General features: G+C 63.0%; 42 protein-coding genes (1 of these 42 running past the window's edge). 15 read left to right on the top strand and 27 right to left on the bottom strand.

The genetic code is table 11. The annotated features are described in order from the left end of the window. Positions 1–71: 71 nt before the first annotated feature. Both GSQ75_RS11435 and GSQ75_RS11430 read left to right on the top strand, forming a co-directional pair. A complete protein-coding gene (locus tag GSQ75_RS11435) occupies positions 72–812 on the top strand; it encodes a polysaccharide deacetylase family protein (RefSeq protein ID WP_158754998.1) in 741 nt (246 codons plus the stop codon). Then, positions 809–1,885 (top strand): glycosyltransferase family 4 protein, encoded by a 1,077-nt coding sequence (locus GSQ75_RS11430; protein WP_158754997.1) that lies wholly within the window; start codon positions 809–811, stop codon positions 1,883–1,885. Before GSQ75_RS11435 ends, GSQ75_RS11430 begins: the two co-directional genes overlap by 4 nt. 115 nt (positions 1,886–2,000) lie before the next feature. Here GSQ75_RS11430 and GSQ75_RS11425 read toward each other — a convergent pair whose 3' ends face one another. The 4 genes from GSQ75_RS11425 to GSQ75_RS11410 form a co-directional block, all read right to left on the bottom strand. Beyond that, complete coding sequence (locus tag GSQ75_RS11425) at positions 2,001–2,810, bottom strand: sulfotransferase family 2 domain-containing protein (protein WP_158754996.1); 810 nt, start codon at positions 2,808–2,810, stop codon at positions 2,001–2,003. Between the two features lie 160 nt (positions 2,811–2,970). Beyond that, the gene (locus tag GSQ75_RS11420) at positions 2,971–5,355 is read right to left on the bottom strand and encodes a protease pro-enzyme activation domain-containing protein (protein ID WP_158754995.1); all 2,385 of its coding nucleotides are present in this window, start codon (positions 5,353–5,355) and stop codon (positions 2,971–2,973) included. Positions 5,356–5,949: 594 nt separating this feature from the next. Then, positions 5,950–8,445 carry a protease pro-enzyme activation domain-containing protein gene (locus GSQ75_RS11415; protein WP_158754994.1) on the bottom strand — a complete coding sequence of 832 codons (2,496 nt, stop codon included), beginning with the start codon at positions 8,443–8,445 and terminating at the stop codon, positions 5,950–5,952. Positions 8,446–8,921: 476 nt separating this feature from the next. Further along, on the bottom strand, positions 8,922–10,349 hold the full coding sequence (locus GSQ75_RS11410) for an integrase arm-type DNA-binding domain-containing protein (RefSeq protein WP_254058559.1): 1,428 nt from the start codon (positions 10,347–10,349) through the stop codon (positions 8,922–8,924). A gap of 235 nt (positions 10,350–10,584) precedes the next feature. On the opposite strand from GSQ75_RS11410, the gene GSQ75_RS11405 reads away from it, so the two are divergent. Together GSQ75_RS11405 and GSQ75_RS11400 are read left to right on the top strand one after the other, a co-directional pair. Then, a complete protein-coding gene (locus tag GSQ75_RS11405; protein WP_158754992.1) occupies positions 10,585–11,250 on the top strand; it encodes a response regulator in 666 nt (221 codons plus the stop codon). Continuing rightward, on the top strand, positions 11,247–12,683 hold the full coding sequence (locus GSQ75_RS11400; protein ID WP_158754991.1) for an ATP-binding protein: 1,437 nt from the start codon (positions 11,247–11,249) through the stop codon (positions 12,681–12,683). Before GSQ75_RS11405 ends, GSQ75_RS11400 begins: the two co-directional genes overlap by 4 nt. Here the strand turns inward: GSQ75_RS11400 and GSQ75_RS11395 are convergent. The 7 genes from GSQ75_RS11395 to GSQ75_RS11365 form a co-directional block, all read right to left on the bottom strand. Further along, positions 12,677–13,708, bottom strand: a complete 1,032-nt coding sequence (locus GSQ75_RS11395; RefSeq protein ID WP_158754990.1) for a YncE family protein — start codon at positions 13,706–13,708, stop codon at positions 12,677–12,679. The genes GSQ75_RS11400 and GSQ75_RS11395 overlap by 7 nt on opposite strands. Before the next feature lie 73 nt (positions 13,709–13,781). After that, a complete protein-coding gene (locus GSQ75_RS11390) occupies positions 13,782–16,847 on the bottom strand; it encodes an efflux RND transporter permease subunit (protein ID WP_158754989.1) in 3,066 nt (1,021 codons plus the stop codon). Further along, entirely contained in the window at positions 16,844–17,908 is a 1,065-nt protein-coding gene (locus tag GSQ75_RS11385; protein ID WP_158754988.1) for an efflux RND transporter periplasmic adaptor subunit, read from the bottom strand. Before GSQ75_RS11385 ends, GSQ75_RS11390 begins: the two co-directional genes overlap by 4 nt. Continuing rightward, positions 17,905–19,266 (bottom strand): TolC family protein, encoded by a 1,362-nt coding sequence (locus GSQ75_RS11380; RefSeq protein ID WP_158754987.1) that lies wholly within the window; start codon positions 19,264–19,266, stop codon positions 17,905–17,907. The genes GSQ75_RS11385 and GSQ75_RS11380 overlap by 4 nt, the downstream gene beginning before the upstream one ends. Before the next feature lie 173 nt (positions 19,267–19,439). Beyond that, on the bottom strand, positions 19,440–20,294 hold the full coding sequence (locus GSQ75_RS11375; RefSeq protein ID WP_254058545.1) for an alpha/beta hydrolase: 855 nt from the start codon (positions 20,292–20,294) through the stop codon (positions 19,440–19,442). Positions 20,295–20,428: 134 nt separating this feature from the next. Continuing rightward, positions 20,429–22,432 (bottom strand): trypsin-like peptidase domain-containing protein, encoded by a 2,004-nt coding sequence (locus tag GSQ75_RS11370; RefSeq protein WP_254058544.1) that lies wholly within the window; start codon positions 22,430–22,432, stop codon positions 20,429–20,431. A gap of 151 nt (positions 22,433–22,583) precedes the next feature. Then, on the bottom strand, positions 22,584–24,599 hold the full coding sequence (locus tag GSQ75_RS11365) for a trypsin-like peptidase domain-containing protein (RefSeq protein ID WP_254058543.1): 2,016 nt from the start codon (positions 24,597–24,599) through the stop codon (positions 22,584–22,586). Positions 24,600–24,797: 198 nt separating this feature from the next. Between GSQ75_RS11365 and GSQ75_RS11360 the strand changes: the two genes are divergently transcribed. Both GSQ75_RS11360 and GSQ75_RS18955 read left to right on the top strand, forming a co-directional pair. Then, positions 24,798–29,210 (top strand): DEAD/DEAH box helicase, encoded by a 4,413-nt coding sequence (locus GSQ75_RS11360; RefSeq protein WP_158754985.1) that lies wholly within the window; start codon positions 24,798–24,800, stop codon positions 29,208–29,210. A 17-nt stretch (positions 29,211–29,227) separates the two neighbouring features. Beyond that, a complete protein-coding gene (locus GSQ75_RS18955; RefSeq protein ID WP_174236725.1) occupies positions 29,228–29,386 on the top strand; it encodes a hypothetical protein in 159 nt (52 codons plus the stop codon). Positions 29,387–29,398: 12 nt separating this feature from the next. On the opposite strand, the gene GSQ75_RS11355 is transcribed toward GSQ75_RS18955, so the two are convergent. The 4 genes from GSQ75_RS11355 to glk all read right to left on the bottom strand — a co-directional run bounded on the left by GSQ75_RS11355 (position 29,399) and on the right by glk (position 36,845). Continuing rightward, a complete protein-coding gene (locus GSQ75_RS11355) occupies positions 29,399–30,472 on the bottom strand; it encodes a heparan-alpha-glucosaminide N-acetyltransferase domain-containing protein (RefSeq protein WP_158754984.1) in 1,074 nt (357 codons plus the stop codon). Then, positions 30,469–32,775: a family 20 glycosylhydrolase gene (locus tag GSQ75_RS11350; protein ID WP_158754983.1), complete on the bottom strand. Its 2,307-nt coding sequence runs from the start codon at positions 32,773–32,775 to the stop codon at positions 30,469–30,471. The genes GSQ75_RS11355 and GSQ75_RS11350 overlap by 4 nt, the downstream gene beginning before the upstream one ends. Before the next feature lie 141 nt (positions 32,776–32,916). Further along, entirely contained in the window at positions 32,917–35,724 is a 2,808-nt protein-coding gene (locus GSQ75_RS11345) for a TonB-dependent receptor (RefSeq protein ID WP_158754982.1), read from the bottom strand. A 107-nt stretch (positions 35,725–35,831) separates the two neighbouring features. Then, on the bottom strand, positions 35,832–36,845 hold the full coding sequence (glk, locus tag GSQ75_RS11340; protein WP_254058542.1) for a glucokinase: 1,014 nt from the start codon (positions 36,843–36,845) through the stop codon (positions 35,832–35,834). 497 nt (positions 36,846–37,342) lie between these two features. Between glk and GSQ75_RS11335 the strand changes: the two genes are divergently transcribed. Together GSQ75_RS11335 and GSQ75_RS11330 are read left to right on the top strand one after the other, a co-directional pair. Beyond that, positions 37,343–38,626: a sugar MFS transporter gene (locus GSQ75_RS11335; RefSeq protein ID WP_158754980.1), complete on the top strand. Its 1,284-nt coding sequence runs from the start codon at positions 37,343–37,345 to the stop codon at positions 38,624–38,626. Between the two features lie 88 nt (positions 38,627–38,714). Next, positions 38,715–39,764, top strand: coding sequence for a LacI family DNA-binding transcriptional regulator (locus GSQ75_RS11330; RefSeq protein ID WP_158754979.1), 1,050 nt, complete (start codon positions 38,715–38,717; stop codon positions 39,762–39,764). 264 nt (positions 39,765–40,028) lie between these two features. On the opposite strand, the gene GSQ75_RS11325 is transcribed toward GSQ75_RS11330, so the two are convergent. The 5 genes from GSQ75_RS11325 to GSQ75_RS19195 form a co-directional block, all read right to left on the bottom strand. Then, positions 40,029–41,639 carry a peptidase S10 gene (locus GSQ75_RS11325; protein ID WP_158754978.1) on the bottom strand — a complete coding sequence of 537 codons (1,611 nt, stop codon included), beginning with the start codon at positions 41,637–41,639 and terminating at the stop codon, positions 40,029–40,031. 112 nt (positions 41,640–41,751) lie between these two features. Continuing rightward, entirely contained in the window at positions 41,752–42,609 is an 858-nt protein-coding gene (locus tag GSQ75_RS11320; RefSeq protein ID WP_158754977.1) for an EamA family transporter, read from the bottom strand. 24 nt (positions 42,610–42,633) lie between these two features. Next, the gene (locus tag GSQ75_RS11315; protein WP_343160923.1) at positions 42,634–43,398 is read right to left on the bottom strand and encodes a sulfite exporter TauE/SafE family protein; all 765 of its coding nucleotides are present in this window, start codon (positions 43,396–43,398) and stop codon (positions 42,634–42,636) included. Positions 43,399–43,403: 5 nt separating this feature from the next. Then, positions 43,404–43,829 (bottom strand): TIGR01244 family sulfur transferase, encoded by a 426-nt coding sequence (locus GSQ75_RS11310; RefSeq protein ID WP_158754976.1) that lies wholly within the window; start codon positions 43,827–43,829, stop codon positions 43,404–43,406. A gap of 273 nt (positions 43,830–44,102) precedes the next feature. Continuing rightward, positions 44,103–44,276, bottom strand: a complete 174-nt coding sequence (locus GSQ75_RS19195; RefSeq protein WP_254058541.1) for a hypothetical protein — start codon at positions 44,274–44,276, stop codon at positions 44,103–44,105. Between the two features lie 633 nt (positions 44,277–44,909). On the opposite strand from GSQ75_RS19195, the gene GSQ75_RS11300 reads away from it, so the two are divergent. Together GSQ75_RS11300 and GSQ75_RS11295 are read left to right on the top strand one after the other, a co-directional pair. Next, entirely contained in the window at positions 44,910–45,872 is a 963-nt protein-coding gene (locus tag GSQ75_RS11300; protein WP_254058540.1) for a transporter, read from the top strand. Positions 45,873–45,980: 108 nt separating this feature from the next. Then, entirely contained in the window at positions 45,981–46,472 is a 492-nt protein-coding gene (locus tag GSQ75_RS11295) for a TlpA disulfide reductase family protein (RefSeq protein WP_158754974.1), read from the top strand. A 142-nt stretch (positions 46,473–46,614) separates the two neighbouring features. Here the strand turns inward: GSQ75_RS11295 and GSQ75_RS11290 are convergent, their stop codons facing one another. From GSQ75_RS11290 to GSQ75_RS11270, 5 genes are all read right to left on the bottom strand, one after another. Next, positions 46,615–47,568, bottom strand: a complete 954-nt coding sequence (locus GSQ75_RS11290) for a c-type cytochrome (protein WP_158754973.1) — start codon at positions 47,566–47,568, stop codon at positions 46,615–46,617. After that, entirely contained in the window at positions 47,565–48,251 is a 687-nt protein-coding gene (locus tag GSQ75_RS11285) for a c-type cytochrome (protein WP_254058539.1), read from the bottom strand. Before GSQ75_RS11285 ends, GSQ75_RS11290 begins: the two co-directional genes overlap by 4 nt. A gap of 2 nt (positions 48,252–48,253) precedes the next feature. After that, a complete protein-coding gene (locus GSQ75_RS11280) occupies positions 48,254–49,174 on the bottom strand; it encodes a substrate-binding domain-containing protein (RefSeq protein WP_158754972.1) in 921 nt (306 codons plus the stop codon). A gap of 27 nt (positions 49,175–49,201) precedes the next feature. Beyond that, a complete protein-coding gene (locus GSQ75_RS11275) occupies positions 49,202–49,747 on the bottom strand; it encodes a DsrE family protein (RefSeq protein WP_158754971.1) in 546 nt (181 codons plus the stop codon). 126 nt (positions 49,748–49,873) lie between these two features. Further along, positions 49,874–50,689 carry a helix-turn-helix transcriptional regulator gene (locus tag GSQ75_RS11270; protein WP_158754970.1) on the bottom strand — a complete coding sequence of 272 codons (816 nt, stop codon included), beginning with the start codon at positions 50,687–50,689 and terminating at the stop codon, positions 49,874–49,876. A gap of 246 nt (positions 50,690–50,935) precedes the next feature. On the opposite strand from GSQ75_RS11270, the gene GSQ75_RS11265 reads away from it, so the two are divergent. From GSQ75_RS11265 to GSQ75_RS11245, 5 genes are all read left to right on the top strand, one after another. Continuing rightward, the gene (locus GSQ75_RS11265) at positions 50,936–51,190 is read left to right on the top strand and encodes a hypothetical protein (protein WP_254058558.1); all 255 of its coding nucleotides are present in this window, start codon (positions 50,936–50,938) and stop codon (positions 51,188–51,190) included. Between the two features lie 60 nt (positions 51,191–51,250). Next, entirely contained in the window at positions 51,251–51,730 is a 480-nt protein-coding gene (locus tag GSQ75_RS11260) for a MarR family transcriptional regulator (protein WP_158754968.1), read from the top strand. Positions 51,731–51,756: 26 nt separating this feature from the next. Next, positions 51,757–53,217 carry an efflux transporter outer membrane subunit gene (locus tag GSQ75_RS11255; RefSeq protein ID WP_158754967.1) on the top strand — a complete coding sequence of 487 codons (1,461 nt, stop codon included), beginning with the start codon at positions 51,757–51,759 and terminating at the stop codon, positions 53,215–53,217. A gap of 9 nt (positions 53,218–53,226) precedes the next feature. Beyond that, positions 53,227–54,477, top strand: a complete 1,251-nt coding sequence (locus tag GSQ75_RS11250) for an HlyD family efflux transporter periplasmic adaptor subunit (protein WP_158754966.1) — start codon at positions 53,227–53,229, stop codon at positions 54,475–54,477. An 88-nt stretch (positions 54,478–54,565) separates the two neighbouring features. Next, positions 54,566–56,092, top strand: coding sequence for a DHA2 family efflux MFS transporter permease subunit (locus GSQ75_RS11245; RefSeq protein WP_158754965.1), 1,527 nt, complete (start codon positions 54,566–54,568; stop codon positions 56,090–56,092). 90 nt (positions 56,093–56,182) lie between these two features. Here the strand turns inward: GSQ75_RS11245 and GSQ75_RS11240 are convergent, their stop codons facing one another. Continuing rightward, positions 56,183–56,728 (bottom strand): acyloxyacyl hydrolase, encoded by a 546-nt coding sequence (locus GSQ75_RS11240; RefSeq protein ID WP_174236723.1) that lies wholly within the window; start codon positions 56,726–56,728, stop codon positions 56,183–56,185. Between the two features lie 218 nt (positions 56,729–56,946). Next, positions 56,947–57,671: the 3' portion of a pitrilysin family protein gene (locus GSQ75_RS11235; RefSeq protein ID WP_158754964.1), read on the bottom strand. It continues 763 nt past the right edge of the window; only the last 725 of its 1,488 coding nucleotides appear in the window; its start codon lies off the right edge, out of view; it ends in the stop codon at positions 56,947–56,949.

The raw sequence follows: 57,671 nt of genomic DNA, 5'->3' as shown, positions 1-57,671 counted from the left end.
CGCGCCCGCCTCAGCCAAGCCGGCGTCATGGCCTGCGCGCAAGCGGCTCATCGTGAAGCACGGGGCAGCACATGAGCCGCGATACCTCGGCCACTCGCCTGCCGATCCTCACTTACCACAACATCGCGAACGCGCCGCGCGACATCCGCCGCTGGCGCAGCCTGTACGTGAGCCCCGGAACGTTCGCGCGACAGATGTGGCTGCTGCGGCGATTTGGCTACACCGGGCTGTCCATGTCTGCCGCGATGCCCTACCTGCAAGGCGAGCGCACCGGCCGCATCGCCATCATTACGCTGGATGATGGTTACGTGGACAATCTGGAGTCTGCGCTGCCGGTGCTGCAAGGCTATGGTTTCAGTGCTACCTGCTACGTCGTCAGCGGCAGCATCGGGCAATACAACCAGTGGGATGCCGAGCGGCTGGGCGTGCGCAAACCGCTGATGTCGGCGGAGCAACTGCGCGAGTGGCAACGCGGCGGCATGGAGATCGGCGCGCATACCCGCAGTCATCCCCGGCTGACGCAATGCAGCGACGCGCAACTGCGCGACGAGATCCACGGCAGCAAGGCGACGCTGGAAGACTACCTCGGCACACCGGTCACGCAGTTCTGCTACCCGTACGGCGATGCCGACGATCGCGTGGCCGGCGTGGTCCGCGAAGCCGGCTTCGCCGCCGCCACCACTACGGCGCGCGGCCGGGCCAGCGCCGGCATGGATCTGTGGCGACTGCCGCGGGTGCAGATCGCACGCCACCACCTGTTGCCACAGTTCGCCATGCGCGTGATGTCGGGTTACGAGGATCGCCGCGGGTGAAACTGCTCTTTGTCGGAACCAACCCCGAAAATACCGGGGCCGCCAGCCACTTCGTCGCCCTGGTGCAGGCGATGGCCGAGGCCGGGCATGAGGTCAGCGCAGTGGTCCATCCCGACAGCCAGATCTGGCAGGGGCTGGCGCAGTCGCATGTCCGGCTGTACAAGGCGAAATTCCGTAACGTGCTCGACCTGCGCGGCTATGCCGCCGTGTTCAAGGCGGCGCGAGATCTGAAACCCGACTGGCTGATCGGCAACTTCGGCAAGGAGTACTGGCCGCTGATCCTGGCCGGACGCTTGCTACGGGTGCCGGTCGCGCTGTTTCGGCATCGCACGCCGGCGATGAAGCGATTTTCCGCCTACCTGATCCCGCGTCTGGCACAGCGTTTCTTCGCCGTCTCGCAGCATGCCCGTCAGGCTTACCTCGATCGCGGCACCCCAGGCCAGTTGGTGCGCGTGCTGTACAACCCGGTGAACATGGAGCTGTGCCGGTTCGATCCGCAGCAGCATAGTGAGATCCTGCACTCGCTCGGTATCGACGAGAATGCGATCGTGCTCGGCTACACCGGCCGCATGCACAACGACAAGGGCATCGTCTCGCTGTTCGAAGCCACCGCGGCGGCCATGGCTGTGGAGGCACGACTGCACTGCGTATGGGTGGGCGATGGCACGGATGCGCAAGCCCTGCGTGATCGCGCCGCGGCGCACCCAACCTCGGCACGACACCACTTCGTGGGCTGGATCCATGACGTCCACCCCTATTACAGCGCGTTCTCGATGCTGGCCTTCCCGTCGATCGCGACGGAAACATTCGGCCGGGTCTCGGTCGAGGCGCAGGCCACGGGAGTTCCCGTACTGGGCAGCGATATCGGCGGGATCCCGGAGACTCTGGACGCCGGTGTCACCGGCCTGCTGCTGCCGCCAGGTGACGTCGACGCGTGGCGCGAGGCCATCCTGAAGTTATGCGACCCCGCACTGCGGATGTCGATGGGTACCGCCGCGCAAGCGTATGTACAACAGCATTTCAGCACGCGGGTGATCGCCGAAGAATTCCAGTGCGTCCTGCTTGAGGACTAAGGCTGCGTCGGATCAATCCGCGCTGCAGTTCTACGCGTTCCTGGCGTACTTCAGGAACGCGTAGAACGCGTGGATCCGGGCCACGATGAACTCGACCCGGCCCGAACGGCAATCATCATTCAACGGACCGCATGATAGGAACGAGTGGCTCCATGGAGCCGGCAAGAACCTCGGGCAGTGACTGCAACCGGTTCACGCTCGACCTAATCCCGACACCATCAACCACGTTGGCTGCCTGACCTTCGCGCGCACCGATGCTTCGCGCGCGCCACGTCAATGCCCGTTGATACAGTTCCATATCGGCTGCATGGAACTCACGCACCTTGTCCAGGAAGGCGGTATCCGGCGCCTGACGCAAGCCAGAATATTTCGTCGTGTTGCGCGATCGCGGTTCCAGGCTCGTGGACAGGTAGCGCCGGCAGAACTCCTGCAAGTCCTCCTGGTAATGCTCGCTGATGCCGATAAAGGCGAAATTATCCAGCGGAAAATTCCACAGGTACTGGGTATAGATATTCCTGAACCGTTCGCTGAGGCAGAACTGCTCCAGCGTCCAACTCTCTTCAATGACTTGTCGATGATGCGGCGCGGAAGCTTTCTCATCGTAGCTTTCCTGCCAGTAGTAATAATGCGAGATCATCCGTGTGACAGGGTCTCTCATCCAGGTCACGAAGGTAAGCTCCCGCGTGGCCGCAAGCGGCAGATACTTCACCGGCAGGAAGTGCCCGTGCACGCATTCGATGTCACCCAGCCCCTGTGCAGCAATCTCTACGCCTGCCGCAAGCGCAGCCTCGCAGCGCTGAGCCATGGGCTTGCAGATGCCCTGATCAGCGTAATCTCGCCTGTATCGATCGCCGAAATGGGACGCCAGTGAACTACCGAAGCTCGTTCCCGCCGTCTTTGGTAAATGCAGCGAGATAATGGTCATTCGCCCCCCACGCCGACAGGCTTATTTAGCGATGCTAGCCGCTTATGTTAAACGCGTATGACAGAAAAATGAACCTGGCCGCGACCAGGCTGCAAAACGGACGATGCCCTGGCAGCATCAGCCGCCAGGGCATCGTTGAAGCAGAGTACCCGTTACTTGGTTACTTGACAGTAACTACAGCCGGTGCGGCCGGTGGCGCGTTGTCGAATGCCCTCCATGCGATCAACAGGTTGGTGGCATTCACCGAGCCCAGGCCATTGGCAAAGCTCCAGCCCGGCTGGGCCGGGAAGGCCTTGTTGGTCGCCGTATAATTGGTAGGTGCAGCGACGGTGCTGGTCAGACCCACCTGTACATTGTTGTAGTCCACTGTTCCATAGTAGTAACAGTTGGCCGTGGTGAACCCTTGCTCCTGATAGCACTGCGTGGAATTCGAGCCGCTGGTGACATTGTAGAATACGCAGCCGCTGGTTCCCGTGGTGCCATTGTTGGCGTTGCAGGCGGCCAGCGTGGCCGGCGGTGTACCGGTCGCGCCGCCGTATTCCTGTGCCGCCAGCGCATACAGCGTCGGTGCCGCATTGCCTTGGTCCATCGGCAGACCGCGCGCAGCCAGCCCCTGATCCATCAACGCCTGGATACCGGCAAACATCGGTGACGACAACGAGGTACCAGCCTCCAGAGCGGTCGCCGTGGTAAAGCCCGGCTCGCATGGATACTTGTTGGAGCAGAGGATCACCCAGGTGTGGTCACCCCACGACCCGCCGAACAGCGAGACATCGGGTACATCGCGCGACTGATCGTTCGCCGCGTTGTAGACCTGCCGCTGCCATACGGGCTTCGCATCCACCCTGGACGGCCCACCGCTGCCGGCTTCGGAGGTCACGTAGTCACCATTGGGGTCGTACTTCAGGTATTCCTGACAGTACGCCAGAGCACTGCTGAAACCCAGCGCCGTCGCGGCGACGCCGTTGCCGCAGGACGTGTTCCATGGAATCTCCGGCACATACGACAGCGCCGAACCACCGACCGCACTCGGCGTCGGCGCGAAATACTTGCTGGTGGTGCCTTCGATATAGTCGGCGAAGTCCGTGCCACCAACCACGGTGTCATGCGGCGAAGTGCCGAACGCGTTGGCGTCGACCGCCGAGTCGCCCGACTCGCCGTTGATGATGCCGCCATTGAAGCTCGGGTTGGAACCGGAGTCACCGGCGGAGACGAACACCGAAATACCCTCGGCGTCGGCCTGCGCCCACATCAGATCGATGCCGGTCTTGCTGGCGGGGTCGGTAAAGTACTCGCCGTAGCCGTAGCTGGCACTGATGATGTCCGGACGACCACTCGGTTCGTTGATCAGATTGGTCGCCGCAACAAATACACCGCCAAAGAAGTTGCTGGTCGCATAGTAGAAGTTGCTGTTGTTGACGTAATAGTCCGCGCAGGTAGCGACCTCGATGTTCGCGCCGGGCGCGATCGCGGTAGACCATTCCGCATCGAGCACAGTCTCCGTGTCATCCTGAGCATAGCCAAAAACGGCATCCGGATCTTCGCAGTTGTTCGTGCCACTGGGCGGCGCCGGATTGACCTGACTGAATGTACCGCCGTATTGGCCAAGATTGAAGGTGCTGACGAAATTGGTCCAATCCCCCGGCACCATGTCGCCGTCCTCAACGACCGCAATGGTCACGCCGGCGCCGGTGAGGCCATTACCGCGGATCGTCTTGACATTGTAGATCGTGGACATGTCGTTCGGCACCAGACCACGCAAGGCGCCCCCGTTGAACGAGACGGCCTGGGCGATTCCCTTTGGGGCTGTGGGCGTGGCGGTCTTGGCGACAAAGCCCTTCTTCGACGCATTCCATTGCGCGACCTTGGGCTTCTTGGCCAGGGATGTTGCATGGAAGTCATTCAGGCCCATCACACCGGCCACCACGGGTGCCAACGCCGCCGGAATGCTGATGTCGCTGGAATTTGACAGGTGCTTGACCGGGGTCTGGGTGAGCTTTCCGGTGGTACTGTCCCGAACTGTTTGACTTAGCGTGTAGACGCTTTCCTGCGTGTGGAACGCCGCATTCACCTGCGCGACCGTGCCACTGAAATCGATCTGTGTCTTGTTCGGGTAGACGTTGTTGACGGTGAACCCCTGCGCAGTCAGCCAGGCCGTGACGGCGGCGATATCAGCAGGGTTCGCGCCGAACTCCTGACCAAACTCCTGTGGTGTCAGCCACTTCTGGAACTGGGCCGACTTGGGATTGTGTAGATTGGCGATGGTCGTTTCCATCGCGGCCTGACGCGCCGCGCTGGGCTTGAGTATCAGCTGCAGGTGATTCAGCTTGGTGGTGCCAGGCAGCGGGGTGCTTGCCGTTGCCTGGGCAATGAATGCCAGACGGGTCTTCGGGATCGTGTACAGACTGGTATTGCTGACGGCTTGGGTGACCTGTGGTGCCTCGCTGGCACCGGCTGAAACCGTTGGCTGCGCCATCAGCATGGCTGGTGCGCCGGCCAACGCGGCGGCGATCGACGCACTGAGAATGAAATAGCTTTGTTTCATGATGAAGCTCCTGTGTAAGTTGATCAAAAGTTGATGGCGCAATTACCAGATCCACTTTGCGAACAGCACTCACGACATCTGCTTACATGCCTGCCTGTCACGACCCCCTGAATTACCGCTCGTTGTCTCCCACTTTCGACTCTCGTTATGGTTTGCACCAATCAAATCCTGTTGCGCATGCGTATGACGCGTTGCATTACCTGACTGCGGTTATACAAACCCCGGTTCTGTGCGAATGGCCAATTCATGAAAATCGCATAGCCATGGCTGATCGCCATGGCCATAGGCATTTCGTCGTTGGGTCAATTACGGTCTGCACACCCCTATTCATTCCGCCCGGACTTGATGGCCACCCTTCCAGTCGGTTTTTTGAGTGTGCGACTTGCATTCCATATCTGCAATGGGATTTATGTTAGTGAACGATGAAAGCTTAATCGTAATAATTTGCGTAGCTAATTAGCCTAACGTGATATTTTACGAATATCGCGCATAGACCGTGCGCCACGCCTGATTCCATAGATGAATAAAAAAGCCCCTGGCTGCCATGCAGCCAAGGGCTTCAATCAAACACCACAACATTCAAGCGCTATTTCATTACGGTGCCGGTGGTGGCGCTGCCGGAGCACCCACGAAGGCACGCCATGCGATCAGCAGGTTCGTGACGTTCACCGAACCCAGACCCGACGCAAAGCTCCAGCCCGGCTGGGCCGGGAAGGCCTTGTTCGTCGGGGTATAGCCGGCGGGGTTGGGGTTGCTTGTGGTGAGGCCGATATTGACCGTCAACGTATTGCCACTTCCTGCCGTACCATCAACAAGGAAGGTGTTGTAGTAATAGCAATTCGGCGTCACGAACGTGTCCGCAGCGTACGTGCCCACACCCGTCTCGCTATAACAGGCGCTGGAAATCGAACCGCTGGTGACGTTGTGGAACACGCAACCACTCGTGCCGGTGGCGCCGTTGTTGGCATTGCAGGTGCTCAGGCTCGCCGAATTCGGCTGCGAAGCGGTACCGTACTCGTTGCCCGCCAGCGCATACAGCGTCGGTGCCGCATTGCCCTGATCCAGGGGCAAACCACGTGCCGCCAGACCCTGATCGATCAACGCCTGGATGCCGGCGAACATCGGTGAAGCCAGCGAGGTGCCCCCGCTGAGGCCGACGCCGCTCGGGTTCGGATTGGCTGCGGTGCCGGCGGTGAAGTCCGGCGTGCACACGTAACCCTGCGAGCAGACGGCCACGAAGGTGTCATCGCCAAACGAGCCGGCGAACAACGCCACGTCCGGCAGGTCACGCGACTGATCCGGTGCCGCGTTGTAGACCTGACGCTGCCAGACCGGCTTGCGATCGACCGAGGACGGACCACCGCTGCCGGCTTCGGAGGTTTCGAAGGTATTCGCGTAGTACTGCAGGTTGGTTGGCGTAGCGGGGGGGTTCAGCGCATAAGCCAGGGCGGCATTGCAGAAGGCGATCGGCGAGGCGTAACCCATCGCCGTGGATGCCACGCCATTGCCGCACGACTCGTTCCACGGAATCTCCGGCACATACGACAGGGCCGAGCCGCCCACCGCACTCGGCGTCGCCGCAAAGTACTTGCTGGTGGTGCCATCGATGATGTCGGCCAGATCGGTACCGCCGACGCCGGTATCGTTCGGCGAGGTCGCGAACGAATTGGCATCGACCGCCGTGTTGCCGTCTCTGCCGTTGATCAGGCCGCCATTGAAGCTGGGGTTGGAGCCGGAGTCACCGGTGGAGACAAACACCGAAATACCCTCGGCATCCGCCTGTGCCCACATCAGGTCGATCGCGGTCTTGCTGGCGCTGTCGGTGAATTGTTCACCGTAGCCATAGCTGGCACTGATGATGTTCGGACGGCCGCTCGTTTCGTTGATCAGATTGGTCGCCGCGACAAAGACACCGCCAAAGAAGTTGGTGGTCGCGTAGTAGAAGTTGCTGCCCTGATAGTAATAGTCCGCGCAGGTAGCGACCTGGATGTTCGCGCCCGGCGCGATGGCCGCCGACCATTCCGCGTCCAGCAGGGTTTCACCATCATCCTGGCCCGCGCCGTATTCCACGTTCGGGTCATAGCAATTGTTGGCGCCACTGCTCGGCGCTGGCTGGAACTGATTGAAGGTGCCGCCGAACCTGGTCAGGTTGAAGGTGGTTTCAAAATTGGTCCAGTCCGCCGGCACCATCGAGTCGTCTTCGACCACCGCGATGGTGACACCCGTACCTGTGATGCCATTGGCGCGGATCGTGCTGACGCCGTACATGGTCGCCAGATCATTGGGTACCAGGCCACGGATCACGCCCTGCGGATTATAATTCGGATAGGCGACGCTGATCGCCTGGCTCTTGCCACCGAGCTTGCTGGAGGCCGCCGGCTGGCTGAGTACCAGGCCTTTCTTGGTGGTGTCCCACTTGGCGCCCTTGATCGGCTTGTTCATCGCCTTCGGGTGGAAATCGTTCAGGCCCATCACGCCGGCCACCACGTCCTTCAGCGCCACCGGGATGCTGATATCGCCGGCATTGGCGATGTGCTGTTCCTTAGTCTTGCTGCCATTGGCGAGGTTGTAGATGTTTTCCTGGGTATGGAACGCCGCCTTCACCTGGCCGGCGGTGCCGCTGAAATCGATCTGGGTCTTGTTCGGGTACACGTTGTTGACGGTGAAGCCCTGCGACTTCAGCCACGCCGTGACCGCGGCGATGTCGCTGTCGGCCACGCCATACGATTCACCGAACTGCTCCGGAGTCAGCCACTTGTGAAAGCTGGACGACTTCGGGTTGTGCTGGTCGGCGATCAGGCTGGTCAGGGCGGCCTGCCGCGCGGCGCTCGGCTTGAGCACCAGCTGCAGGTGATTCATCTTGAAGGTATCGGCCAGCTGCTTGCCCGGCGCTTTCGTTTCAACGAACTTGAGGTGGGTCTTCGCAAGCGGGGAAACCAGCTGGTTGTTGATCGTCTGGGTGACACGCGGCGCCTCACTGGTGCCGGCGGCCGTGACGAGATTGCTTGCAGCCACCGGCTGCGCCAGCACCGGTGCGCCGGCGAGCGCCGCTGCAATGGATGCGCTGAGAATGAAATAGCCCTGTTTCATGGATATAGCTCCCTTTCTGTAAGTTGGTCAAAAAGTTGATGGCGCACTTGCCGGATCTACCTTTGCGAACAGCACCTTGCGTGCGCAGCGTTGCCACATCCTGTGGCTTCTTGCACGGCTCGGAGAAATTCAACCGGGAAAGCAAAACATCCGTACCCGTTCAATACGTCGCACACACTCTCCCGATCCTTGGCGGTATGGACCGCCAAAGAGCGCTGGCACACTGAACAAGATCTGCGGCGGCATCCTCAGGATATTCAGGCTGTCGGCAGATACTCCCTCGACAGTGCTTTGGAAACCATCCTGTCTCGAAGCTGTCTTTCCCCCTGTCGAACCGAGTATTGACACAGGCGGAGACGCGCGCAAGCGAATGCGTTGATGGATTTCCCACTTTGGTAGATATCTACCAGCCGTTTAGCCGGCTATTTCGAATGGAGCAGACTGGCTTTTGTTGCCACGCCGAAAGACACGCTCCATCAGACAGCCGCTTGTGATCCCTGGGCTTGCGGCCTGCCGTTCGGATACATGTCCATGGCTGCACGCCAGCCCAGTTGGAAGCGCGTGCGTATTCCGTAATGTTTCAAGAGCTCACCGATACGTCGATTGAGCGTCATCGCGGATATGTTCACTTCAGCTGCGATCGTTTTATCGTTGAGCCCTGCCGCCAACAAAGGAATCAACTGCTCAGCCGTCCTCGTCAACCGAGAGGGCGCATGATCCATCTCCAGCACCCCAGAAGTTTCGGTCACGAAGGGCGTTGCCCGTTCCCAGACCAGATCAAAAAGCATGCACAGTGCATCAAGCAAGGCAGACGGGCGAACCAGCATGGCAGCGCCGCCCAAATTCTCGGAGTGCAATGTGATGAGGCCCAGGCGCCGATCGACGATAACCATCTTGAACGGAAGTATTGCGTAGGTTCTGGCCTCTTCGCCCATTTCTACCGTGCGCCGCAAATTCTCGATCGCACCTGGCATCTCAAGGTAACTGGCATCGGATACGCTTTTTGCTTGCGTGCCTGCAGGCACCGGTTCCGGTTCGCGCGGAAAAATCATTGGGGCCCGTTGAAAACCAATAATTTCGTACTTGACTGTCTTGAGCAAGCGCTCGACAACCTGAGCGAGTACGGCACCGCTGTTGATGACTTCCACCACCTGCTCACGTTCTTTCCCGTCTACATGCCGCTTGGCCCGGTTCTTGAGTTTCGGTATGGCCAGTCGTGCCTTTTCAAGTCCGGATTGGCGTTGGTTGATCAGCGCTTCGATGGCGACTTCTGGTGGAACGGCGCTATAGCGCGGCGGCCATTCGGGCGAGTGAGATACCAGCCCATAGGATTCGATAGCATCAAGCAACCACTGCGCCTTGTCCGCTGGCAAGGAGAGCAAAGCTGCGACATCTTCCATCGTCATCGCATGGTGCTCCAGAACAATGCAATAGGCGCGCTCTTCGAGCTCACTGATGCCGAGAGCCTCCAGCGATCTCGCCCAGGTGGGCGATGGAAGCGCGATCTGCGCCTGCGTTGGCAGCTCAGCCATGTCGTTGGAAGCGATGATCCTGGCGCCGGCGCCCTTTGCGACTTTTCGATGCTCGCCTGGATCGACCCCGTCAGCCAGCATCAAACGAGCCGCATCGCGCTTCCCGCGAGCCTCCTTCAGGCCGATCTCCGGGAAAGTCCCCAACGATAGGCGTTTCTCTTTGCCACCGTAGCGGTACTTCAGCCGCCAAAGCTTGCTCCCCGCTGGGGATACTTCCACATACAGGCCGCCGCTGTCGTATAGACGCGTGGGTTTCTCGGCCGCCTTGGCAGTACGTATTGCGGCGTGAGTCAGGGGCATGTTGCGCACTACCATTTTTGCGTTCTCAATGCCCCCAAGCATGCCCCGTCCGATATCAATTGCCAACAGCACCAAACGGAATTCGCCTTGTGGATATATCCTGACCTATCTCCCACGCAGGTGGGATTCGTAGTCATGAAGTGGGATGGCAAACCAACCACGCGCTGCGAAAAAGAACTGCGATGCGTTCGTTTCCAAAACCACCCCTCTGCCTTAAGCACTTTGTAAGCGGATGACCGGATAATCCACCGGCAGGCGCAGCGCCTTCATGCCAGTCATGGCGTGACGCGGCCGAAGGAGTTCGTTCGTGCATATCATCCTGGTGGAAGATGATCTTCAGCTTGGCGCCGCGATCCAGCGGGCGCTGGAGCGTCTTGCCTATACGGTGAGCTGGTTGCGCGATGGCCGCGAGGCCTTGATTGCATTGCGCGACCAGACCGCCGATCTGGTGCTGCTTGATCTAGGCTTGCCTGGCAAAGATGGTCTGGACGTACTGCTTGAGGCGCGGCGCGCCCATGTGAAGACGCCGGTGATCGTGATGACGGCACGTGACGCACTGGAAGCCCGTGTGCGTGGCCTGGATGCCGGTGCCGACGACTACCTGATCAAGCCGTTCCACCTCGACGAACTGGGTGCGCGCATCCGTTCGCTGACCCGGCGTGCCCACGGCCTGGCCGCGAACCGCATCGAGGTCGGCGCGCTGAGCATCGATCTGGGCACCTCCGAGGTCACCTTTCGCAATGAACACGTCGAACTGACCCGGCGCGAGTTCTCCCTGCTGCAGATCCTGATGGAACGCGCCGGTCGGCTGGTGCGCCGCGAGAGCCTGGAAAATTCGCTGTACGGTATCGACAACATGGTCGGCAGCAGCGCGCTGGAGGTGCTGGTGCATACCCTGCGCCGCAAGCTGAGTTTCGACACGATCCAGACCGTACGGGGATTCGGCTACATGATTCCACGGGAGCCGAAATGAGGCTGAACAGCCTGCATGCCAGGCTGCGCTGGCTGATCATCGTCGTGCTTGCCGCGGTCTTGCTGCCACTGGGTGTGATGAGCTTCCGCCGGACCATCACCGAAGTAGACGAACTGTCCGATGGGCGACTGGCGCAATCGGCGCGAACACTGCAGGTGCTGATCGAGCATGCCGGCATGCATGCGATCAGCGACCACGCGGCCGAAGGCATCCAGGTACCGATCGAGACAACCTACCCCAGGCCGACGAAAACACTTGGTCATACGCACGAGTCCGAAGTCGGTTTTCAGATCTTCGATCATTCCGGACGAGTGGTGCTGGCAACCGCAAACCTTGCTTCGCTGCCACCACCGGCAACCGGTGATGCCAATTTCCAGGATGTACAACAGGGCGGCTACCGATGGCGCGTGTTCACCCTGCACGATCTCGCCGACGACATCGTGATTCGCACCGGCGAGCGCTATGACAGCCGCCACGACATCACGCATGCCGTATGGCTGGAGCACAGTCTGCCGCTGCTGATCGCCCTGCCGTTGCTTGCCCTGCTGGTGGGCTGGGCGGTACGCCGAGGATTGCGCCCGCTCGAGTCGCTGACCCGCGCCTTGTCTGCTCGGGAGCCTGGCACGCAGGAGCCGGTGGTGCTGCCCGACGCACCGCTGGAATTGCAGCCGGTACTGAGCGCGCTGAATGGACAACTCGTCCGCATGGAAGATGCGCTGGAGCGCGAACGCCGCTTCAGCGCCGACGTGGCACATGAACTGCGCACGCCACTGGCCTCGGCCATGATCAACCTGGAGAGCGCGATGACGACGGCCGACCCGGTCGAGCTACACACCTCGCTGGCCAGCGCCCAGCATGGCGTCGCCGCACTGGCCCGGCGCATCGAGCAGTTGCTGGCGCTGGCCCGGCTGGAGTCGGGTGCGGCATCTGGCCAGCGCACGCCGATCGATCTTGTCGCCATCGCGATGGATGTGATCGAGGAGCTGGCTCCGGTGATTGCCGAGAGCGGAGTGGAAATGAGCGTGGCACCACTGCCGCCGCAGGTGATCATTCTCGGTTACGAGGCGGCGCTCGCCGCCCTGCTGCGCAACCTGCTGGAAAACGCCATGCGTCATGTCCCCGCCGGCGGCCAGGTGCAGTTGTCGATCGAACTCGGCGAGCGCGTAGCGCTGGTGGATGTCATCGACGATGGCCCCGGCATTCCAGCGGAACGCCGCGCGAGCGTGTTCGCGCGCTTTCATCGCGAAGCGGGCGGACACGGTGACGGCTACGGGTTGGGCCTGTCGATCGTGCAGCGTGCGGCACAACTGCACGGTGCCACGATCGAGCTGCTTGATTCGCCTTACGGTCGTGGCCTGCGGGTAAGTGTCGCGATTCCGCTGTCGCCGCAGGCTGTTACCCACGACGACAGTCCGGTGACGCCGGCTCAGTGACGCCCGACGGTAAGAATGCTGAAGCTGTCCGGCTCGATCATGGGCCGGCCGTTGGCCTGCTTGGTTGCGCCTAAACGCGCGGCTGAGAGATACAGCAAGTGCAGCTTCGGATCGAGCGCGAGTGTACGCGCACTGGTCTGGGTGGGAATCGTCGCTGCCACGCTGAAATGATCCGGATCGCTCTCATGCACCGCGGTGATCGTGCCACTCTCGCCATTGGAGCTGTAGACCATCGCCTCGGCCGCATCGAACACCACCGCATCCGGGCCATCACCGATCACGGCGGTCGCCACCTGATGACCGTTTGTGGCATCGGTGATCGCCATCGTGCGGTTGTCGCATACCGAAAACAGGCGGTGATGCGCGGCATCGATGGCCAGACCACTCGGCGATTCGCACGGCGCCAGCGACCAGGTGTGCAGCACCTTGTTGCTGGCCGTATCGATCTGCACCAGCTCGGACTTGTCTTCGATGTTCGCATAGACGTGGCCGGCGCCATCGGACACCGCGAACTCCGGCTTGCCCGGCAACGTGATCGTACCGATCACCGCATTTTTGGCCGGGTCGATCACGCTGGCCGTGCCGCTCTTGCCGTTGAAGGTGAACACGTGATGGGAAGCGCTGTCGTAGACAATCGCATCGGGCTTCTCGCCGGTGCCGGTGATCGTCGCCACGGTTTTCAACGAACCCAGATCGAACACGGTTACCGACGCACTCTTGCCGTTACTGGTATAGCCGCGCTGCAGATCGGGGGCGATCGCGATGCCGTGCACGCCTTGGGTGTCGGCGATCGTGCCGACCTGTTTTTCCTGGTCGACGTCGATCACCAACACGCGGTCGCCGCGGCTGACGAAAAGATGGCGGTGCTGTGCATCGAAACTCAAGTAATCCCAGCCACCCGCGCCGGTCAGCGGCAGACGCGAAAGCACCTGATACGTCGCGCTTGGCGCAGCTGCGGCGGCCGCTTGCGGAAGGCAGGCCAGCGCGAGCAGCGCTGGAATGAAACTGCTTAAGCGTAGTTGCATGGTGATACCTCGAATGAACGGGGAAAGTGTGGAGCTCGCCACTGCAGAATGCCGGCACCGGCTTATGCGTGCCTTAGCCGACCTTTCCTGTATCGCGACGCCGCAACAGCGAATACAAGACCGGCATCACCAGCAGCACCAGCGGCACCTGCACCAGCAGGCCGGCGATGATCGCCACCGCCAACGGCTGCTGCATCTGCGAACCCTCGCCGAGTGCGAGCGCCAATGGCAGCAAGGTAAGGATCGCCGCCAGCGTGGACATCAGGATCGGGCGCGTGCGGTGCTGGCCTGCCGCATGCAGGGCATCGTGCAACGGCATCTCGGCGTTGGCCTGCTCGAGTTCGGAGAAATAGAAGATCGCCACTTCGGTGACGATGCCGACGATCATCGTCATGCCCATCATCGCCGAGATGTTGAGCTCGATGCTGGTCAGCCACAGCCCGGCAAATACCGCCGGTATCGCCAGCAACGGCATCGCCAAAATCGCCAGCGCCACGCGGAAACTCTCGTACAGGAACAGCAGCAGGGTAAACACCAGCGCGATCGCCGCCAGCATCACGATGGTCAGGCCGCGGAACGCCTGCTGCTGTTGCTGGTACAGGCCACCGAGCTGGACGAACATGCCTTTCGGCAACAGGCCCGGCTGCGCCAATACCTTCTTGATGTCGACGATGGTCGCGCCGAGGCTGCGCCCGCTGATCAGGCCGGTGACCGCATCCATCCGCTTGAGATTGTCGCGGGTGATTTCCGGCTGGCCCTGCACCTGCTGGAGCGTGGCCACCCGTGACAGCGGCAGCAGATGACCGTCGCCCGCACGTATCGGCAGCGCGGCAACCTGCTCCAGTCGCCGATGCGCATTCTCCGGCAGGCGCACGCGCACGCCGACCATCCTGCTGCCTTGCGGCAGTTGCGCGGCCACCGTGCCATCGATCGCTGCCGCGACCTGATCGGTGACGCTGGTCGGATCGAGTCCTTCCAGCGCCGCCTTGGCCGGATCGACCTGCACGGTCAGCGCATCACCAGCCGGATTGATGCCATCGCGCACACCGACCACGCCGGTGATCTTGCCGATCGCGTCGGCGACCTTGCCGGCAGTGGCCGCCAGCTCTGCGGGGTCATCGCTGTACAGCTGGATCTCGATCGGCTGCGGCACCGCCACCAGATCACCGATCAGGTCCTCCATCAACTGCGACAAATCGATGTCCAATCCCGGCACCTTCTGCTCGACCTCGGTGCGCACCTGCGTCATCACTTCTTCGGTCGAGGGACGCGAACCGCTTTTCAAGCGCACGAAGAAATCGCCCTGATTCGCCTCGGTGAGGCCGCCGCCCAGCTGCAGCCCGGTGCGTCGCGAGTAGGTATCGACATTCGGGTTGGCGCGGATGATCGTCTCGACCTGCCGCAGCAGGCGGTCGGTTTCCTCCAGCGAGGTGCCGGGCTTGGATAGGTAATCGAGGATGAAACCGCCCTCGTCCATCTGCGGCATGAAGCCGGTGCCGACGCGGGTGTAGGCCAGCCCACCGACCAGCAGCAGCGGCAACACCAGCAACAGGATCAGCAGCGGCCGCTGCAACCCGCGCTGCAGCAGGTTCTGGTAGCCGTGCATCGTGCGCTGGGTGAAACGGCCCGGCGGATGCTCGGTCCGATGGCGCTGATCCAGCAAGCGTTCGGCCAACAACGGCACCGCGATCCAGGTCAGCAGGTAGGAAATAATCAGCGCGCTGGCCATGGTCAGCGACAGCGCCTTGAAGAACGCGCCTGTGACGCCGGTCAGGAAGGCCAGTGGCAGGAAGATCACCACGGTGGCGGCGCTGGAGCCGGTCAGCGGGCGGGTGAACTCCCACGCCGCGCCGGCGATGCGCTCGCGCACTTCGCCGGCGCCTTGCGCGCCTTCGCCCGGATGCAGCCGACGCACGATGTGCTCGAGCATCACGATGACATCGTCGATGATCAGGCCGACCGCGGCGGCCATGCCGCCCAGCGTCATCATGTTGAAGCTCATGCCGAGCACGTAAAGCAGCAGCACGGTGATCGCCAGCACTGCCGGCACCACGATCAGCGCAACCAGGATCACCCGCGTGTTGCGCAGGAACACGAACAGCACCAGCCCGGCCAGCACGATGCCGATCAGGATCGCGTCGCGCACGCTGCGGGCCGCGCCGGTCACCAGCTGGGTCTGGTCGTACCAATTGGCAACCTGTACGCCGGTCGGCATCTGCGGTGCGTAGTCGGCCAGCCGCTGCTTCACCTCATTGGCGATCTGCACCGTGTTGCCGTCGGGCTGCTGATAGACCTGCAGCAGCACGGCGTTCTGGCCATCCGCATTGACGCGGATCCACTGCGGCACATGATCGAGACTGACCATCGCCACGTCGCCGAGATGCACCACCCCGGCAGAGCCGGCACGCACCACGATATCGCGCAGCGCGGCGACCGTGGCCGGCTGGTTGTCGGCCAGCAGCAGATACAGCTTGTAATGGTCGGAAACGCGACCCATCGCCTGAATCGTCGCCGCATGGCTGACCGCGCCGGCGACGTCGCTCAGGCTGAGGTTCAACGAACGCAGCTTGCCGGGGTCGACATCGGCATGGAACTCGGCCACCTCGCCACCCTGCACTTCGACCTGGGCCACGCCACTGATGCCGCTCAGCAGCGGGCGCAGCTGGTACTCGGCCAGATCATGCAAGGCGCTCGGCGACAAGGTATGCGAGCGCAGGCTATAGGCCAGCACCGGGAAGGTGGTCGGATCCATCCGCCGGGTGGACAACTGGGTGCCCGCCGGCAGCTGCGGCAGGATCTGCACGGCGGCCGCGTTGACCTCCTGCAGCGCCGTGCTCATGTCTGCGCCCCAGTCGAACGTCACCGCGACATCCGCGCTGCCGCGCCCGGTGGTGGAACGCACGTCGCGCACGCCACGCACACGGCGGATCGCCTCCTCCACCGGCGTGGTCACCTCGATCGCCATCTGGTCGGCCGGACGATCGCCCGCATCCAGGGTCAGCTGCACGCGCGGGAAGGCCACGTTCGGGAACAGCGCCACCGGCATCAGCAACGCGCTGGCGATGCCGCCGATCGCCAGCATCAAGAGAAGGAACAGCAGCGAACGACGATGCCGCTGCATCCATGCAGTGATGCTCACTGGGCGGCCTCCCGCACCGCATCGCCATCGTTGAGTTCGTAGGCGCCGAGCACGATCACCTTGGCCTGCGCATCGAGCGCACCCTGCACGCCGACGGTCTCGCCATCCGGGCTGCGTACCGTCACGCCGATGCGTTTGGCGTGGCCGTGTTCGACCTGGAACAGGTAGTCACCATGCTCGTCATGCAGCACCGCTGCACGGGGCACCGCCCAGGCGTTGAAGTCGTCCGTGCGGATCTTCGCGTCCAGTGCCGCACCGGCCAGCAAGGTCGCGCCGGCCGCCGCGGGAAGTTCGACCTGTGCCGGCAGCAGATGCGTCTGCGGATCGATCGACTGCCCGAGCATGCTCAAGCTGCCGGCAACATCCGTGGCGCCGTAGACGCTATGCAGTCGAACCGGCATGCCGACGTGCAGCTTCGCGGCGTCTTCTGGCTGCACGCCAAGCTGGGCCACCAGCGCATGCGCCGGTGTAAAAGCCAGCAACGGCGCATTCGCCACGAAACGTTCGCCCAGCCCCACACTGAGCGCGGTGACCACGCCATCGGCCGGTGCATTGACCGCTTCCTCGGCCGCGCCGCCGCCCAGCGCGCGCTGCGCGTCGAGCGCCGCCTGCGCATCGGCCAGCGCCTTGTGCGCAGCCGCCAGCTGTGACTGCGTGGCCAGCCGCTGGGCAGCCAGTTGCTCGGTGCGCTGGAGTTCGCCGCTGGCCAGGGTCAGTCCACTCTGCGCCTGTTGGTAGCTGCTGCGCGCTACCGGATCGGGCGTGACCAGCAGCAGTGGCTGGCCACGCTTGACCGTCTGGCCAGCCGCCACATTCACCGCGGCCACCTGGCCGCCATGCGCGAGACTGATCGCGCGTGCGCGCTGGGGATCGCCGAGCGCACTGCCCCAGGCTTCGACGGTGTCGTGAAAAGGCTGCTGCGATGGCATCACCGTGGTCACCGCGACCTGACCCGGCGGCGCCGCGGCATCGTCGTCATCGGCGGCGCCATGGCTGCAGCCGGCCAGCACAGCGAGCAGCAGCAGGCCGCACAGCTTGGGCAAAGGGATTGAACGGTTCATGGCGTGACTGCTTTGACGGAAACAGGGTGGGCAGTGGCGAGATCGGTGTTGCCGAGCAGGGCTTCCAGCGCGATCGCCTGAGTGGCCTGCTGCTGTTGCAGGTCGAGCAGATCAAGGTCGGCACCCAATGCATTGCTGCGGATGGCCAGATAGGTCGGCCAGTCCAGCAAGTCTTGCTGCCACCCCGCTTCGGCGGCGCGACAGGCTGCATCCAACTGTTGCGCATGGGCAGCCAACGCCACGCGCTGCTGCTGGAAGGTGGCGAGATCGGCGACGAGTCGCTGCATGTCGCTGCGGGTATCCAGCACACGCGCTTCGTAGTCGTCCTTCAACTGTTGCCGGGTGGCCTTCGCGATCGCGATGTTGCCGCGGTTGCGATCGAACAGCGGCAGCGTGATACCGATACTGAAGCCGCGGGTGGGCACGTCGGTGGTGTCGCGCGCTTTATTGAAGCCGATGTTCAGCGCCGGAAACTGAGCCAGCACGGCCGCGCGCAGCTGCGCTTCCTGCGACTGGTAGCCGGCCTGCAGCGCGAGCAGGTCGGGCCGCCGCCGCGGCAGGCCGGTCAACGCCTGCTGCACCTGCTCGGGCGTCGCGCTGGCCTGATACGGCGCACCGACCAGATCGAGCGGCGCATTCGGTGCCAGTCCGAGCAGGACATGCAGGTCGCTTTCCGCCTGGTGCAGCGTGACCGAGGTATCGGCCAGACGCTTGCGCACGTCCGCACCGGCATTGAGGCCTGCACTGGCGGTGTCGTAAGTGAGATTACCCGCACGCAGGGCCGCGTGGATGGCAGATTCGAGCGGGGCCAGCGCCGCCTGCTCGATGCGCAGCCGCGCCTGTTGCGCACGCAGGGTCTGCACCTGATCGAACAGCAGTCGGGCCTGTGCCACGCTCTGCCATTCCGCCCACAACAGATCGAGATTCACCTGCTCGGCCTGGTTGCTCGCGGCCGCGCGGCGTGACGAACGCGTCAGCAAGGCCGTGACGTCTTCGCTGAGACCGAGGTTGTACGCACTGCTCAGACCGGGCCCGGGATGGGTGAGATAGTCCTTGCCGAAAGTCAGCTGCGGATCGGGCAGCAGGCCCGCGGCAAACGCCTGCGCGCGTGCGATGCCGAGCTCGTCGCGCTTGAGCTTCAAGGCCGGGCTGTTGACCACGGCCAGCATCGCCACTTCGGTGACATCGAGCCCATCCGACGGATCGAAACGATGCTCTGGCAAGGCCAAGCCCGGCATCGCAGCAACCGGTGCCGTCAGCTGCATTACGCTGGCGACACCCTGACCATCACCGAGTGGAGCCGGCATATAGGTGGCACAGGCGGATAGCAGCAGACCGGCGGCGAGAGTTACCGCCATCTGAAACAGATGACGTATTCGCCGCGTCCCAGGGGCGGGATATCGCACTACGTGAAGTACGTGACGTGGACGGTTGGCATGGCACATACCATCATTCTGGAGAGTACGGCTTAGTTCTGTCTTAAGGATGCCTTGCTCTCATCGGCGCAAACCGGTCGGCAGCGCCGCAACGCTCACACGCGCCTACCCAGCCAGTCGCCCAGCTGCATCAACACCTGGCTGCGTCCGGGCTCGGCTTCGTTGAACAGCTCGTGGTAGAGCGTGGAGAAAAAACGCGTGGTCAGTTGCCCGGTCGACGCGGCTTTGCGGGCGAACGCGCGACTGCCGGACGGATCGACCAGTTCGTCGCTATCGGCCACCAGCAGCAGGGTCGGTACTGACAGGCTGGCGGCATCGGCGATGCACGCCGCGCCGGCCTGGAAGATGAAATTGGCCAGCCGTGGCGTGATCCAGCTCGTGCACAAGGGATCGTCGCGATAGGCCTGCGCCACCTGCGCGTCGTGCGAGAGTTTGTCGACCTTCAATCGGGTGCGCAGCGGCAGGTTCGGCAGCAGCCGGTTCAGCAGGCGAGCCAGGCGCACCATCCCGGGTGACTCCCAGCTGCGCAGCGCCGGTGATGACAGCAGCAGCGCCGGCGGCGCAATGCGGCCGTCCAGCACGGTACGCGCCGCGACCAGGCCGCCCATGCTGTGGCCGAGCAGCAAGGGCGCATGCGGCAACCCGTTGGCATAGTCGATGTAGACTGTGGCCAGATCCTCCAGCAAATCGTCGCCATGGCGCATGGCACTGCGCTGCCCAGGCGTCTGCCCGTGCCCGCGCTGGTCATAGCTGCGCACCGCATAGCCGCGCTGGTTGAACCATTGCGCCAGCAGCTGGTAGCGGCCGCTGTGCTCGCCCAGCCCATGCACGATCAGCACCGCACCACGCGCCTGCGCCTTGGGCCAGTCACGCAGGAACAGCCGCTGGCCATCGGCCATCGTCAGCCACGTCGCCTGCATCTCTGCGCTCGCGCTGTTGGTCCGTGACATCAATTGCATCCCTTGTCCCGCCGGTCTTTACCCACCCCGGATTCATCCACAGGCTAGTAGCTCGCCTGCGGGCATCCGAAAGCTGTCCCATTTGTCCAAAACACGCCATGCCGTAGCCTGGCGCCACCCTTGCGTCAGTGCTCGGTCACCTGCAAGTTTTTCATCAACAGATCAAGCTTGGCTTTCATGGCATCTTGCGGGTGCGTGCCTTCGGCCCCGTAATACGCGGTGTACAGCACCGACGGATCAGCACCGGCAGCTGCGTTGACGACGGCGGTGATCTTCGTCGCGTCACCTTCGCTGAGTGCAACGCCATCGTAGGGATGATCGTGCTGCGAGATCTTGTGCCACTCGCTCTTGTAGTCGTCCTCGAGATCGCCTGAGGGGGCCACGTTGCGCCTGATATTGACCAGGTTTTCTTCGCTGGCATCCGTCCTGACACGCACATCGCCCACATCCCACACGACCCTGCCGTGGTCGGTGAAGTAGCTGAAACCTAGGGCAAGCACGCTGGTCGGCGCGATTTTCTGCAGTTCAGGCGTGAAGGAAAACGCCAGTCGTTTCGATGCATAGCTGAAACGGTGGTCGTAGTCGAAGTCGATCCGGATGTCCTTGAATGCCGCAGGCAGCAGCGTGGTGTTCTGCAGATAGTCCTTCCATTGCGCCAAGGTGCCTTCGTAAGTCACATAGAAGAAACCGGTGAGCGCCTGCATGTCGGCGACATGATCATGCTGCTGACCTGCCTGTGAGAACCGCATCATGGTCACATAGCCATCTGGCACCGGCAGCGAAAACGTGATGACGAGCCCGTTGTTATAGGGCACGGCCCACACGCGCACTTGCCAATGGCGTTGCCATGCATCGGTGTAAACCGTGTCCTGAACGGGTTTGCCCAGCGAAGTGACCTTGATCTGTTCGGAACCAATCGGACGCTTCAGGAAACCGATTTTCGTCAGCTGATTCATGAGCTGGGTAGGGTCGGTGTACCACTGCCTGGCCGGAACACTGTCTGGCTTGCGCAAATGAATCAGGACGCTGTGTCCTGCAACGCCGAGGGCCACGTAAGCATTGTCGGACAACGGGGTTTTTGGCCCCTTCTGCATTGACCGATCCCAGTCGCCATTGCTGTTGCGGATGATCAGGCTGGGAAAACTGTCCATTACGGCTTTGCTGTGCAGCAGGCGATCGGAGCCATTGCCATGTGGAAACAGATTGTCTGGATCCTTGGCAAGCAGTGCCTTGAGCTGCTCGTCGACATACGCATCCTGCAGTTTCATGAAGGTGGCGCCGAAATCGGCAAAGCTCTTCGGCAACGCAAACTGCTCCTTGAAAATGTTGTTCGAAGTCGTATCAAACACGTCGAATTGGTAAGGAATGCGCTTGTCGATCACCGCCAGATGATCCGGCGCGTTCAATACCTCACTGATCGGCAGCGCGTAGTTGAGGTTTTCATTTGCCGACTTCATCAACACGATGCCGATGACCTTGCCGTCCTGGTCCAGCAGCGGACCGCCGCTGTTGCCGGGTGAAGCCGCCGCCGAGAAGCGCATCCACTTCCAGCGGCCATCCTGGTCCTCCGGTGTGTCGGAGGTATACAAGCCGTCGCGAATTACCACGCCGGTGCCCAGCGCATTGCCGACGGCGTAGACCACCCCATTCACGGCCGGCTTGGTGTCGACATCCAGCGCCGCAGCCGTCGCCGGCTGTGTGGCCAGCGAGAACACCACGAAATCCTGCCGCAGCGAATATTTCTCGATCTTGCCGATCGCGTAGACATGGCCGCTGGCATCGCGCAGGGCCGGCTCGCCCCACAAGCTTCCGATGCCGACCTGCAGCACATGCGCCGCGGTGACATAACGGTTGTTGCCTAGCGCGAACGCCGTGCCGATCGAGTAGTACTTGTCGTTGCGCTCCTGGTACGGCAACAGCTCCATCGGCAACGGCTTGGCGTAGGTCAGCGGATCATTGACCGGCTTGGCCGCGACCACCTCGAACGTGGCCGCCTGGATCTTCGGCAGCACCGCCGGGTCGAGGCTGGCGGCACGGGCAGCGCCGCCACACAGTACAAGACATAACAGGCAGCCCAACACCATCGTCCGTGAGCCGGCCTTGCGCAGAATCATTTCCAGTACGTGCATGAGAGTCCTTCGCATGAAGAGCGTCGCCGGATCCCCCCGACGGGGGGCCTGACCTGCGACGGCCGAGCGTGAATATTGACATGCCGCAACGGCGCTTGTACCGACGCCTGCGCCGCGGATCATGCCTGAACCGGCCAGCCGATACCGCTGCTCAATGCTCCAGGACCTGCAGGTTTTTCATCAGCAGGTCGAGCTTGCCTTTCATCTCAGCCTGGGGTTGCGTACCCTCGATGCCATAGAACGCGGTGTACAGCACCGTTGGCGGCTTGTCGCCCGCAGCCGCGGGCGCGACCACAGCATCGATCTTCATCAAATCGTCCTCGAGACGCGCCACGGCATTGTAGGGATATTGGCGCTGTGACAATTTCTGCCAGCGACTCGTCATGTCGTCGTCCAGCCCGGTAGGCGGCGCGACATAGCGCTGGATGTTGACGTTGTTGTGATCGTCCGAGGCCGTGGTCTTCCAGACATCGACATCCGCCACATCCCAGACCGGCTGGCCATTGTCCAGTGAGAAGCTGAAGCCGAGGTACATCAGGTTGTCTGGCGTGATGGCCTGCACATCATCCGTATACGAAAAAGCCACCCGCGGCGATGCATAGCTGAAGTGATGGCCGTAGTCGAAGTCGATGTGGATGTTCTTGAGTACGGCTGGCTGCAAGGCCGGTGCGGCGAGAAACTGCTTCCACTGCGCCAGGGTGCCTTGATAGGTGACGTAAACAAAGCTGCTCATTTCGTCCATATCCAGTTTTGCATCGTGCTCGCCGGAAGCTGGTACAGTCCGACTCAGCATCACGTAACCGTCTGGAACCGGCAACGCATACAGCACGATCAGCGCGTTTGCGTAAGGCACTGGCCAAACTTCGACATACCAGGGGCGTTGCCAGCGGTCGGTATGCACCGCCCGGAAGGTCGGTTTGCCGAGCGAGGTGATCTTGATTTTTTCGCTGCCGATCGTGCGCTGAAACATGCCGGTTCTGGCCAGAAGGTCCATGCGCAATGTCGCGTCGTCATAAAACTTCGCGGCGTCCACGTCATCCGGGCGACGCAAATGGGCCAGACCGTTGCGGCCCACGGCGCCAACATCCACATAACCGTTGCCGTCCAGCGCAAAATGCTGCGATGCCTCACCCACCCGGGCCCATTCACCGTTGCTGCCGCGCACGATCAGCGTGGGGAAACCGTTGAGTTGCGCCTGCTGGTACAGCAATCGCGCGGAACCCTGGCCGTTGGGAAACAGATTGGCCGACTCCTTCGCAAGCAGGGCTTTGAGTTGTTCATCATTGAAGGCGTCGAGGCGCTTTTTGAACTCGCTGTAGAAAGCGGCCACGCCGAGCGGAAGCTTGAACTGTGCCTTGAAAGTACCGCTTTGATGCGTATCGAACAGATCGAGCTGGTAGCCGCCGCGGGCATCCATCACGGCCTGACCCTCCGGCGCACCCAGCACCTCACTGATCGGCAGCGCGTAATTGAGGTTCTCGTTCGCCGATTTCATCAGCACGATGCCGATAAGCTTGCCGCTCTTGTCCAGCAAGGGACCACCGCTGTTGCCGGGCGACGCAGCAGCCGAGAAGCGCATCCATTTCCAGCGGCCATCCTGCTCCTCTGGCGTGTCGGAGGTGTACAAGCCATCGCGAATCACCACGCCGGTACCCAGCGCGTTGCCGACCGCATAGACCACTTCGTTCAAGGCGGGTTTGGTATCGACATCCAGCGCAACCGCCGTTGCCGGCTGCGTGGCCAATGAGAACACCACGAAATCCTGCTGCAGCGAAAACTTCTCGATCTTGTCGATGGCATAGACATGGCCACTGGTGTCGCGCAGCGCGGGTTCACCCCACAGGCTGTCGATGCCGACCTGCAGCACGTGCGCCGCCGTGACATAACGATTGTTGCCCAGCGCGAAGGCCGTGCCGATCGAGTAGTACTTGTCGTTGCGTTCCTGGAACGGCAGCAGCTCCAACGGCAGCGGCTTTTCGTAGATCAACGGATCGTTGACCGGCTTGGCCGCCACCACTTCGAACGTGGCCGCCTGGATCTTCGGCAGCACCGCCGGGTCGAGGCTGGCGGCACGGGCAGCACCGCCACACAGTACAAGGCACACCAGGCAAGCCAGTGCCATCGCCCTTGAGCCTGTCTTGCGCAGAATCATTTCCAGTACGTGCATGAGCGTCCTTCGCATGAAGGCCGCGCCGGATTCCCCGACGGGGCCCCTGACCTGCGACGGCCGAGCGTGAATATTGACATGCCCCAACGGCGCTTGCACCGACGTCTGCGGCGGATTCCATGACAGATTGCAGGATCTGAGAAAAGCCCCATATATGATCCGGTGATCCCTTCCCTGCCGCAGCGCGGACAACCACCGATGCGCCTGGACCCCAGCCCGCTGGACGATTTCCACCCGGCCGTTGCCGACTGGTTTCGCCGCACCTTTGCCGCGCCCACGGCGGCGCAGGCGGCGGCATGGCCGTCGATCCGCAGCGGCCAGCACACCCTGGTCGCCGCCCCGACCGGATCGGGCAAGACACTGACAGCGTTCCTGGCGGCAATCGACTCGCTGGTGCGTGAAGGCGTGGCGCATGGCGGCGTGCTGGCGGACGCCACCTCGGTGGTTTACGTGTCGCCATTGAAGGCTCTGTCGAACGACATCCACATCAACCTGGAGGCGCCGCTGGAAGGCATCCGCGTCGAACTGGAAAAGCTCGGCCTGCCCGACGTGGCGATCCGTACCGCAGTGCGCACCGGCGACACCCCCCAGGTGGAACGCAATCTGCTGCGCAAGCTGCCGCCACACATCCTGGTGACCACGCCGGAATCGCTATACGTGCTGCTTGGCTCGGACTCCGGCCGCGCGATGCTGGCCGGTACGCGCACGGTGATCGTCGACGAGATCCACGCGATTGCGGGCAGCAAGCGCGGCTCGCATCTGGCGTTGTCGCTGGAGCGGCTGGAGTCGCTGTGCCAGCGGCGTCTGTTGCGGATCGGTTTGTCGGCGACGCAGAAACCCATCGAGGAAATCGCCAACTTTCTGGTCGGCGCATCACCCACATCTTCCCTGGGCGGGCCGGGGGTGACCGTCAACGGCCATACTCATCTTGTCGATGATGGCTGCGCCATCATCGACGTGGGCCACACCCGCCCGCGCGACCTCGCAATCGAAGTACCACCAGTGCCACTCGAGGCGGTGATGTCGAACGACTGCTGGGAACTGGTCTATGACCGGCTGGCCCAGCTGGTGCAGGCGCATCGCACCACCCTGGTCTTCGTCAATACGCGGCGGATGGCTGAACGTGCGGCGCGGTATCTGTCCGAGCGGCTTGGCAAGGAAACCGTCGCCGCGCATCACGGCAGCCTGGCGAAGGAGTTGCGACTGGATGCCGAGCAACGACTCAAGCGCGGCGAGCTTTCAGTACTGGTGGCGACCGCATCGCTGGAGCTGGGCATCGACATCGGCGACGTCGATCTGGTCTGCCAGCTCGGTTCGCCACGCTCGATCGCTGCCTTTCTGCAGCGCGCCGGCCGTTCCGGCCACAGCATCGATGGCACGCCAAAGGCGCGGCTGTTCCCCGCCACCCGCGATGACCTGATCGAATGCACGGCGCTGCTGGACTGCGTGCGCCGCGGCGAACTTGATGCACTGATCCTGCCGCCGCAGCCGCTCGACGTGCTGGCCCAGCAGGTCGTCGCCGAAGTCGCCTGCCAGGAATGGGACGAGGATGCGCTGTACGACCTGGTGCGCCGAGCGCATCCGTATCGCGAGCTGGCACGCGCCGATTTCGATGCCGTGGTACGCATGCTGGCCGAGGGCTTCACCACCCGCCGCGGCGCACGCGCGGCGTACATCCATCGCGACGCCGTACATCGGCAGTTGCGGGCGCGCCGCGGCGCACGGCTGACTGCGCTGACTTCGGGCGGCACCATTCCCGATACCGCCGACTATAAGGTGGTGCTGGAGCCGCAGGCGATCATCGTCGGCACGGTGAACGAGGACTTCGCGGTCGAGAGCATGGCCGGCGACATCTTCCAGCTCGGCAACACCAGCTATCGCATCCAGCGCGTCGAGCGCGACCGGTTGCGGGTGGAAGATGCGCATGGCGCGCCACCGAGCATTCCGTTCTGGCTGGGCGAAGCACCCGGACGCAGCAAGGAGTTGTCGTTCGGCGTATCGCGGCTGCGTGATGAAATCTCCGCGCATTTGGATGACGGCGGCGTGCCAGCTGCGATGACATGGCTCTCCGATCAACTCGGTTTGAGCGAAGCGGCTGCGCAGCAACTGGTCGATTATCTGGCCCGCGCGAAGGCTGCACTCGGCGTGTTGCCGACCCAGCACACGCTGGTGCTGGAACGTTTCTTCGACGAATCCGGCGGTACCCAGCTGGTGATCCACACGCCGTGGGGCAGCCGTATCAATCGCGCGTGGGGCCTGGCACTGCGCAAGCGCTTCTGCCGCCAGTTCAACTTCGAATTGCAGGCGGCGGCAACCGAAGATGCGATCGTGCTGTCGCTGTCGACCAGCCACAGCTTCCCGCTGGAGGAAGTCGCGCATTACCTGCATTCGAACACTGCCGAACACGTGCTGATCCAGGCCCTGCTCGATGCCCCGCTGTTCCCCGCGCGCTGGCGCTGGAACGCCGTAACCGCATTGGCACTGCCGCGCTTCACCGGCGGCAAGAAGACACCGCCGCCGTTGCAGCGAATGAAGAGCGAGGACCTGCTCGCCGCCGTATTTCCCGATCAGGTCGCCTGCCTGGAAAACATCGTGGGCGAGCGCGAGGTGCCGGACCATCCGTTGGTCAACCAGACCATGCACGACTGCCTGCGCGAGGCGATGGACGTGGATGGCTTGCTGCAGATCCTGCGCGGGCTTGAGAGCGGCGAGATCAGCGTGGTCGCACGCGACCTCACTGCGCCGAGTCCGCTCGCCGCCGAAGTACTGAATGCCGCACCGTATGCCTTCCTCGACGACGCGCCGCTGGAAGAACGCCGCACCCAGGCGGTGCAGACACGCCGCTGGAATGACAGCGACAGCGCCGATGACCTGGGCCGGCTCGATCCCGAGGCGATCGCCGCCGTGCGCGACGAGGCGTGGCCACAGGTGCGCGACGCGGACGAGATGCACGAAGCACTGGGCTTGCTGGGCTTCGTCACTGCCGACGAAGTGGCAGCCAATCACGGTTGGAGCGAGCGACTGCAGGTACTGGCCAGGAACAGCCGCGCAACCTTGCTCACCATCGAAAGACAGATATGGACATCCGCGGAGAAGCTGCCGCTGTGGCAGATCCTGCATCCGTCCGCGTCGATGCAACCGGCGATCAGCGCCCCCGCCGAATACACCGCACAAGTATGGACCCGTGAAGATGCACTGCTGGAACTGGTACGCCATCGCCTCGGCGGACTCGGCCCGGTCACCATGGCGGCACTGGCCCATTCGCTGACGGTCGAAGCGGGTGAGGTCGAACACGCCCTGCTCCGTCTGCAGTCCGAAGGCTATGTGATGCAGGGTCGCTTCACCGCCGACGCGACCGGTACGGAATGGTGCGAGCGGCATCTGCTGGCACGCATCCATCGCTACACCCTCGGTCGCCTGCGTCGCGAGATCGAGCCAGTCAGCCGACGCGAACTGATGCGCTTTCTGTTCGACTGGCAGCACGTGTCGGCGGCAACCCGATTGAGCGGGCCAGATGCGCTGAGCGCTACGCTGGCGCAGCTGGAAGGTTTCGAGGCGGCGGCCGGCGCCTGGGAGACGGAAATCCTGCCGGCGCGCATCAACGATTATTCGATCAGCTGGCTGGACGAACTCTGTCGTGCCGGTCGGATCAGCTGGGGCCGGCTGCGTACCGGTAGTGGTGGTGGCGGCGGTCCGTTGCGCAGCACACCAATCGTGCTGCTGTCGCGACGCGAGATGCCCGTCTGGACGTCCATCGCATCGATCGAGAACACCCAGGACATCCTGCTGTCGTCACGCGCCCAGGCCGTCGTCGATGCGCTGCGCCAGCAAGGCGCGGTGTTCTTCGACGAGCTGCTCGGCGCAACGCATCTGCTGCGTACCGAACTGGAGGACGCGCTGGGTGAGCTCGTTGCCGCCGGACGGGTCAGTGCCGACAGCTTTGCTGGCCTGCGCGCCCTGCTATTGCCGGCGGCGAAGCGCGACGGCGGTCGGCATCGGCGCCTGCGCCGGCATCTGCTCAACGGTATCGAGGATGCCGGACGCTGGTCACTGACGCGTGGCACGACCAAGAGCGCCCCGCCACCACCTTCTCCTGCAGGCAAGGGCGGGGACAAGTTAGATCCGGAGGTGATCGAACACATCGCGCGCACCCTGCTGCGCCGCTACGGTGTGGTGTTCTGGAAACTGCTGGAACGCGAAGCACCATGGTTGCCATCGTGGCGCGAACTGCTGCGGGTGTACCGACGGCTCGAGGCCCGCGGCGAGATCCGCGGGGGCCGCTTCATCGAGGGTCTGGTCGGCGAGCAGTTCGCCTTGCCCGAAGCGATCTCACCGCTACGCGCGGTACGCCAGCGCGCGGATGACGGCGAGCTGGTCTGCCTCAGCGGCTGCGATCCATTGAATCTGGTCGGCACCGTACTGGTCGGCGACAAGGTGCCGGCGCTGACCGGTTCGCGCCTGCTGTACCGCGATGGCGTGGCGATTGCCGCCCTGATCGGCGGCAAACTCGTGCCGCTAATCGAGTTGTCCGGCGCCGAAACCAAGACCGCGAAACACACCCTGCTGCGGCATCCACCGTCGCTACCCGATGCGCTGACTGCAGCGCACTGAAACGAAGGAGCGATCCGATGGGCTGCCTGCCTTTGCTGCTGCTGTTTCCCTTGGGCTTCGGCGTGGGCTATTTGATCGCCGGCCAGACCGGTGCCCTGTGGGGCGCCGGCATCGGCTTCCTGCTCGGCTTACTGTTGATGGGACTATTCATCAAGGCACTGCGCGGCCGGCGATAGCGAGCGCTGACTTCAAAGCTTGAGATAGATGTGACGCCGATCCATCGCGTAGACGATCAGCCACCACAGCAGCACGAACACCAGCGCAAACGCCAGCGAGGGAACGTATGGGCCGAACGGGGACGTCATCCAGCCGGCGAACACATGTTTATAGATCGACTTCTGCCAGCCCAGCGCGGGCAGCAGGACTTGCATCATTTCGGAGCCCGCGTACGCGGCGATCGCGTTGACCCCGAAGCGGCGCCCCCACGCCGGCCAGCCACGCCGATCGATCAATAGGTGGAACGCCAGCAGTGCCAGCGTGACCCAGCCCGCGCACCACAGCACGAACGAAGGCGTCCACAGGTTCTTGTTGAGCGGCAGCCACAGCGACCATAGCGCACCGAGCAACACGGACAGCACGCCAGCGATCAGCAAGGTCTTGAGTTTCCCCTGGCGCAACCAGCAGCCCGCGCGTAATCCCAGCAGGGTGCTGGCGAGTGATGGCAGCGTACTGAGCAAGCCTTCCGGATCGTGGCCACGGCCGGTGGCCGGATCGATCAGATAGACGAAGTGACCGAGCACCGCGCTATCGGTGCGGCTGACGATATTCGCCCAAGGCTCCAGCGAGCCACCAGCCAGCAGCAGACCCCAGTAGCCAAGCAGCAACACCGCGATCGTGAGCCACTGTGTGCGCGGTTTCGTGTAGATCGCGAACAGCGCCACCCCGGCGAAGCACATGCCGATCCGTTGCAGCACACCGGGAAAACGCAGATGCACGCCCGGCATCAGCAATGCCGCCAGCACGTTGATCGCCACGCCCAGCGCGAGAATGCGCAATGCACGCCACAGCGCCGTACGGGCCAATACTCCCGGCGCAGTACCCTGCTCCAGCCGCGGCAGGATTGCCAGCGCCACCGACACACCGACCACGAACAGGAAGAACGGGAACACCAGATCGGTGGGCGTACAGCCGTTCCATGCCGAGTGATCGAGTGGCGCGTAGACGTGACCCCAATCACCCGGATCGTTGACCAGCAGCATCGCCGCCACGGTGCAGCCACGCAGCGCATCGAGCGAAGCGAGCCGGCGCGGCGATGCGTTCACGGCTTCGTTGTGCCCGGAATCAATGCAACCCGATCCAGCGCATACAGCGGGCCATCGATCGGTGCGGTATAGATCAAGCACAGCGGATGGCCGCCCTGCTGCGCCGGCAGCGCTGCGTCGAGCGTGAAGCGGCGCACGCTGTGCTCCGGATCAGGCAGCGGCAGCGTGGCCAGCACCAGCCCGGTGCACTGATCCTGGTGCACCACCAGCTCGCCGAATGGCGTGTTGTGCGGGCGCGACACTACCAGCTTTGCGTCATGTGCCAGCGCGTAATTGCGCTCAAGCCGTATGGCATCGACGTGGATTCTCGCGACACCATCCATCGGCGTCGCCGGATACAGCTGGCAAGCGTTGAACACGTTGATGCTGTACACCGGCGCTAGCGAGGTGGCATCGGGCATCGGTTGCACGCGCAGGCGGAAATCACTGCCCGGGCAGTTCGGCATCTCGTTGCCGCTTAGGCTGAGCAGGCTGGTCCGATCCAGCACACGCTGGCGTGGTGCAGCCAGCATGCTGCCGTCGCGGGCAAACGTCGCTGCGCGCACCGTCACCGGCAGCTTCACGGTGAAGGGCGCCTGGTACAGCGGTGCGTGCCGGTCGGGCGCGCGGCCGTCCAACGTGTAATGCATTTCACCGTAGCCAGCCTGGTTGGACAGCGTGACTTGCGCTGTGCCACCGACCAGCGCGGCGTTGCGATCCAGCTTGATATCCGGCGCAAACGTGCTATCGGCATAGCCGATGCCCTGCGCGCGATAGCGCGCGAACTGCGCCGGCAACCGGCCAAGGAAACCGTTCCAGTCGCGCGATGCGGCCGGCGACCAGTCCACTTCGCTCAACGCGTCCAGCCGCGGGAATACCGCATGCTCGACGTGCTTCATCGTCGGCATGTGCTCGGTCCACATGTTCGCCTGCGCGCCCAGCACGTGGGCCGCCTGTGCTGCATCGAGCTCCTTCGGTACCGGCTCGAACGCGTATACGTGGGCCAGGCTCTGCGCGGGAATGCGCCCGGCCGTCTCGTCGACGCGATCACTCTGCAGCTGGTCGAAATACAGGTCGGGTGCGGGCGACAGCACCACGTCATGCCCCTGTTGCGCGGCCTTGATCGCACCCTTGCTCCCGCGCCACGACATCACCGTGGCATCGACCGACACGCCGCCGTCGAGGATCTCGTCCCAGCCCACCAACTGGCGGCCGTGCGCGGCGAGGTACAGTCCGATGCGGTTGATGAACCAGCCTTGCAGCGCGTCCTCATCCTTCAGACCCAGCGCATGCATCTTCGCCTGTACTTCGGGCGACGCCTGCCACTGATCCTTGACCGCTTCGTCGCCGCCGACATGGATGTATTTCGACGGGAACAGCGCCATCACCTCATCGAGGACGTGGTCCATGAAATCGAAGCTACCGTCGTCCACGTTGTACAGGTAGGGATTGACACCCCAGTCGACCGAGACCGAGGGACGCTTGCCGGTCACGCCAAATTGCGGGTAAGACGCCACCGCGGCCTGCGCATGACCGGGCATATCGATCTCGGGTACTACCGTGATATGGCGTGCGGCGGCATAGGCAACAATCTGGCGGATCTGCTCCTGCGTGTAGAAACCCCCATAACGTTCCGGCTCACCGTCATGCCCTGCATCTGGTGGCGTGCGCCACGCACCCATGCGGGTAAGCTCCGGGTAGCGCTTGATCTGGATGCGCCAGCCCTGGTCGTCGGTGAGATGCCAGTGGAAGACGTTGAGCTTGTGCTGGGCCATCTGGTCGAGCAGTCGCTCGATTTCGGCGACCGACTGGAAGTGTCGCGCCGAATCCAGCATCAGGCCGCGCCAAACAAAGCGCGGCTGATCGCGGATATGCAGTACGGGCACCTGCACCGCGCCATGTAGCGCATCCGGTGTCATCAATTGCCACAAGGTGATCACCCCATGGAACAACCCGGCGTCATCGCGTGAAACGATGCGCACGCCATGGGCATCGACATCCAGCGCATAGCCTTCGGCGTTGACGACCGTCGCATGGGGATCACGCACCAGCGTGATGGCTACAACCTCCGGCGCCGAAGCCAGAATCCTGGGTGACAGACCACGCGTGCGCCGCAACAGCGACGACAGGTAACCTGCGGTTGCGCGGTTCGCCGCATCATTCGGCTGCAGCACGATCGACGTGCTGGCATCCATCCGCAAGTGGCCGCTGCCATAACTCAGTTCGGCCGGCAGCGGAATCAGGGGAGGCGCCGTGGCATCCGCGTCCACTCGCATGGCTGCGCCGCAAAGGAACAGGAACAGGAACAGGCTAGCGATGCGCATGGCATCTCCCGTGATGCGTGACAAAAGGTGGGAGGCGGCACGATCCTGCACCGACTCCCGGGGATCATGTTGCCGGTAAAAAAAAGGACCTGGCAAGCCGCCAGATCCAATTTGGGGAAAGTGATACGGGAATACGAAAACTTAGAACTTGAAATGCGCCTCGAGCATGAACTGGCGACCGGTCACATACTCTTCGGACAGCTGATTCTTGCTACCCAGGTACGAGTAGTACTTGGAGTTGAGCAGATTCAGCATATCGAGCGACAGCGAGAAGTTCTTGTTGATCTGATACCCGGCCGAAGCATCGAGCTCCTTGAAGCTGGCCACGTTGGTCGGCGCCGCACCGGCGACGTAACCGCCCGCGAGGTAGCTGCTACGCCAGTTGTACGCGATGCTCGCGGTATACGGGCCACTTTCGAAGTACGGGGCGATGTTGTACGCGTTCTTGGAGTTGTACGGCAGTGCACCGCCGCTACTGGTCGAGGCGTCCGAGTAGGTGTAGTTCGCACGCAGGCCGAAGCCGCTGTCGCCGAACGCCTGTTGATAACTGACCGTGGCGCCCTTGACTTTGGCATGGCCGCCATCGACCGGTGCCGTCACGCTGTACTGGCAGATACCTGCCGTGGTGCAAAGACCAGCGGCAATCTGTGCGTCGCCTTCGGCCTGCAGATACCCCGGCAGCGTCCAGGAACCATTGATGCGCTCCTGGAAGGTTGCCGCATTCACAATGTAGTTGAGAATGTTCTTGTAGAAACCCGACAATGCGATGACGGACTGGTTGTTGAAATACCACTCAGCCGATCCGTCGAAGTTTATCGAGCGATAAGGGCTCAGGTTCGGGTTGCCACCGACGGCCGTCAGCACCGTATCGTTCGACTCGAAGTACGGAGCCATCTCGTTATACGGCGCATAGGCCACGGTCTCGGATGCCGCGCCGCGCAGGACGAAGTCCGGCGCAACGTTCCAGGCGATATTGGCTGCTGGCAGCCAGTTGTTGTGCGTGTTGGTTTGGGTGATGTAGCCGAAACCGGCTGGGAAAGCGCAGTCAAACGTATCTGCGGATGAGCAGGCGTTGGGAACGTTGAAACCGGACGAGTCGTTCTCGGTGTGCACATAACGTGCACCGATGTTGCCATGCACGACGTCGTTACCGAAATTCGCCTGCAGATAGAAAGCGCTGTTCTGCTGCTGCACGTTCCAGGTGTTGCCGTAATAGACATTGGCATCTTTCGCAACGCCGAAGCCGGGCGTGCTGAGAACCGCATTCTTGATCGCATTGAGGCCCAGCGTCTGCACGTGCGAGATAAAGCTCTGGGACAGTCCCAGGCTGCTCATACCCGACAGGTCAGACAGGCCGCCGTAACCGATCTGATCCAGGGTCAACTGCTGCGGACCCGTGTAGGCGTTCTCTACCTGGCTTTCCCAGTGGCTCGCATAACGCACGCCGGCCAGCAGCTGGTTGAAGAAGCCGTCGAAATCCTTGCTGAAGTCGAGCTGCGCGTAGGAGTCCTTGGCTTTGTACAGGATGGTCTCTTCGTTGCCACCCCAACCGTTGTCGGCCCAGTAACTCGGGTTGTTGGCCGTACTTGGATCGGTGAACTGCACACCCTGATTGATATTCCAGTTGAACGGGCCGCCGTAATAGATCTCCTTGATGAAGGAAGTCATCGGGTTGCTCGACGTGCTGATGCCCACATCGGCAGCAAGCTGCCAGCTATCGCCGCTGTACTTGCCCTTCCAGTCGGCACCCTTGGTGCTGACCATCGATTGACGCGCGTAGTTATCGCTGAAGGTGCTCGACGTGCTGTTGCAGGTGGTGGTGTTGTAGCACGGCGTACCCACCTGGGTGCCGGCAACGATGATGCCGTTCGGACCTTCAGTGAGTGACGTGATACCGCCCGGCCGATTCGTGGCCCATGGATACATCGACTGGTTGACGTTATCCAGGCCATCCTTCATGTACATCAGGCTGAGCGTGCTCTCGAAATGCTCGTTCGGCTTGTACTGGAGGTTGATCAGGACACTGTTGCGCTTTTCGGTCTGCTGGAAGTTCGCGGCACTGAGCTGGTTCGGGATCTGATCAGTCGACTTGATGGTACCGGCGTTGAGTTCATTCTGAATCACATTATTGCCCGCGGTCAGCGCGGCCTGGTCCAAGCAACCGTTTGTGCAACCCGGACCGCCGATGGGCGTGTAACCGTAGTTCTCCATACCCTCGCGCGAGGTGAACAGCTCGTAATGCTGGGCGGAGACGTCGACGCCGAAGGTCTTGTCGTCGTTGTGCCAGCTATAGAACACTGACGCATTCGGGCGCGAATTGCCTACCATGTCGTTGTAGTTCGCGCCAACTGAGCCGGTCAGCGTGTTGGGAGCCACATCGAGCGGCTGGAGGGTATGCATGAGCACCGTGCCGCCCATGCTGCCTTCGGGCAAGCGCGCTTCTGGGCTCTTGTAGATCTCCAGCCCACCGAGAATTTCCGACGGCAGCAGTGAATAGTTGAAACCACGGTTCGGGCTGTCGCCGAACAGCCAGATCGCCTGTGCCACCGGATGACCGTCGAGCAAGCTCAGGTTGAGGCTCGGATCCATGCCGTCGATGCTGACGCGTTGAGTTCCCGGAATGGCGCGGTCAAGCGTCACACCAGGGACCTGCGCCAGCGCTTCGGCCACGTTGGTGGTCGGGAACTTGCCGATGTCCGTGGCGGTGATCGCATCGACGATGGCGTCGGCATTGCGCTTGGTGTCCAGCGATGCCTGCAGGCTGGCACGAATACCGACGACAACAACGGTGGGCAACTCTTTCACGTTGGTCTTGTCGGGCTTGGTATTCGACGTGGTCGTCGTAGTCGTAGCGCTACTGGTCTGGGTGCTGTCCTGTGCATAAAGCACACTGGACAGACACAGACTGCTGATGATGCTGGCGGCTAGCAATGTCTTGCGGTAATTCATGATGTCCTCCCCTCAGAGGCTGGCTCGAAATCAGGACCGGCATGGCGCGGTCATGGACTGTTGTGGTGGTGGTTGGCTTGGCGCCGTGTCACTGGATCAGGGTCATCTCACTCTCCCTCCCGCTTATCCAGAAACCAGCCTGCGGCGCCAATGACACCAAGCTGGCCGTGCTCGATCAGTCGTACCGGAACCTGTTGCAGATAGGGGCGCATCACGCCCTTGTTGAAATAGCGCGCAGCAAACGTGCTGGTCAGCAGGAACGGCTGGATCTGCGGCAGGATGCCGCCCGCCAGGTAGACCCCGCCGCGGGCGCCGTACAGCAGCACCAGATCACCGACGAAGCTGCCGAGCAAACCACAGAACACCTGCAGTGCCTCCACCGCGGCGGCGTCGATGCCGGCCAGTGCGGCGCCGGTGATTTCGGCCGGTGTCAGCAGATGGGCGGGACTGACGCGCAGCTCGCATAGCGCACGATAAAGCTTGAGCAGGCCCGGCCCTGACAGCGCATCCTCGAACGACACATAGGGACGCTCACGCGCCAGCACGCGCAGGATTTCGATCTCGCGTTCGTTACCTGGCGCCAGCGAAATCTGCCCCGCCTCGGTAGCCAGTACCTGCACCCGCGGCTGACCCGGCAACAGCACCGCCGAACCGAGCCCGGTACCTGGCCCCATCACCAGCACCGGCCCAGCTGATGCTGGTTGCACAGCATCGATGATCGATCGGGTTTCGCTCGTCTCGATGAACTGGGTGGCGTAGGCGACCGCCTCGAAATCGTTGATCACCGCGAGCCGCTGGATGCCAAGGGCATCACGGATCTCGCGGATCGACACTGGCCACGGCAAGTTCTCGTTGACGATGGCATCGTCCAGTACGTAACCCGCGCAGGCCATCGCGCAATGACGGAGATTTTCCAGCGATGCGGCGTGCGGCGTACCGGCCAGTTGCCCGACAAAGTCCTGCAGCATCGCCGTGAGGCCCGACCAGTCGGCACAACTGTAGCGGTGATAGTGCAGCACGCTGATCGGGCGGCGGCCGTCAGCTCTGCCAACGACCAAGCCGATGCGCGCATGCGTGCCACCGACATCGGCGGCCAGGAACGGCCCACCAAAAGTCGACATACCCGCCCGGCTCGTTGCCGACGGTTCCGCTGCATGACGCTGGTTGGCGACTTCCCCCACTCCGTACTCTCCCCGTGACCGGCATCGCCCTGATCCACGCAGCGACGGATCGCCACCGGCCGGGCATTGGCCTGATTCCGGCGGAGTCTGTCCTCAAAATGACAACGTTGTCAACACGGCCATCAAAAATTTCCGAAGCATTCGATGTGGCGCCGCAGCATAGCTGTCACGACATTCCAAGAGATCACCTTAGCCAGCCACTCAAATGGCTTTATATGGCGCAATCCAGAAGTCCATTGCGACACCGAAGGACATGCTGCGGCACCGCACAACCGGTCTGATATGGCCGTCTTTACGGCCCGATCCCAGCCATGAACAGGTCACCTTGGCACGGCTCGGATTGACAACGTTGCACTTTTTGGCGAATAAGGAGACATTCCAGACTGTCCGGTCATTCGACCGTTACCAGCACGGCCGATCTTTGGGGGAGAACACACATGGCAACAACGCTGGCGGCGGCGCCGACCGACCGTTCGAATATCGGGCCGATGATGATCATCGGCGTGCTGTTTTTCATCTTCGGCTTCGTCACCTGGCTCAACGGGCCATTGATCACTTTCGTCAAGCTCGCTTTCCAGGTGCAGGACGCCTATGCGTTCCTGGTGCCGTTCGCGTTCTACATTTCCTATTTCGTGTTCTCGCTGCCCGCATCGATGGTCCTGCGCCGCACCGGCATGAAGAAAGGCATGGCACTGGGCCTGTTCGTGATGGCAATCGGCGCGATGATGTTCGGTCAGTTCGCCACCATGCGCGTGTTTTTCGGCGCGCTGGCGGGATTGTTCGTGATCGGCGCCGGCTTGTCGTTGCTGCAGACCGCCTCGAACCCTTACATCAGCATCCTGGGGCCGATCGACAGCGCCGCGCAGCGCATAGCCTTCATGGGCATCTGCAACAAGTTCGCCGGCATCCTCGCACCGCTGCTGATCGGCGCGCTGGTGTTGCACGGCATCGGTGACCTCGACCAGCAGGTGAAGGCCGCCGACCCGGCGACGCGCACCATGCTGCTCGACACTTTCGCCGCCAAGATCCACCTGCCCTACATGATCATGGCCGGCGCACTGGTGCTGCTGGCGGTCTGGGTGGTGCGCTCCTCGCTGCCCGAGATCAAGCCGGCCGGCGCCAACGACGAACGCGCCATCGGCCACAGCGGGCGCAGCATCTTCAGCTTCCCGCACCTGTGGCTGGGCGTGTTGTGCCTGTTCCTGTACGTTGGCGTGGAAGTGATGGCGGGCGACGCAATCGGCACCTACGGCCAGGGTTTCGGGCTGCCGTTGGACCAGACCAAGTTCTTCACCGCCTTCACGCTGGGCGCGATGCTGCTGGGCTATGTCGTGGGCCTCCTGGTGATCCCGCGCTTCGTCTCGCAACAGTGCTACCTGGCAGTATCGGCAATGCTCGGCGTGCTGTTCACGCTCGGTGCTTACATCACCCATGGCTACGCCTCGGTGATGTTCGTCGCCGCGCTGGGCTTCGCCAACGCGATGATGTGGCCGGCGATCTTTCCACTGGCGATCAAGGGGCTCGGCCGACACACCGAAGCGGCTTCTGCGCTGTTGATCATGGGTATCGTGGGCGGCGCGTTGATTCCGCAAGTGTTCGTGCATCTGAAGGAGCACATCGATTTCCAGCTCGCGTTCGCCCTGCTGATGCTGCCGTGCTACCTGTACATTCTGTATTACGGCATGCGTGGTCACCGGATCGGCCAGGAGCATGCGGGGTGAGTCATGTATTCGCTACGGTCATGACCATACGCTAGGATGCACGAGGCGCTGCTGGCGCCCCTTATTTTCGGATGCAAGAGGTTCGCGGGTGCGCAGTGCCACCATCAAGGATGTCGCAGAACGGGCAGGCGTCTCGCTGAAGACGGTGTCGCGGGTCATCAACAATGAACCGTCGGTGCATGCGCGCACGCGGGCGAAGGTACAGCGGGAGATCGACGCACTCGGTTACCAGCCCGACCCTTCCGCACGCAGCCTGCGCAGTACCCGTGCCTATGCACTGGCGCTGGTTTACGACAACCCCAACGCGCACTACATCATCAACCTGCAACGCGGCGTGCTGTCGGTGTGTCGCAGCAGCGGCTTCGGCCTGCAGATCCATCCTTGCGACGCGTCCTCGCCGAAGCTTGCGGACGAGCTGTGCGAACTGGTGCGCCGTTCACGGCTGGCCGGGCTGGTTCTGGCGCCACCGATGTCCGAGCAGCCGGAGCTGATTCGCACGCTCAGCGAAGCGAAGATCCCGTTCATGCGGATCATTTCGGCACGCAAGGACCCGCAGGATGGTTATCCGTGCGTGTACGTGGATGACCGCGACGCCGCCTATGCGATCACCGAGCACCTGATCCAGCTCGGCCACCAGCGCATCGGTTTCCTGTGGGGCGGCCACGAGCATCGCTCCAGCCAGGAGCGCTACCAGGGTTACGAGGATGCGCTGAAGGACTATGGCATCACGCTCGATCGCAAGCTGATCGTGCCGGGCGACTACACCTTCGACGACGGTTTCCGCGGCGCACGCAAGCTGCTGGCGCTGAAGGATCGGCCCAGCGCGATCTTCGGCTGCAATGACGAAATTGCTGCCGGCGTGCTGGCAGCCGCGCATTCCGATGGCATCAACGTGCCCTACGACTTGTCGATCGCCGGCTTCGAGGACAGTCCATTCTCCAAGCAGTCATGGCCGGCACTGACCACCGCGCGACAGGCCACCGAGGAGATTGCACGGCATGCCGCGCAACGGTTGATCGACGACCTGCAACGCGACGCCAACGGCGAACCGGTCAACAGCACCAACGAGGGCTTCAGCCCCGAACTGGTGGTGCGCGGCTCGACGGCGCCGCGGCATACCGCACCGCCCAAACGCTGAGCGTCCGGGCGGCACGAACGCCATCAGGCAACTCGGATGACCGCCCTCTCTGCGCCGTCGAACCGCCTCCATCCACATCAACATCACCCTCCCCACGTCATCCCGGCGCAGGCCGGGATCGCTTTTGCTGATGACTCACGTTGCATTTCCGTAGCGATGACCAGCTTCGCTGTGGTGAAGCGATTCCGGCCTGCGCCGGAATGACGAAAAAAGTGGGGCCTGCGCAAGTCTGAAGAGTCGACAAAGTGGGCTATCCAGACAACCTCAATGCCTCACGTTGTCGGTCTGCTCGATGAAGCGGGCCACGTTGTCGTGCAACTGCTTCAATGACGCCTCGTGCGCGTACACCATGTGCCCGGAGGGATACCACGAGTAGCTGATGTTGCCCTCGAGGCTGGCCGGGATCGGCAGGTGATGCATCTCGTAGTCGGCGGCAAAGAACGGCGTGGCCAGATCATAGTAACCGCCGTTCAAGTACACCTTGAGGTTGGGATTGGTCTTCATCGCGGTAGCCAGGTCCGGCATCACATTGGTCGAGGACTGCAGCGCCTCACCCTGCACGCCCGGCGCCTTGTGCGCGAAATCCCAGTGATCGATGTCGGCATATTCGCGGTACTGCTGGCCGTCGCCAAACTTCAGGTCGCGCCGCACGTAGTCGTTGAACGCAGCGATATAGGCCGAGCTGATCGCCGAGGACTGCGGGTCGTAGTCGGACTCCTTGCTCAGCGGATCAATCGACGGCCCGGCAAAGCGGCTGTCCAGCCGGCCGGTGGTGGTGTCTTCGCCAGTCTGCAGCTCGTGCTCGAACATGCCGCCGCTGACGCGCAGGTTCGCCTTCAGCAGATAGGCCACCGACAGGCCGGTGTACTGATGCAGTTTCTCCGCCACTGCCTGCTTCTGCGCGTCACTGAGCCGCGAGCCGGCCATCAACGCCTGCGTGTAATCACCCAGCGCATACCGTTTGACCTCCTCGAGGAACGGCTCCAGTTCCGCCGGTTGCGACGGCAGCTTGTGGTGGTAGAACGCGGTAGCCGCGAACGTGGGCAACGCCAGTTCGTACGGCAGGTCGATGCCTGGATTGAACTCGGGGCCGTCGATGCTGGTGTCGAAATTGAGGATCTGCGAGAGCAGGATCACGCCGTTGAGATCGACGCTGTTTTCATTCTCCAGGATGTTCGCCAGCACCGCCGAGCGGGTGGTGCCGTAGCTTTCGCCGAACAGGTATTTCGGCGAATTCCAACGCCCGTACTTCGACAGGAACTGGGTGATGAACTGGGCGAACGCATGACCGTCGCCATCGACACCGTAGATCGCCTTGCGCCTATCCTTCATCTGCTCGTCGCGCTTGGACTTGTCGGCATCATCCGCGATCAGCCGGCTGAAACCGGCGCCGGGCGCATCGATGAAGACCACGTCGGAAGCATCGAGCAGGCTGTAGTCGTTGTTGACCAGGCCATACGGCGCGGCCGGCGTGTGCGTGTCGTCAGCAGTCACCACCCGCTTCGGCCCGAACGCACCCATGTGCAGCCATACCGTGGCGGAGCCGGGACCGCCGTTGTAGATGAAGGTGATCGGTCGCTTGGTGGCCTCGGCACCCTTCTTGAAATAGGCGACGTAGAACATGCTCACTTGCGGCTCGTTCTCCTTGTCGCCACTGCCGTGCAGCACCAGCGTACCGGCTACCGCCTTGTAATCGATGCGATGACCTTCGACCGACACCGATCCCTCACTGCTCGATGATTGCGGCTGCAGCAGGGCAGCATCTGGCTTCGCGTCGGGCTTGGCCTTGTCGTCCTTCTTGTCGTCGGGACCGGCGATGGCAACAGTGCTGAGCAGCAACGCGGCAAGGGCCGCAGCAAGGGGGAGTTTACGCATGGACGGGACATCCTCAGCTGGCAGAGGCGCAACGCGCCCCGGGGAGACTGCAGCATAGGCACCGATACCACGCGCTTTCATATCCCAGAAGTCACCTTCTCGCCGCGCGACGCTAGCTGCGTGCAATCAACACGATCGCCAACAGGGCCAGCAGCACGCCGCCGAGGTTGAGCCGGCTCAACCGCTCGCGGAAAGCCAGTACGCCGACCAGCGCACCCAGCGCCACCACGCCGATGTTCATGCTGGCAAACACCAGCGCCGGATGTTGCGGCAACGCGCGATGGCCACGCAGGTAGAACAGGATGTTGCCGAAGTTGGCCAGCCCCAGCGCCACGCCGCCCAACGCGCTGCGCATGGTGAAGCGGGTATGGCCACGCAGGCGTCGCCATAGCTGCAGCACGAACGCGACCAACAGCGCCAGCGCGAACATCGCCTGTAGCGACGCACCCAGCGGCACACCGGCCAGCGCCACGCGTTTGAACAGGATATCGATCGCGCCGAAGCCCCCCAGCACCAGCAGCGGATACAGCCAGCCGGCGAAGCCACTGTTCGTCGTGACCTGCCCGCTGCGCCACACCATACACAACAGCGCAAGCAGGCCCAGCGCGATGCCCATCGCCTTGAGGGCGCTGAGCTGCTCGCCGAACAGCACGAAAGCCGCCAGCAGCGAGATCAACAGCGACAGCCGTTGCGCCGCATCGCTGCGCACGATGCCGGCGTGCCGTACCGACGCGCCCAGCGCGAGAAAGATCGTCGGCAGCAGCACGCCCAGCCCCGCCAAGGCGAGCCATGGCGCGCCCGGCTCGCGCAAGCTCGCCAGCGACGGTTGCAAGAGCAGTGCAGTAAGCGCCCCGGCTACTACATAGTTCCAGGCGATCGCCTGGCCCACATCGACATCGAAGCGGCGCGCCAGCTTCAGCAGTACTGACACCAGCACGCTGCAGATGACGCTCAACAATACGTAGATCACCCCGACACTCCCGTCATGCGTCGGTCACCCGCGCAGATTCTTGACCAGCATGAACACGGCGACGGCGACGATCGCCAGCGCGAAGACCACGTGCAGCGTGCCGCGGGTTTTCGCCAGCCTATGTGCGCCCAACGCACCGAGCCAACCGCCAAGGATACCGCCCGCGATGAACCCGGCTGCCGCACGCCAGTCGATCAGGCCCGAGGCGGCGTAGTTGAGTGCGGTGGTGGTGGCGAACGCGCCCACCGAAAACAGCGAGGTGCCGATCGCCTCGATGATCACCATGCCGCTGGCGAACATCAGTCCCGGCACGATCAGGAAGCCGCCGCCGATGCCGAAGAAGCCGGACAGGCCGCCTGCGCCAAAACCTACCGCGCCCAGCCGCGGAAACAGGTGCGGCAGCGGATAACGGTCCGCACCGCCGCCACGTCGGCCGCGCAGCATCAATGCAGCCACCACCAACATCAGCACGGCAAAGAGCACCAGCAGGCGCTGGCCATCGACCAGCTTGCCGAGGGTCGAGCCGACGAAGGCACCGATGACCCCGGTCGCGGCGAACGTGAATGCCACCTTCCAGCGCACGTGACCCGCGCGCGCATGCGGGATCAGGTTCGCGAACGCGTTCACCGCGACGGCCACCGCGCTGGTGCCGATCGCCAGATGCGGATCACGCACGCCCACCACGTACAACAGCAACGGCGTGGCCAGGATCGAACCGCCACCACCGATCAGCGCCAGCGAGAAGCCCACCAGCGAACCGCACACGATCGCGAGCAGGTCAGGCAGCAGGATGCTCAACGCGCCGCAGCCTCTTGCAGGCGCGGTCGCAGCGCGTTGAGGTCGTAACCGGCCCTGATCGCGGTCCGCAGTACATCCTCCAGCGGCTGGCTCCGCGCGGCAGCGAGTGCCCACAGCATGGTCGAACGGGTGCCGGTGTGACAGAACGCCAGCACCGGCGCCGGCAGCGTGGTCAACGCCTGCGCAAACGCCTCCACCTGGACATCCTGCAATTGACCAGAGATCACCGGCAGATACTGATAAGTCATGCCATGGCGTTCGGCCAGCGCAGCGATGGCCGTACTGGCTGGCTGCCCGGCAGCCTCACCATCGGGCCGGTTATTGATCAGGCTGCGGAAACCCTGCGCGGCGAGCAGGTCGACATCGGCTTCGTCGATCTGTCCGCTGACGCTGAGGGTATCGGTGAGTTGCCGCAGCTGCATCGTGGAAAATCCTGCGCGATGAACACGTCATGCCGACGCGAGTTGAGAAACGTGCATGCGAAACCTGCAACTGCCGTGCCGGGCCAGCCCCTCGTACCGTCATCGACACGCATGGTAGCCCCGGAATCGACGCCGCGTCCGCACCCAGCGCAGCATGATCGCAAGGTCCGCAAGCCGCCATCGGCAAACCCGGCTTAAAAACCTGGAATGGCTCGAAGAGACTCAAATTCTTGCATCGGGTGCGGCATCAACGACCCTCGACCAGGGTCCAGGTCATGCTAAATTGACCCATTGAGCGTGCATCCACGATCCGGTAATACGCGTGTTCCGACGTAAGGCTTCCCGACAGGTCGTTTCATGGCTGGCCCTGCTGGCCATGGCGCTTATTGTCGTGATGCCGGTCATTTCCCGTGTCATGCCGATGCCGATGCCGATGACGGGATCCATGCAAGGCATGGGGGACGCGTGTCCGCAGCGGATGGCCGGAGAGAAACATCCGGCGCCTGCTGATCCCGCCGACTCAACGGATCGATGCGGTTACTGCGTCCTGCTTGGCCATCAATCGATACTCGCCTCGAGCCAGGTGCTTCACCTGCTGCCGGCAGCGCCCGGCGTGGCCGAGTCGACACCCCTCCGGGTGCGCCGCATGGATGCGACCCCACGATTGAGTGCAGATCCACGCGGGCCACCGCGCATCGGCTGACACGCGGGCACGTGCGGGCCGCCACGATGGTGGCAAGCGCGTGCCATTCGATTATTGCCGCTGCTTTCCCGACGCCCGACTGCGCTGCATCGCGCCGTGTTTCCTGGCTGTCCGGGTGGTGCACCGGCAATCCTCAGCCTTTGCGGGCCACCCGCTGGCCTGGCTCCATTCATTGGGAACTCCATCTCATGCGCGTCGTGAATCTTCTTCGCACGTCTATGCCGCAGGGCAGACGTCAAGCACTGGCTGTACCAACCACTTCCCATTTCTCACCTTCCAAGCCAAGGCCGCGCAACGCCGGGAGGATCTCGGCGGGTTTGCTCGCGCTCGGGCTGCTTCCGCAGGTAGCGCATGCTTGCGCGACCTGCGGCTGCACCTTGAGCACCGACGCTGCCACCGGTTACTCCACGGCCTCCGGCTGGCGCATCAATGTGGATTACACCTTCATCGACCAGAATCAGCTTCGTCACGGAAGCAGCAAGGCGACGCCGGCCCAAGTGGTCAATCAGCCTTCCGATCCGTTGCTCGGCGGCGGCGAAATCGAAAAGGGCACCATCAACCGCTATATCAATTTCGCCGCAACCTACCGTTTCAATGCGGACTGGGGTGTGACCTTCGTGGTGCCGTACGTGCTGCGCGATCACGAGACCTACGGTACGCAGCTGCAGCCCTACACACCTGCCGAGAGTGCACCGGACCAGGTCAGCAGCGCCCATGTCGCAGGCATCGGCGATACCAAGATACTGGCCAGCTACCAGGGTTTTCTGCCGACACACAATTTCGGCGTGCAGTTCGGCGTGAAGCTGCCGACCGGCAATTACGGCGGGCAGGCCGAGGATGGCAACCTGGTCGGTCATCCGGTGACGTTCCAGAACGGTCCGGGCCTTGGCCAGTCGCTGGATACCAGCTTGCAGGCCGGCACGGGCAGCACCGACCTCATCGTGGGCGCGTACTACTTCCAGCCGGTGAGCCAGAACTTCGATGCCTTCGTCAACGGGCAGTTCCAGGCCGCCGTCAAGGAGAACCTGGATCAGCCCGGCGCGGATTATCGCCCCGGCAACCTTGCCTCCATCAGCTTTGGCCTGCGCTATGAGGCGCACGCGAACTGGGTGCCGCAAGTGCAGATCAACTGGTTCCACAAGATGGCCGACCAGGGCTTCCTGGCCGACGCGCCCGACACCGAAGGCACCGTGGCCTATCTGAGCCCGGGCATCAGCGGCACCCTGACCAAGAACGTGCAGATGTATGCCTTCGTGCAGGTCCCTGTGTATAGCCACCTGCAGGGCTATCAGTTGTTTCCGGGATGGACGGGCACCGTCGGTATCAGCATCAAACTCTGAGCACAATCACCCATGGAATGAGTGTTGCCGGAAACGTCCGGCAACACTCCGCGAGATCATCCGAGCATGCCTATCATTCATCGCGTCACGTACAGCCTCTGCAAATCCATGGCCTTTCTTGTGCTGGCCGTCATCGCGCAAGTTGCGTTCGCCAACCAGCTGGAAGTGGGGCGGATGGCGCCACCCATCACGCTGCATACGCTCGACGGCAAGCAAATCAGCCTGCAAGACCTGCGCGGCAAAGTAGTCATCGTGACATTCTGGGCCACGTGGTGCGGCCCCTGCAGGGACGAGCTGCCCCTGCTTTCGCGATATGCGCTGGCGCACGCCGGCGACGGCCTGGCCATACTCGGTTTCAGCCTCGATAACCCGGATGACATCGAACAGGTACGCACCGTGGCACGTAGCTTGAGCTTCCCCGTGGGGTTGCTGGGCGATCCGCACGTACCCGGCTACGGACGCATCTGGCACCTGCCGGTCAGCTTCACGATTGACCGTGACGGCCGATTGGTCGACAACGGATGGAAAGACCAGCAGCCGGCATGGACCAGCCGGCAGCTGGAACAAATCGTCACGCCTTTGCTGGATCGCGCGCACTGATGCGTGGCCATGGATTCGGTGGCTCGAATCCGCTGGGGCACTGTGGTAATCCGGACTCGCCACGGCGTACACCGCGGGATCGGCGACTCACCCACACCGCCGTGTCGGGCGAACTGCGACACGGCGTCGCGCAGCATTCCGCTTACTTTTGCGTGGGCTGCGAACCGAGCAGATGGCCGTTGACTTCGGTGCCGTACAACGACTGCGGCGTGTCGTGATATTTCGCCCGCGTCTCGGCGAGGTTGCCCGTATAGCGAGGGTCCTGCGGACGTTCGTGCGCATCCATGAACATCGCCACGTCCCATGCATCCTGGTCGCTCAGGCTGCCGCCGCGGCTCAGCGGCATGTTCGCCTTGATGAAGGCGGCGGCGTTGTCCAGCTCGTGCATGCCGGCGCCCCAGTTGAACGACTGCGGCCCCCACAACGGCGGGAACACATTGCGGCCGGCCACCTGCTGGCCCTGCCCGTCGGCGCCGTGGCACAGCGCGCAATTCGCCGCGTAGACCTTTTCGCCGCGCGCGTAATCCGCTGGCTGCGGCGGCTTGAAATCCTGCTTGGGATAACCGGCGCCCGGCAACTTCACACCGACCGGCGCGCCCTTGGCCATCCACCAGGAGTAGGTTTCCAGCGCGACCATTTCCGCGCTGTCGAGCGGTGGTGCCTTGCCGTTCATGCTGAAGCGGAAGCAGCCCTGCAGGCGCTCGCCGTACGTGTTCACCTGGCCTGTCTTCTTGCGGTATTGCGGATACATGCCGTAGGCGCCCCACAGCGGTGCCGAGTTCGCCAGTCGACCGGCATCGAGATGGCAGTTGCTGCAGCTGAGCGTGTTGCCGACATAGGCGCTGGCATGCGTCGGCGTGTCGGTGAAGATAGCGCGGCCCTGGCGGATCACATCACCGAGAGGGCCACTGGGGATTTCTGTTTCCGATGGCGGCTTAAATGTTGGTACCGCCGGCTTGACGGCGGCGCTGCTCGCGACTGTGCCTGATGCAGCCGGCACCGTACTGGCGGTAACCGGAGTAGATGCTTTCTGCGAGCAAGCATTCAACGCGCATATCGTGATGGTCGCAGCCAGCAAGGCGTGTAGGGTTCTCATGGCGTGGCCCCTTTCGCATCCAGCGGTTGCGCGGCAAACCAGTCGGCCACGTCGCTGATCTCCTGTGCACTGAGCGCATTCGACAGATGCTGCATCAACTGCAGCGGATCGTTGTGTCGCGTGCCCTGCTGCCATGCCTTGAGCTGCGCCTCGATATACACCGCCGGCTGCCCGGCCAGCGGCGGGAAATGCGCGCCCACGCCGACACCAGCGGGACCGTGACACTGCACGCACGCCGGCACCTGCTGGTCCCAATGGCCGCGGGTGGCGAGTACGGCACCGACGCTGTCCACCGCCGGCATCGACGTGGTTGGCTTCATCAATGCGGGCGGAATCGGTAGCTTGCTGTAGTACGGCGCCAGCGCCGCGCGCTCGTCTTCGCTGAGCGCCGTCGCGGTGGCCTGCATCACCGGACTCGTGCGCGTGCCGTTGGCAAAATCGTCCAGCTGCTTTTGCAGATAGGCCGCATCGAGCCCGGCCAGGCGCGGGTTGCCTGCGCTGGCCTGACCGCCACCATCGACGCCATGGCAGCCCATGCACGGCGCCGCACCCTTGCCGTTGCCCTGCGTCGTGATCGCCGCCGCATCGACGGCATGCACCGCGCCGACCGGCAGCGCCGTGGCGACAAGCAGGCCGAAGCCCAGCAACAACGTTCGTGAATCGCCGCGGCGCATTTCGTTCATCCTCAGTGCGCCGGCAGGAAGCCGTACTTGCGGTACACCGCCTGCGCCGCGGGGCTCTGCATGAAGGCCAGGAAATCCTTCGCGGCCTGTTCGTGCGGCGCGTCCTTCATGCGTGCGGCGGTATAGGTGGAAGTGACATTCTGCGCCGCCGGAATCGTCACCGTCTCGACCGGGAAATGCATGATCTGCTGCTGGAAATACGCCTCGGTCGACCACACCGGCGCCGCGTCCGACTCGCCCTGCAGCACGCGCAGCGGCGACTGGCGGTGATGGATGCGCGTGAGGAAGGTACTGCCGTCCTTCACCTTGCTGTCCATGATGGTGTGGTCGAGCGCATCGCCGCCGGCCTTGCGATAGCTCGCTTCGATCTGCTTCGCGATGCCCTCCCACGCTGGGTTCGGCATGCTCACGCGCACGTCGGCACGACCCAGATCGGCCAGTCCGGTGATGTGTTTCGGGTTGCCCTTGGCGACCAGGATCGCCAGCGGATTGCGCGCGTAGTCGTAGCTATCGGCGAACCAGCCGTGCTTCTGCTGGTTGTCGGCGATCGCATCCTTGCCGGCCGTATAGATGTCCGGATGCAGCGTGATGCGCAGGTTGCCCATCACCAGCGTGCCACTCTCGATCTGCTTGGCGAGGATGCCCGGCGGCAGCGTCTCGGCATAGATCCGCTGGTATTGCGGATGGGCTTGCTTGAACGCCTCCAGCAGGTCATGCACCACCATGAACTGGTTGCCTGCGAAGAACAGCACCAGCTGCGGATCGACGATGTCGCCATGCAGGTCGGCGATCGCATCCACCGGTGGCACGCTGAACTGCAGGCCTGCCGGTGGTGGATTCCATGGCGGCAGGAAGTCGCTCCGGTCGGTCGCGCTGGCACCGAATGTGGCGGCCAGCAGCAGGCCAAAAACGAGATGACGCATCGTTCTATTCCCCCGAGTGCTTGAAGATCACAGCGGCATCAGGGCATAACCCTGCTGCTCGAGCACGGTGATCGTGGTCAGCGCCGACAGCGCCAGCGTGACGTGTGTATCCACCCAGTCGTACTTGAACTGATGTTCGGCAACGGCCTGGCCGCATACCGCGATATCGACACCGGCCTTGCGCAGCTGTTCGATCAGCGGCAGGTTCGGATTGTCGATGCCATGCAGCTTCTGGTACTGCGCGTTGTTCAACACGATCGGCGTCGCCCCACCGGAGACGATCGCCACGAATTTCAGGTGGTCGAGAGGCACGCCGGCACTCACATACAGATTCACTGCACGCGCCACGTGATCCAGTGACGGGCTCACCTGATCAGGCTTGTCGCCCTCCTTGCTCAGGCTGAACACGACCTTGTAGGTGGCGTTGCGATCGGGCTGGTAGGCCGCCTGCGGCAGCGCGTGGATCTTGCCGGCACCGGCGATAGTGGGCGTCTGCCAGAAACTGTCGCTGGCGAACGCTGCCGCGGGCAGCAGGCTGAGGGCAAGCAGGATCGAAACGAAGGGACGGAACATGGCGACCTCACAGGATGGGTGACGACACATGCTATGTCCGGCCGATCCGATAAGCCAAGGGAGTTTTAATGATCCTGACGATAAGGGAGGCTTATATGCGCGGCAGGTGTCTGGGCGTCACCTTGATCACGCCGGTGATGGATGCAGCGCGAAGTAGCGTCCCGGTGATTGCCCGAAGCTGCGCCGAAACATCGCCACGAAGGCGCTCACGCTGGCGTAGCCGAGCGCGTCGGCGACGCTGGCGACCGGCTCGCCTTCGGCCAGTTGCTCCATCGCGCGGCAGAGCCGCGCCTGCTGGCGCCACTGCGCGAAACTCAGCGCGGTCTCGGCGCGGAACAATCGACTGAGGCTGCGTGCGGACAAGCCGGCCCACGCCGCCCAGTCTTCAAGGCTGCGGTTGTCGTGCGGCTGTTCGAGCACCGCCTGGGCAATGCGCAACAGCCGGCGGTCGAGCGGCATCGGCAAGTGCAGCGATTCGTGCGGCGCGCGGCGCATCTCGTCCAGCAGCACCGCCATCACTCGATCCTGTTCTGCGTCCAGCCGCTCGTGCCAGGTCCACGCGCTGGCGCGACACACCAGTGCACGCATCAGCTCGGTGACGCCGATCACGCAGGGATGCTTTGGCAGGCCGTGCTCGATGTCCGGCGTGATGAATACGCCCCAGCCACTCATCACTCCGCTGATGCTGACCGTGTGCAGCTCGCCCGGCGGCATCCAGCCGGCCCGATGCGGCGGCAGCATCCATGAGCCGTGCCCGGTATGCACATGGACGAGGCCGCTCTCGACGCAGAAGAACTGCCCGCGCAGATGGCGGTGCCAGTCGTAGGTCTGGGTGTCCTCGCCGTATTCACTGGTAGCTTCGCGCTCGATCCGGTAGGCGATCAGCGCGGGGCCGCCGACCTGCTCGATCAGTTCGTGGACTTGCTGTTTGGAGGGCGTCATGGCCGGTTCTCGACATAAGTTGACCAAATAACGTTATCAGCTTGCCTGTGGCCATGCCTATGCTTTCGTGTGCCTGGACCACGATCCGGCACCGCCGCCGCTGCCATCGCTCGCGGCCTCCGCCAATGCCGTAAATGCCCGCTCGCAGTCACACCCGGCACCGTCCGCGCGTGCCTGCTGCAGATGCCCGCGCACAGCTGCGTTTCAATCGAGGATCACCTCATGTCACCGACCAAGCTGCTTTCCATGAAGTCCAAACTGGCGGCGTCTCCGCTGGAAACCTTTGTCGCCTGCGCCCACCAGATGCTCGACCCCGCCACTCCCGAGCCAGTCCGCCGGGCGATGGAGCCACGACTGCTGGCGCAACTGCCGGCGCTGCGGGCATTGGGCGTATTCGAACTGTTCGAATTGCGTGATCCGGCCATGCGCACCTGGCTGGCCGACGAACTGGAGGGCCCCGGGGCCGATTTCCAGCGGACCCATCCGGTCTTTTTGCTGTAACAAACATAAACAGGCATATATTTGCCTTGACAAATATAATTTCGGCAATAGAATGCCGGCATGAAGCAGAACGACCACCCCTTAACCCCATCCATTACCAATGAATCCCACGCGCCGAGCCTGGGCATGCTGCTGACCATGGTGCGCGCCGAAATGGTGCGTGCGATCGAGGCCGAACTCGCCAGCAAGGGCCTGGACCTCAGCTTTACCCAGTACCTGATCCTGAAGAAGTCACAGCAGCTGGGTGCGGTGTCGGCGACGGAACTGGCCCGCGCGGTGGAATTGGATGGTGGCGCGATGACGCGCCAGTTGGACCAGCTGGAGCGCAAGGGCTATCTGCGCCGCTCGCCGCACGAACAGGATCGCCGCGCACTGCGCATCGAACTGACCGAGGCAGGCAATACGGTCTGGCAGAACACCGCCTCCGTTTGCAGCCAGCGCGTGATGAATGCTGCCCAGCGCTCGCTCGACGACACCGAGCAAACGCAATTGCACGACTACCTGGAGCGCGTGCTGCACGCGCTTCGCAACAAAAACTGACTCTATCTTTAACCGGACATCAATCCATGCGTCTGCATCTTCTTGCGGCTGCCACTACCCTGACTCTCGCGTTGGCCGGTTGCGCCAGCAGCGGCGGCCTGCGCCCGGATGGCACGCCGATCGATCCCTCCACACTCAAGGCCGAGCGCAGCCTGGCCAATGTGCAGGTGTCCGCGGCGGCGTGGCCGAAGCAGGACTGGTGGACCGGACTGGGTGATCCGCAGCTCGATACGCTGATCGCCGAGGCGCTGCACGACAACCCGACACTCGCCATGGCTGACGCGCGTGCGCGCAGCGCGCAGGCTGAGGCTGGCGCCGCCGAGGCGGCGCGCCAGCCGACCGTGAATGTCGGCGCCAGCGTGGCGGAAGCGTTCATTCCAACCTCGATCCCCGCACTGGGCAGCGGGCATCTCGGCGCAGCCAAGTACGTATACGGCAGTTTCAACTGGAGCCTGGATCTGTGGGGCGGCCAGCGCGCCGCCTGGGAAGCTGCGCTGGGCCAGGCACGCGCTGCACAGATCGATGCCCAGGCTGCACGCATCGAGCTGTCGACGAATGTGGCACGCGCCTATGCGCAACTGGGTTATGCCTTTGCGCAGCAGGACGTGGCGGCGGCAGAACTGCAGCGTGCGAGCGCGGCACGCGACCTGACGCACCAGCGCGTGGTCGCCGGCATCGACAACCAGATCCAGCTCAAGCAGAGCGATTCCGAAGTCGCCAGCGCGCAAGGGCAAAAGGCCCTGGCCGATCGCGCCATCGATGCGGCGCGTTCGTCATTGTCGGTGTTGCTCGGCAAGGGGCCGGATCGTGGGCTCGATATCGGTCGTCCGCAATTGTTGCCGCCGGGCGCGTTGATCGTGCCGTCCGATGTCCCGGTAGATCTGGTCGGCCATCGCGCTGACCTGGTGGCCGCGCGCTGGCGCGTGGAAGCTTCGGCCAAGGACATCAAGGCGGCCAAGACCGAATTCCTGCCGAATGTGAACATCGGTGCACTGGCCGGTCTGATCGGTCTCGGCGGCGGCAATCTCTTCACTTTGCCGAACCGCTTCTACGAAGTCGCGCCGGCGATCAGCCTGCCGATCTTCGACGGCGGTCGCCGTCGTGCCAACTTGAACAGCAAGGATGCGCAGTTCGACTACGCTGCGGCGCAGTACAACCAGACGCTGGTACAGGCGCTCAACGAAGTATCCGACGATTACGATGCGCTCAACTCGCTGCAGCAACAGGTTGATGCGCAGCAGCGCGCGTTCAATGCCGCCAACGGTGCGTGGAAGCTGGCCGAGCAGCGCTACAAGGCCGGCATCGGCAGCTACCTGGAGGCACTCAGCGTACGCCAGGAGCTGCTGGTCGCCGAACAGCGCATGGCTGCATTGCACGCGCAACAGGTCGATCTCTCCGTGCAACTGATCCAGGCGCTCGGCGGCGGCTTCCGGCCGCAGGCCGGTGATGCCGATGTATCCGCCACTTCCCCATCTACTCGTTCCTGAGGCAGACACATGTCCAGCCAGACTTCCACCCCGGCCGAAAACTCGGCCGTCCCATCCGCGAATACTGCAGCACCTGACACGGCCGCCTCGAATACGACGGCGCCGAACGCGGCAGCACCTGCGAAGAACTCGCGCGGCCTGCTGTTGCGCCTGCTCGGCGTGATCGTGGTGCTCGGCATCATCGCCTGGGCATTGTGGTATTTCCTCGACGGCCGCTGGTACGAGGGCACCGACGATGCCTACGTCAACGGCAACGTGGTGCAGATCACCCCGCAAATCGCCGGCACGGTAGTTAGCATCGGTGCCGACGATGGCGACTTGGTGCACGCGGGTGAGGTGCTGGTGCAGTTCGACCCGAGCGACGCCGACGTGGCGCTCGCCGAGGCGAAAGCCAACCTCGCCAATACCGTGCGCAAAGTGCGCGGGCTGTACAGCAACGTCAACGGCGCCCAAGCCGATGTGGCCCAGCGCAAGGTTGCGGTGGACAAGGCGCGTGCCGACTACAACCGGCGCGTCGCACTGGCCAAGTCCGGTGCCATCTCGGCCGAGGAGCTGTCGCACGCCAGCGACGCGCTGACCAGCGCGGAAAGCGGCCTGATCACCTCGCAGCAGCAGTACCAGACCAGCAAGGTGCTGGTCGACGACACCGTGGTCGCCTCGCATCCTGATGTACAGGCTGCAGCGGCCAGGTTGCGGGCAGCATTCCTCGATGACGTGCGGGCCACGCTGGTGGCGCCGGTGGATGGCTATGTGGCCAAACGCTCGGTGCAGGTCGGCCAGCGCGTGCAGCCGGGTGCACCGCTGATGGCCGTGGTGCCATTGCATGGCGTGTGGGTGGATGCGAACTTCAAGGAAACCCAGCTTGCCAAGATGCGCCTCGGTCAGCCGGTGGAAATCGATTCCGATGTCTACGGCGGATCTGTGAAGTACAAGGGCAAGGTGGAGAGCCTTGGCGTCGGCACTGGCAGCGCGTTCTCGTTGCTGCCCGCGCAGAACGCCACCGGCAACTGGATCAAGATCGTGCAGCGTATTCCGGTACGCGTCTTCTTCGACGATCCGAAGCAGCTCGATCAGCACCCACTGCGACTGGGCATGTCGATGAACGTGACGGTCAACCTGCATGACCAGAGCGGCGCGACGCTGGCACAGCAGTCGCCGACGCAACCGGCATTCAGCACCGACATCTACAAGCAGCAACTGGTCAAGGCCGATGCGGCGATCACGCAGATCATTCACGCCAACATGGCTGGCAGTAAATAACAACGGCAACTCCCTCCCCTGCAACCGAAGGGAGTCCCTTTCGGGACAAGCAGAGGAGGAGTGGATCCCACATCACTGACCGATACTGATGACCGCCCAATTCCGCCCACCCAATCTCGCGCTGTGCACAATCGGTCTGTCGCTGGCTACCTTCATGCAGGTGCTGGATACGACGATTGCCAACGTGTCGTTGCCGACCATCGCCGGCAACCTCGGCGTCAGCAACGACCAGAGCACCTGGGTGATCACCTCGTTCGCGGTGAGCATGGCGATCTCGCTGCCACTGACCGGCTTCCTCACCCGCCGCTTCGGCGAAGTGACACTGTTTGTCTGGTCCACCCTGCTGTTCGCGCTGACTTCGTTCCTGTGCGGCATTTCGCAGAGCATGGGCATGCTGATCGTGTTCCGCGCGATCCAGGGCGCCGTGGCCGGACCGATGTATCCGATCACGCAGAGTCTGCTGATCGGCATCTATCCACCGGCCAAACGTGGCATGGCACTGGCACTGCTGGCGATGGTGACGGTGGTGGCACCGATCGCCGGTCCGATCCTCGGCGGTCTGATCACCGACAACTATTCGTGGCCGTGGATCTTCTTCATCAACGTGCCGATCGGCATCTTCGCCAGCATGGTGGTGGCGAACCAGATGAAGGGACGCACAGAGACGACCACGCGCCCGAAGGTCGATTACGTCGGACTGATCACGCTGATCATCGGCGTGGGCGCACTGCAGATCGTGCTCGACAAGGGCAACGACGATGACTGGTTCAACTCCACCTTCATCATCGTCACCAGCATCATCTCGGCCATCAGCATCGCGATCTTCCTGATCTGGGAGCTCACCGACAAGGATCCGATCGTCGATCTGAAGCTGTTCCGCCATCGCAATTTCAGCGCCGGCACGCTGGCGCTGGTGCTCGCCTACGCGGCATTCTTCGCGATCGGCCTGCTGGTACCGTTGTGGCTGCAGCAGAACCTCGGCTACACCTCGACCTGGGCCGGTTACGCCACCGCGCCGCTGGGGGTGATCCCGGTGCTGCTGACCTTCTTCGTCGGCAAATACGCCACGCACTTCGACCTGCGCCTGCTCGCGTCGGCGGCGTTTGTGGTAATGGGCGTGACCTGTTTCATGCGGTCCGGCTTCTATCTGGATATCGATTTCTACCACGTGGCGATGGTGCAGCTGCTGCAGGGTCTTGGTGTGGCGCTGTTCTTCATGCCGATCCTGACCATTCTGCTGTCCGACCTGAAGCAGAACGAGATCGCCTCCGGTTCCGGGTTGGCCACGTTCCTGCGCACACTGGGCGGTAGTTTCGCGGCCTCGATCACCACCTTGCTGTGGGACCGTCGCGCGGTGCTGCATCACGCGCAGCTGGCACAGACCATAACCCCCTATAGCCCCACCACGCAGGCAGCGATGAGCCAACTCGGCCAGGGCAATAGTCAATTTGGCGGCAGCGTCATCAATGGGATGATCACCCAGCAAGCTTTTCAGATCTCGTTCAACGAGGTCTTCCGCATGCTGGGCTGGGTCTTCATCGGCCTGGTGTTCGTGATCTGGCTGGCCAAGCCCCCGTTCAGCGCGAAAGCCGGCACTGCCGCGGGCGGCCACTGAGCAGAGCGCGGAATACCTTTGCTCATCATGAAAGCGGCGGCCAGAAGCCGCCGCTTTCATATATGCCGGTCACCTTCGCACTGTTAATGGCTACAGATCAAAGCCCACGCCCAGCAAAGCCATGGTTTCGCCACGGTTGGGACGGTGCAGATCGCCGTTGGAAATGTGCCGGACCTGCACGCTGAAACGTCGTCCCTGCCAGCCCAGCGTGCTGACGAATTCGTACGGTGAGCTGAGCGCCAGCGTGCGCCCCGTGTGCAGGGCCGGCTGGAAACTGAAGAACAGCGATCGATACCAGTCGCCCGGATCGCCATAGCGGATGCGTGCTCCGCCCGCCGCCAGCCAGATCTGGTCGCGTGTGCTGTAGCGGTGGCCGTCGTAGCGGTAGTTGTCGTAGTTGGAGATGTCACGGCCATCGAGCCAGCCCAGCGAGACATCCGGCGACCAGCTGAAGCGGCTGTTGCCGATGCGGTGTTCGTCGAAGACGCCTTCGACAAAAAACGTGTCCGCAGCAGAACTGTCCATGTAGCTGACGCCACCCTGGATTTCCAGGCGTGTGTCGGCCACCGCAGGCAAGGCCAGTGAAACAAGGGAAAACGCGAGGGCCACGCGGAGTGACTTGGCAGGCAAATGCATAAGGAACCTATGAGGATAGGGGCGTGATGTATTTGTGTACCAATTAGTATACTTAACTGTGTTGTGTTCAGGTGAAGCCTTTGGGCACCCAAGATGAACACTGTGTTTCGTCAGGCGCCCCGACAACATGCCCGGGGCGACGTGGCGTTATCCGGCACAGCCGCGTACAAAAAACCCCGGCAGCCGCCGGGGTTTTCGAGACAGTCGATGCCGCTGGTTTATCGCACAGTGGTGATCGCCGCTGGTGCAACCGGCTGCAGGCTAGGACTGTCGAGGTCGAGCGCGGTCGCTTGCAGCAGCTCCGCTTTCGGATGCGCCTGGCGGATCGCATCGCCGAACTGCACGGCGTCACCAACCACCACCACCTTGCTGCCGTCGGCATCCAGATGCTTGTGCGCATATGCTTCGATCTGCTTCGGCGTGACCGCCTGCACCTGCGCGATGTACTTGCCGATCTCGTCCAGTTTCACGCTGTACACCGCCAGGTCGCCGACCTGCGCGGCCAGTCCGGCAGTGGTCTCCAGGCTGCGGCCGTAGCTGCCGATCAGGGTCGCCTTGCGTGCGGCCAGCTCCTGCGCATCAACCTTCGTCGTGCCCAGGCGGTTGAACTCACCCAGCATCAGGTCAACCACCTGCGGCGCCGACGGGTTCTTGGTCTGCGCCGCGGCCAGCCACATGCCGGCATCGCCCAGCGACTGCAGCCGGCTGGTGGCCCCATAGGACAGCCCGCGCTTGATGCGGATCTCTTCGTTCAGGCGCGCCGAATACGAACCGCCCAGTACCGCGTTGGCCACCGTGCCGACGTAATAATTGGCGTCGTTGCGCGGCGGCGCGGCATGCGCGGCAACCACGCCGGCCTGGCCGGCACCATGCTGGTCGATCAGCAGAATCGCCGGCAGGCGGCTGGCGCCGATGCCCGCCGGCCGCACCGGCAGCGGTGTGG

The sequence above is a fragment of the Dyella sp. S184 genome (genome assembly GCF_009766065.1).
GTDB lineage: Bacteria > Pseudomonadota > Gammaproteobacteria > Xanthomonadales > Rhodanobacteraceae > Rhodanobacter.
This window is presented reverse-complemented; position numbering and strand designations above follow the sequence as displayed.

Excerpts from the sequence above, each read along its gene's own strand:
- GSQ75_RS11435 (WP_158754998.1), top strand. The coding sequence starts at position 72 with ATGAGCCGCGATACCTCGGCCACTCGCCTGCCGATCCTCACTTACCAC.
- GSQ75_RS11425 (WP_158754996.1), bottom strand. The coding sequence starts at position 2,810 with ATGACCATTATCTCGCTGCATTTACCAAAGACGGCGGGAACGAGCTTC.
- GSQ75_RS11420 (WP_158754995.1), bottom strand. The coding sequence starts at position 5,355 with ATGAAACAAAGCTATTTCATTCTCAGTGCGTCGATCGCCGCCGCGTTG.
- GSQ75_RS11415 (WP_158754994.1), bottom strand. The coding sequence starts at position 8,445 with ATGAAACAGGGCTATTTCATTCTCAGCGCATCCATTGCAGCGGCGCTC.
- GSQ75_RS11400 (WP_158754991.1), top strand. The coding sequence starts at position 11,247 with ATGAGGCTGAACAGCCTGCATGCCAGGCTGCGCTGGCTGATCATCGTC.
- GSQ75_RS11395 (WP_158754990.1), bottom strand. The coding sequence starts at position 13,708 with ATGCAACTACGCTTAAGCAGTTTCATTCCAGCGCTGCTCGCGCTGGCC.
- GSQ75_RS11385 (WP_158754988.1), bottom strand. The coding sequence starts at position 17,908 with ATGAACCGTTCAATCCCTTTGCCCAAGCTGTGCGGCCTGCTGCTGCTC.
- GSQ75_RS11380 (WP_158754987.1), bottom strand. The coding sequence starts at position 19,266 with ATGGCGGTAACTCTCGCCGCCGGTCTGCTGCTATCCGCCTGTGCCACC.
- GSQ75_RS11375 (WP_254058545.1), bottom strand. The coding sequence starts at position 20,294 with ATGTCACGGACCAACAGCGCGAGCGCAGAGATGCAGGCGACGTGGCTG.
- GSQ75_RS11370 (WP_254058544.1), bottom strand. The coding sequence starts at position 22,432 with ATGCACGTACTGGAAATGATTCTGCGCAAGGCCGGCTCACGGACGATG.
- GSQ75_RS11365 (WP_254058543.1), bottom strand. The coding sequence starts at position 24,599 with ATGCACGTACTGGAAATGATTCTGCGCAAGACAGGCTCAAGGGCGATG.
- GSQ75_RS11360 (WP_158754985.1), top strand. The coding sequence starts at position 24,798 with ATGCGCCTGGACCCCAGCCCGCTGGACGATTTCCACCCGGCCGTTGCC.
- GSQ75_RS18955 (WP_174236725.1), top strand. The coding sequence starts at position 29,228 with ATGGGCTGCCTGCCTTTGCTGCTGCTGTTTCCCTTGGGCTTCGGCGTG.
- GSQ75_RS11350 (WP_158754983.1), bottom strand. The coding sequence starts at position 32,775 with ATGCGCATCGCTAGCCTGTTCCTGTTCCTGTTCCTTTGCGGCGCAGCC.
- GSQ75_RS11345 (WP_158754982.1), bottom strand. The coding sequence starts at position 35,724 with ATGAATTACCGCAAGACATTGCTAGCCGCCAGCATCATCAGCAGTCTG.
- glk (WP_254058542.1), bottom strand. The coding sequence starts at position 36,845 with ATGTCGACTTTTGGTGGGCCGTTCCTGGCCGCCGATGTCGGTGGCACG.
- GSQ75_RS11335 (WP_158754980.1), top strand. The coding sequence starts at position 37,343 with ATGGCAACAACGCTGGCGGCGGCGCCGACCGACCGTTCGAATATCGGG.
- GSQ75_RS11325 (WP_158754978.1), bottom strand. The coding sequence starts at position 41,639 with ATGCGTAAACTCCCCCTTGCTGCGGCCCTTGCCGCGTTGCTGCTCAGC.
- GSQ75_RS11310 (WP_158754976.1), bottom strand. The coding sequence starts at position 43,829 with ATGCAGCTGCGGCAACTCACCGATACCCTCAGCGTCAGCGGACAGATC.
- GSQ75_RS19195 (WP_254058541.1), bottom strand. The coding sequence starts at position 44,276 with ATGGATCCCGTCATCGGCATCGGCATCGGCATGACACGGGAAATGACC.
- GSQ75_RS11295 (WP_158754974.1), top strand. The coding sequence starts at position 45,981 with ATGGCCTTTCTTGTGCTGGCCGTCATCGCGCAAGTTGCGTTCGCCAAC.
- GSQ75_RS11290 (WP_158754973.1), bottom strand. The coding sequence starts at position 47,568 with ATGAGAACCCTACACGCCTTGCTGGCTGCGACCATCACGATATGCGCG.
- GSQ75_RS11285 (WP_254058539.1), bottom strand. The coding sequence starts at position 48,251 with ATGAACGAAATGCGCCGCGGCGATTCACGAACGTTGTTGCTGGGCTTC.
- GSQ75_RS11280 (WP_158754972.1), bottom strand. The coding sequence starts at position 49,174 with ATGCGTCATCTCGTTTTTGGCCTGCTGCTGGCCGCCACATTCGGTGCC.
- GSQ75_RS11275 (WP_158754971.1), bottom strand. The coding sequence starts at position 49,747 with ATGTTCCGTCCCTTCGTTTCGATCCTGCTTGCCCTCAGCCTGCTGCCC.
- GSQ75_RS11270 (WP_158754970.1), bottom strand. The coding sequence starts at position 50,689 with ATGACGCCCTCCAAACAGCAAGTCCACGAACTGATCGAGCAGGTCGGC.
- GSQ75_RS11265 (WP_254058558.1), top strand. The coding sequence starts at position 50,936 with ATGAAGTCCAAACTGGCGGCGTCTCCGCTGGAAACCTTTGTCGCCTGC.
- GSQ75_RS11260 (WP_158754968.1), top strand. The coding sequence starts at position 51,251 with ATGAAGCAGAACGACCACCCCTTAACCCCATCCATTACCAATGAATCC.
- GSQ75_RS11255 (WP_158754967.1), top strand. The coding sequence starts at position 51,757 with ATGCGTCTGCATCTTCTTGCGGCTGCCACTACCCTGACTCTCGCGTTG.
- GSQ75_RS11250 (WP_158754966.1), top strand. The coding sequence starts at position 53,227 with ATGTCCAGCCAGACTTCCACCCCGGCCGAAAACTCGGCCGTCCCATCC.
- GSQ75_RS11245 (WP_158754965.1), top strand. The coding sequence starts at position 54,566 with ATGACCGCCCAATTCCGCCCACCCAATCTCGCGCTGTGCACAATCGGT.
- GSQ75_RS11240 (WP_174236723.1), bottom strand. The coding sequence starts at position 56,728 with ATGCATTTGCCTGCCAAGTCACTCCGCGTGGCCCTCGCGTTTTCCCTT.